We start from the raw sequence: 56,809 nt of genomic DNA, 5'->3' as shown, positions 1-56,809 counted from the left end.
CAGTTTCCGCCTGTACAACGGAGCTCAGCGCATCTTCTGCCACCATTTCCGCTGCCTCGACGCTCTCACGTCTTTCGGCGGGATCAGGCAATTGCGACAACTTGTCATCGATCGTGTCGATCTCGGAGGTTGCCTCTGCAGACTGCCGTTCCAGACGCATTTTGCGGTCGGCAAGATCGCGAATGGAGCGCTCAAGCTGGGCGCGAGACGCGGCGGTCTCGGCTCGCTCTGCGGTCAATGCCGCAAAGACCCGTTCACTTTCTGAAAGCTTGGCAGCGGCCTCCTCGAAAGCCTCGCGTGTTTCTTCGGCGTAGCGCCCAGAATCGGCAAGAATGTCGAGAAGCTCTGCTTCCTCCGTATCGAGGCGGGCGAGAATGTCGGCATTGTCCGAAACAAGCCGCTCTTCGCGCTGAATATCCTCGCCAAGCTGCGACAGGCGGCGTGCCAGTTCATCGCGGCGGCGAAGCAAGCGGTTTGCTTCATCGTCCAGCTGCGTGCGGGCGATTTGCAGTCGCTGCAGCGCGGCGGCAACCTTCGCCTCGTTCTCTCGCAGTTCGGGCAGCTTGAAGGTGGCCACGCCCTGCTCTTTTGCGGCTTCCATTTGCCGCTGCGCCTTTTCAGCCACCAGATTGGTGGCAAGGTTCAGGGCGGTGTCCGCTTCGCGCTCGGCCTCAGCGGCATCCACCCAGCGGATGTGCAGCAGTGTGGCTTCACGCGCACGGATATCGGCAGATAGCAACTTGAAGCGGTTGGCCTGGCGGGCCTGGCGTTTCAGGCTTTCGATCTGACTTTCCAGCTGTGCGGTCACATCCTCCAACCGCTCCAGATTGGTTTCGGCAGCGCGCAGACGCAACTCCGCCTCGTGGCGACGCGAATGCAGGCCGGAAATACCTGCCGCCTCCTCCAGCAACTGACGGCGTGCCTGCGGCTTGGCGTTGATCAACTCGCCGATTCGGCCTTGCCCCACCATGGAGGGCGACCGCGCCCCGGTAGAGGCGTCGGCAAAGAGAAGCTGAACATCCTTGGCACGGGCTTCCTTACCATTGATGCGATAGACAGACCCGTTCTCGCGCTCGATACGGCGCGTGACCTGGATCTCGTCGGCATCGTTGAAGGCGGCAGGAGCCGTACGGTCGGAATTGTCGAGATAAAGACCGACTTCTGCGGTATTGCGAGCAGGACGGTTGCCTGATCCGGAAAAGATCACGTCATCCATGCCGGAGGCGCGCATGTTCTTGTAGGAGTTTTCGCCCATCACCCAGCGAAGCGCTTCGACAAGATTGGACTTGCCGCAGCCATTCGGACCGACAACACCCGTCAGGCCAGGCTCGATTATGAATTCAGAGGGCTCGACAAAGGACTTGAAACCCAGGAGGCGCAGCTTGTTGAACTTCATGCCGCGGCCTCGCCCCGTCGCGCCCGAGACACGAAAACGGGCGCACGGACATATCCGGCGCCCGTCAAAATGCGGTAGCTTCGATTACAGAAGGCTGTCGATAAGGGCCGACATGGATTCAACCGACATGTCTCCAGAATACTTCTTGCCGTTGATGATGAAGGTCGGCGTGGAATTGACGCCGAATTCCGTTGCGCCGCGCTGCATCGTTGCGTTCACATCATTCAGAAGTTGCTGGTTCGTCAAGCAGGCCTCGAAGCTCTCCTGTGAAAAACCGGCCATTTTCGACATTTGCAATAGAGCTCCGCGCGCATCCTGGGCAGCGGCCCAATTCTGCTGCTGCTTGAACAGCATGGAGATGAAGGGGAAATACTGCTGTTCCGGCGCACAACGAGCCAGCATGAAGGCGGCGGCGGCGCGTGGATCGAAGGGGAATTCGCGAATGACGAAATAGACTTTGCCGGTATCGATGTACTTCTTCTTGATCTCTTCGAATGTCGTGTTGTGGAAGTGTGCGCAGTGCGGGCAGGTCATCGACATGTATTCGACGATCTTCACAGGAGCGTTCTTGTCCCCCAACGCACGATCCGGCAGGGCACCGGGCTTCAGGACCTCAGCCATGTCGACGTTACCGGAAGATTCCGGCAGATCCTGTGCAAAGGCATTGCCAGCAACAACCGGCAGTGCAGCTGCGACAGAGGCCATGGCGACAGTGCCGAGAAGACCGCGGCGGGTGAGGTTCAGTTCTGGGACATGCATGGAAGCACCTGTTTGTGAAAGACGCAAATGTCTATGATTGCGATATAGCCACACATCGTTTCCAACAAGCGGCGAGTGGTGTTGTTCTTGTCAAAGAATTGTGACCAGTCAAGGACTGTTCGACAACATAGCCTGCTTCAGAGTGTCCTGCCCTTCGGTCGCTTTTGCATGACCGCGGTGCCGAGGCGCTCCACCGCCTTGCGCAGCGCCTCGCTTTCTATGCCCTGCATCATGTCGTCCAGCTTCTTTGCTGCCTCACCCCGCAAAGGCTGCGGCTTGCGGCGGCGCGTCGATGCCGCCGAAACCGGCTTTTGCACGATCCGGATTTGACGTACGGCAGGAAAGCCGAAGAAACCGTTGATGCGGGCAATCAACTCGCCCTGCGCGTGGGTCAGGAAAAGAGCGCGCGCGCCTTCGCACGCAATGGTCAAAACGCCCGGCTGATAACCGCCGCGATCCGGCCCCTCGTCGCGGCGTGGCCAGGTGATCTTCTCAGGGCGGGTGCAATCGGCGAAATCAGTGCCGGCAATCTCATCCCATGAACCAAGCAGCGCGGTGCTTATTCCTGCACGCTTTGCCAGAACGGGATCGATGATACCATTTGCCACTTCGGCAATCTGAAGGACACCTTTACGGGGTGGTCGCATAGTCACAACTCTATACTCGTGGCTTGATCGGGCGAAGCGTATGGACCAAGTATAGGACGTTTCCGTCTCGATTGGAAACGCCCTCAGCCAAATCGGAACAGACTTTACGTATGCTGCATAAAATCGAAGGGCCGGCTTATGCTCAGCTGCTGCTGGCATGGTATGACCGCCACCACCGCGACCTGCCGTGGAGAACCTCGCCGTCGATGGGGGCCAAGGGGTTGCGGGCCGATCCCTACCATGTGTGGCTTTCCGAAGTGATGCTGCAGCAAACGACCGTGCAAGCCGTGAAGCCTTACTTCACAAAGTTTCTTGCCGCATGGCCGACCGTTGACGATCTTGCAGCAGCGCCGACAGAGGACGTCATGGCCGCCTGGGCGGGGCTTGGCTACTATGCGCGTGCGCGAAACCTGAAGAAATGCGCCGAAGCGGTCGCCTTTCAGCATGGCGGCAGGTTTCCCGATACCGAGGACGGTTTGAAGGCTCTTCCTGGGATTGGCGATTATACCTCGGCGGCTGTCGCTGCCATTGCCTTTAACCGGAAGGCTGCGGTGATGGATGGCAATGTGGAGCGGGTGATCTCACGCCTGTTCCTGATCGATTCGCCGTTGCCCGCCTCAAAACCACTGATGAAAGCAAGAGTTGCAGAGATTACACCTGGCGACCGCCCCGGCGATTTTGCCCAAGCGATGATGGATCTCGGCGCCACTATCTGTACGCCGAAGCGCCCCGCCTGCGCGCTCTGTCCGTTTAATGGCCGATGTCTTGCCCTGGCGCAGGATGAGCCGGAGCGCTTTCCGGTCAAGGCCAAGAAGAAGGACAAACCCGTCCGCGTTGGAGCGGCCTTCGTTGCCGTCAATGACAGGGGTGAGATCCTTCTGCGACGGCGCGTCGAAAGTGGTCTTCTCGGTGGCATGACGGAAGTGCCGACCACAGCCTGGACCGCCCGCCTGGATGGCGGCACCGAGACGTCGCATGCGCCTTTTGACGCCGACTGGGAAGCGGCAGGCACGATCGTGCATGTCTTCACGCATTTCGAGCTCAGGCTATCGATCTATCGCGCCAAAGTCGAAAGTGACCTTCGGCACGATGACGGATGGTGGGAGCCGGTCACAAATCTTGATTCCCAGGCACTGCCCACGGTGATGAAAAAGGCAATCTCACAGGCTATTCCATTGGCATTTGCGGCATCAGGCCGCAAATCTCGGGCGATTTGAAGTAACAGGACAATTTCATGAAAAAGATCAATCATATCGTTTTCGATATCGGCAAGGTTCTCATTCATTACGATCCGCATATTCCCTACAGCCGCCTGATCCCCGACGATGCGGAACGCGCCTGGTTCTTCGAAAACGTCTGCACCCATGACTGGAATATAGAACAGGACCGCGGTCGCACATGGGAAGATGCCGAAGCGTGGCTATTGGACAGACATCCTGATCGAGAATACCACATTCGCGCTTTTCGCAAGCACTGGCACGAGATGGTGTCCCACTCCTATGACGATTCCGTCGCCATCCTCAAAGGCCTGATCGACAGGGGCCATGACGTGACGATGCTGACGAATTTCGCGTCAGACACGTTTCGCGAGGCGCAGAAGATGTATCCATTCCTGACACTATCGCGCGGCGTGACCGTGTCAGGCGATGTCGGTTTGATCAAGCCGGATGTAGCAATCTACACTCTCCATGCGGATACGTTCGGGCTCGATCCAGAAACCAGCATCTTTATCGACGATACGATTGCCAATGTGGAAGGCGCGAAGGAGGCCGGCTGGCAGGCCGTGCATTTTATGAGTGCTGAAAAGCTGAAGGCGGATCTTGCCGACTACGGCATCAAGGCTTGAGAATCCCTGGCGCAGGCGGGAATGGCGGTCCCCGTCCTGCGCCAGTCCAGCCGCAAGCGGCCAGATCGAAGAATCGTCAATGTGGGGGAGCATTCCGTTTTCTTGGCTTTCCACATCAGTCACCAGCGGCGCTTCTAAAAGCCCGTGGATGGATGCGGCGGCGGTTAGCTGTCGTTCCCTTGGCGTGACTGATTAAAGAGGCTTACTTGCTCGAAGCTGTCCATGCGATTGAAATATTTCATGAAAATTCGGTATTTCTAACATGATAAAACCAGGGCCCGGCGTCTGGTAAACGCCGAGCCCTGGTTGCTCTTCATCCGGGACTGAAGGTACTAAAACCGGATGAAGTATCTGGCTAAAGCAGCACGAGGCGGTGGATCGCAGACTACTCGGCTTTGGCCAATTCCATACGGATAACGCTTCTGAGATCATCGATGGGCTTGAGGACGTCGCCCTCGTGATAATGCCAGAAGGTCCAGCCGTTGCATGCATCGAGACCCTGAACCTTGGCGCCAAGACGATGGATCGAACCTGCATCGCCGCCAGACGAGACGGTACCGTCGGCACGAATGATTGCGGTGTAGCGACGTTTGGCATCCGTAAGCACCTGACCCGGGCGCACCAGACCGCTTTCAAGCAGAACGTTGAAGGCCACGCGTGGCTCTGCCTTCTTGCCGGTCATGACCGTCAGTTCAGCCTTGCCGAGCGGTTCGACCGCGGCAATGCGGGCAGAGGCTGCGTCGATGTAATCCTGCTCGCGCTCGATGCCGACGAAATGACGGCCAAGGCGTTTTGCCACCGCACCCGTGGTGCCGGAGCCGAAAAAAGGATCGAGCACGACGTCGCCAGGCTTGGTCGAGGCCATGATGACGCGGGCGAGTAACGCTTCCGGCTTCTGAGTCGGATGGATCTTCTTGCCGTCATCGCCCTTCAGCCGCTCCGAGCCGCTGCAGATCGGGAACAGCCAATCGGAGCGCATCTGCACGTCGTCGTTGGACGCTTTCAGCGCTTCGTAATTGAAGGTGTAGCTTTTGGCTTTCGCATCGCGGCTGGCCCAGATCATCGTTTCATGGGCGTTCTGGAAACGGCGACCCTTGAAATTAGGCATGGGGTTGGTCTTGCGCCAGACGATGTCATTCAGGATCCAGAAGTTCATGTCCTGAAGGATGGAGCCGACACGGAAAATGTTGTGATAGGAACCAATGACCCAGATGGTGCCATTGGGCTTCAGCACGCGGCGGCAGGCCAGAAGCCAGGCGCGGGTGAAGGCATCATAGGCATCGAAAGAGGCGAACTGGTCCCACTCGTCATCAACCGCATCCACGAGCGACTGATCGGGGCGATGCAGCGCGCCGCCAAGCTGGAGGTTGTAGGGCGGATCGGCGAAAATCGCATCGACTGACTGGCTCGGCAGCGCTTCGAGCGCGGCGACGCAGTCACCCTTGATGATGCTGTCCTTCCAGGCATCGCTTTCGCCTGCAAGATCAAAACCGGCGCGCCGAAAATCGGCCAGTGGAAACACTGATGCCATGGGTACTCGCTCCATACGCTTACTCAACTGAACTGGCCTTATGGTTACCGAAGATGGTTATCAAAGGCTGAACAAACCCCTGAAAAATCCCAAAAAGATGGGAATGGAACCGGATATTATTTTTAACGTTTTGATTTAGGAATTTTCCACGCTGGCGGTATTATGGTGCCAGTGACGGGTGCAGGGGTAAGTTGAAAATGCGCATAGCCTTGATGATCGCCGCGACGCTCTATGCCAGCGCCGCCTTTTCCCAGCAGGCTGCGCCGCAGGCGCCGAAGCCGCAAGTGAATGTCCGCACGAATGCCGTGATGTTCAGCGGCGGCCCGTCGCTTGGCGATAGCGACAAGGTTCGCTGGGATTTCTACAAGGCAGACAGCATGGGTGGCCGCAGTGACGAGAATGTCGGCGGTGCGTACGATGCGACCTTCGAGGAAAAGATCCCGCCCGGACGCTACGTTGCCGTTGCCTCTCTCGGCAGTATCAGTCGTGAAATTGCATTCGAAGTGAAGGACGGCGGCGTGACGGACCTTGCGGTCGATTTCGAGGCCGCGCAGCTGACGATCGTTCCCAAGCGCAGCCCGGAAAGCAAGGAGGCAGAGCCTCTTGCGCGCGTGACAGTCACGCAGGACGATTTCAACGATAGTGTCTACGGATCAAAGGAAATTTTCGTTCCCGCTGGCGAGTTGAAGCTTCAGGGCCGTATCGGTCCAGCTGAGGCAGAAGAAACGATTACCGTCAAAGCGGGCGATACGCTGACACACGACGTTATCATTCCAAGCGGCGTGGTCGTGGCCAATGCTGTCTACAAGGAAGGCGGCCGCAAGGTGGAGACGGACGGCATCCGCTTCGAGGCACTTGCCGAAACCGACACGCTGGACGGTACTCGTAAGACAATTACCGGAACTTATGGCCCTGGCAAGATCATGCAGATGCCGGCCGGAAACTTCATCATGAGGGCGCGCCTCGGCAAGGTCAGCGTTGAAAAGCCGTTCACTGTGACAGCCGGCCAGCGCACGGATCTTACTGTCGATCTCGATGCTGGCGTCCTTGCCGTTTCAGCCCCGAAAGCGGAGCGAATCGACATCGTCGAAACCACCAAGGACTTACAGGGGACGCAGAAGGAAATTTCCGGGCGCTACGGAACGACGCATCAGGAAACGCTTCACCCCGGGACATATTCGGTAAAAGTGACCTACGACAAGAAGACCAATCGCGAGCCGAAGGAAGTCAATGCTACGGTGACAGCGTCCGAACGCACCGAGATCAACGTCGCAGACTGACTTCCACTGCAAAGACGGTCACTATCCCACGATTGAAAAGGCATCGCGCGTCGAGCCGGTCGGCGTTCGAACCGCCGTGCGGCCGATCCATTGCACGTGACCATGCAATATCCGAATCGCTTCTTCACCACGTCCATCGCGAAGCGCATCGATTATGGCGCGGTGATCGGTATCTGTGCGTCGCTCCCATCCAGCTCGCCAGGCGGAAAACAGGAAGCGGGCGCTTGCAGCATGAAGCCCGTCTATGGCTTCCATCAACCTTGGCATGTTGCACGGTGCGATAATCAGCCTGTGGAAGCGACGGTTCGCCGCTTCCCAATGGCGAACATCCTGCGCGTCGTCGCCTTCATGGGTCGCAGCCTCGGCTTCGGTAAGAATGGCATCCGTCAGGTTCGGTATCGCATTGCGAAGTGCCAGAACCTCGAGTGCGGCGCGCATTTCCGCCACCTCGCGCACATCGGCCAGACCGAAATCAGCAACGCGAACGCCCCGGCGCGGAATGCTGACTGCAAGCCCCTGGGCCTCCAGACGGCGAAATGCCTCCCGCACCGGCACATGAGAGGCGCCAAATTCTTCAGCGATGTGGTCCTGTCTCAGTCTTTCGCCGGGCGCGAGCTCGCCGCGCACGATACGCTCGGCAAGCGTGCGGCTGATCTTGGCGGCAATCGTATCGTCTGGCTTGGGCTTTGGAATCTTGACCATGATCTGACATAGGGCGAGGTCACGGGATTGTCGAGCGACAGTGTAGCCGCAAAGCTCCATTGCATTCCAGCTGGTTGAGCTTCTCCAGTACTTGGTCTAAAAGCCAGCCACTCCATCAATTCCTCTACCGACATCAAGGAGCGCATATGAGCGGCTTCGACCTTATCATTTTCGACTGCGACGGCGTTCTGGTCGATTCAGAGATCATCGCGGCACAAGTCGAATCCCGCCTGTTGACAGAGGCCGGCTATCCGATTTCTGTCGAGGAGATGGGCGAACGCTTTTCCGGCATGACATGGAAAAACATCCTGCTGGAGGTCGAGCGGGAGGCGAGCATTCCGCTCTCTGCCACGCTGCTTGATAAGTCGGAAAAGCTGTTGGATGCGCGCCTGGCACGCGACGTCAAAGTCATTGACGGCGTGAAATTTGCCCTGTCGCGCCTGACGACACAGCGCTGCATCTGCTCGAATTCTTCCAGCGCCCGGCTCGACATGATGCTGACGAAGGTCGGCTTGAAGCCCTATTTCGAGGGCCATGTCTATTCCGCCAAGGATCTTGGAGCGGATCGCGTCAAGCCGAAGCCCGACATTTTCCTCCACGGCGCCAAGCAGTTCGGCGTCTCGCCTGACAAGGTCGTTGTGATCGAAGATTCGGTTCATGGTATCACCGGCGCGCGCGCGGCTGGCATGCGCGTCATCGGCTTCACCGGCGCATCGCACAGCTATCCGAGCCATGCGGACAAGCTGACCGACGCTGGTGCCGAGACAGTGATCTCCCGCATGCAGGATCTGCCCGCGACGATCGCCGCCCTTTCCGAATGGGCGATCTGAGCGCATGAAAAAGCCGGGCCGCTTGACGCGATCCGGCTTTTGAAAACGTCGACAAAGACCCGTCTGGTCTCAGCCCCTGCGACCGCTCTTCTTGCCGCCTGCCTTAGCGCCGCCTGCATCGAAGGAGATGAAGACATTGGTCTGCTTGGACGCACCGCCCGGAGCATTCGGAATAGCAACATTCGGGTTGTTGAAGATGAACTGCGTGCCTGCGTCACCGGCAGGAACGTCTACGCCGAGGCTGGTGACCTGCGAGAAGATTTCACCGTCGCCATCTTTCACAGTGACGCGGATCGGCAGATTGACGCGGCCAGGCTTCGAAAGAGGCCCGGGAACAACACGTCCCTGTGCAAAGACGTTTACCGTCAAGGTCGATTCGTTCATGCTGCAAGAGCGCGTCGTATCGGATATGGATGCCTGGTAGACGAGCTTGCTCGGATCACCTTTTGCGCCGCCTGCATAGACCTGATGCACTGCGTTGCTGTCGAGCACGGTGATGGGCGGGCAAGTCGCCTGCACGACGGGCGCCACATTGACCTGTTGTGCCGGAGGATTGACCGCCAGCGAGTCGGACGGATTGGAAGAATTGCAACCCGCAAGCACGGCAAGCAGCGATGCTGCGGCGGATAAACGCAAAATAGTCCCTGTCACTCTGTTCCACCCTCTAAAACAATTCCGCAACAGGCCGCTGATGCTGTTTATTGGCCTTTCTTGCCTGTCGGCGATGGTCTATAGCAGCGGCGCTGGGAAAAATCGATGGTTGCGTTGGGATTTGTGCCATTTTTGCGAAATGGGCGAGAAACCCCGCAGACACGGTTTGTCAGCCATGAACTGATGACGACGACGAAGGACGATTTCCGTGAAATATGTTTCGACCAGGGGCAGCGCCCCATCGCTTGGTTTTTCCGATGCGCTGCTTGCAGGCCTTGCGCGTGATGGCGGCCTTTATGTGCCGAGCGAATGGCCGAAGATGAAAAAGAAGGAAATTCGCGCCCTTCGCGGCAAGACTTATCAGGAAATCGCCTTCGAGGTTCTCTACCGCTTCACCGGCGGGGAAATTCCTGAAAAGGATTTTCGTTCGATGATCGATGACGCCTACGCAACATTCCGTCATCCAGCTGTCACCCCTCTGGTCCAGACCGGACCGAACAGCTTCATTCTCGAGCTTTTCCATGGCACGACACTGGCGTTCAAGGACGTCGCCATGCAGCTTCTGGCTCGGCTGATGGACTACACCCTGGCCGAGCGCGGCCAGCGTGCAACGATCGTTGGCGCCACGTCCGGCGACACCGGCGGTGCCGCCATCGATGCGTTTGCCGGTCGCGATCGCACCGACATCTTCATCCTGTTCCCGCATGGCAAAGTTTCGCCTGTCCAGCAGCGTCAGATGACGAGTTCGACTGCTTCCAACGTGCATGCGCTTGCCATCAATGGTAATTTCGATGATTGCCAGAACCTCGTCAAAGAGATGTTCAACGACGCGAAATTTCGCGATGGCGTGAAGCTTTCCGGCGTGAACTCCATCAACTGGGCGCGCATCATGGCGCAGGTGGTCTATTACTTCACCACCGCGATTTCGCTCGGAGCGCCCGATCGCAAGGTTTCCTTCACGGTGCCGACCGGCAACTTCGGCGATATATTTGCGGGTTATGTGGCCAAGCAGATGGGCCTGCCAATCGACAAGCTGGTGATCGCCACCAATGACAACGACATTCTGGCCCGCACCCTAAAGACCGGTCGTTACGAGATGCGCGGCGTTCACGCCACCACCTCGCCTTCGATGGATATCCAGATCTCCTCAAACTTCGAGCGCCTTTTGTTCGAAGCCTATGATCGCGACTCGGACGAGATCAAGCGCTCGATGGATGGCCTGAAGCAATCAGGCGCCTTCCAGATTTCCGAAGCGGCGATGAAGGTGATCAAGCGAGACTTCCGCGCGGGTCGCGCAACCGAAAAGCAGGTCGCGGCAACCATTCGCGACACACTGAGCGAGACCGGCTACCTGCTCGATCCCCATACCGCTACAGCGGTGTACGTGGCGAAAAAGCACGAAAAAACAAACAGTCCAATGGTGGTTCTTTCAACCGCGCATCCGGCGAAATTCCCTGATGCTGTAAAATCCGCTTGCGCAATCGATCCTGCCCTACCAGTATGGCTTGCTGATCTTATGAACCGGGAGGAGCGTTTCGACGTCCTGGAAGCAGAGCTTGAGGCGGTGGAGACCTTCATCGGCAAGCATGCTCGCGCCAAGGACTGACCGACGCGGAAAGACGTGGAAATGAATGTAAACGTAACCCGGCTTTCGTCCGGGTTGACAGTCGTGACCGAAAGAATGCCTCACCTCGAAAGCGTTGCTCTCGGTGTGTGGATAAAATCAGGTTCGCGCAACGAGACGGATGACGAGCACGGCATCGCTCATCTGCTCGAGCATATGGCATTTAAGGGCACGGCGCGCCGCACCGCCCGGCAGATCGCGGAAGAGATCGAGAATGTCGGCGGCGAAGTCAACGCTGCCACGTCCACCGAAACCACATCCTATTATGCCCGTGTGCTGAAGGATCACGTTCCCCTGGCAGTCGATATTCTGGCCGATATCCTGACCGAGTCCGCCTTCGACGAGGCGGAACTGGAGCGCGAGAAGAACGTCATCCTACAGGAAATCGGTGCTGCTACGGACACGCCCGACGACGTCGTTTTCGACAATTTTTCCGGTGTCGCCTATCGCGACCAAACGATCGGTCGTCCGATTCTCGGCACACCGGAAACGGTACAGTCTTTCACCACAGCCCAGATCCGCCATTATCTCGGTCGGAATTACACCACCGACCGGATCTTTGTTGTCGCGGCCGGTGCCGTCGATCATGAAACCTTTGTTAAACAAGTGGAGCAGCGTTTCTCCAGCCTCCCGCAGAAGCCTGAAACGACTCCGATCATCGAGAAAGCCATCTATACGGGCGGCGAAATTCGCGAGACGCGCGATTTGATGGATGCGCAGATCCTTCTCGGCTTCGAAGGCAAGGCTTATCACGCACGTGATTTCTATTGCTCGCAGATTCTCGCCAATATTCTCGGCGGCGGCATGTCGTCGCGGCTTTTCCAGGAAGTGCGTGAATATCGTGGCCTTTGCTATTCGGTCTACGCCTTCCATTGGGGCTTTTCAGACACCGGCATTTTCGGCATTCATGCCGCAACCGGCAGCAGCGATCTGCCGGAACTGGTTCCCGTTATCACCGAGGAACTGCGCAAGGCCTCTGACGTCATCCATCAGGAAGAAATCGACCGTGCTCGCGCGCAAATCCGCGCACAGTTGTTGATGGGGCAGGAAAGCCCGGCTGCACGTGCAGGTCAGATTGCGCGCCAGATGATGCTTTACGGTCGTCCTATTCCCAATGACGAGATGATGACGCGCCTTGGCGACATCACCCGTGAGCGGCTGACCGATCTTGCAGGGCGTCTGTTTTTCGATAAAGTTCCGACATTGTCAGCCATCGGTCCGCTGGAAAACCTGGCGCCGCTGTCCGACATCACGGCGGGCCTTTCAGTCGCGCCTTCGATGAAGATAACCGCAAACGGCTGACGGAACAGACTGCCCCGCAGCATGGTGTTGGACGACTAAATGCTGCGCTTTCTCTCCCGCAATAGCGATACGCCGGAACTTCGCAGCGCAAACTACCTGCTGAGACTGCCGCGTTATTCCGATTTCAAGCAGTGGCACAAGCTACGCTCGGAAAGCCGCGGCTTTCTTCAGCCATGGGAGCCGACCTGGCGCAGCGACGAACTGACCGAAAGTTCGTTTCGCGTGCGCGTTACCCGCAACAACCAGGAATTCTCGTCCGGCACGGCCGTATCTCTGCTGCTCTTCTTATCGGACGATACGCTGATCGGAGGCATCACCATCGGCTACATCCGCAGGGGTGCGGCGCAAAGCTGTATGATCGGGTATTGGATGGGTGAGCCATATGCTCGAAATGGCCATATGTCTGCCGCATTAAAACTGGTAATACCCTACATCTTCAATGGACTTCAGTTGCACCGTATTGAGGCAGCCTGTATTCCAGACAACTTCAAAAGCATCCGGCTGCTCGAAAATGCCGGGTTTCAGCGGGAAGGCCTCTTGCGCGAATATCTGAAAATAAACGGCGAATGGCGGGACCATGCCATGTTTTCGCTGATTGCCGACAAACGCGTTTCCGGCGGGACTCAGTGAGAGTGATGACATATATGAGCCTCGTGTCGCGTATGTTGAAACGCATACCGGCGAAAGCATGTGCGACGGCGCTTCTGTTTTTCTTTGCGCTGCTGTCAAGCCACGCGTCGGCTTTCGAGCCGGTGAAGATTTCTCGCGATGACACTGCGCTCGATCTGACGGCCACTACCGATATCTACGCCAATCAGGGCGAGGCGTTTCAGGTTTCGACGGCGCCTGGGCCGGACGGCATTCGTCGACGCATTGAAGTGCGGGCAAGCTCTCCCGCCCACCAGGGCGATTGGGCGGTGTTTGCGCTTGCCAACGTCTCGGAAGAACAGCTTGAGCGCGTCATCGTCGCGCCGCACTTTCGTCTCGTCAATTCCAAGCTCTTCTGGCCCGATCTCGGCTCGCAGCGCATCATCGCCATCACCCCGAGCGAAGGCTTCGCGCTGGATCGTCAACCGAGCCCCGATGCCGACGTCTTCCGCATCACCCTGAATCCGGGCGCTGTCATCACCTTCGTGGCCGAGCTTTCCACGCCGCAACTGCCGCAGCTCTATCTTTGGGAGCCGGAAGCCTACAAGGACACGATCAACGCCTTCACGCTCTATCGCGGCATCGTGCTTGGTATTGCCGGTCTGCTCGCTGTTCTCTTGACCATTCTTTTCGTGGTCAAAGGAACGTCCGTACTGCCCGCATCCGCAGCTCTCGCCTGGGCCGTACTTGCTTATATCTGCGTCGATTTTGGCTTTCTGGAAAAACTGATTACCGTAACGTCGAGCGACGAGCGAATGTGGAGGGCGGGCGCCGAAGTGGCGCTCGCCTCCAGCTTCGTGGTCTTCCTGTTCACCTATCTCAATCTGAACAGATGGCACGCGCATCTGGGCTATGCCACATTCGCATGGATCATCGGTCTCGGCGCGCTTTTCGGCGTCGCGATCTACGATCCATCCATTGCATCCGGCATCGCGCGCGTTTCCTTTGCGCTGACGGCGTCCGTCGGCATCGTGCTGATCATTTATCTCGGCTTCAACCGCTACGATCGCGCCATTCTGCTGGTGCCATCCTGGGCGCTGATCCTGGTCTGGCTCTTCGGCGGGTGGCTGACAGTGACCGGGCAACTGGACAATGACATCGTGCAGCCAGCACTCGGCGGCGGCCTGGTCCTGATCGTGCTTTTGATCGGCTTTACCGTCATTCAGCACGCCTTTGCAGGAAGTGCCTATCAGCAGGGTTTGTTCTCCGATCTCGAGCGTCAATCCCTGGCATTGACCGGGAGTGGCGATACTGTCTGGGACTGGGATGTCACGCGCGACCGTATCGTTACGACGCCAGACGTCTCGATCAAGCTTGGCCTTCATCCGGGCACCATGCATGGCGCTGCGCGCAACTGGCTGCCGCGCCTCCACCCCGATGACCGCGACCGCTTCAAGGCAACGCTCGACGTGTTGCTCGACCATCGCAAGGGCCGACTGAACCACGAGTTTCGCATTCGCGCCGAGGATGGTCATTTCCATTGGCTGCAAATTCGAGCTCGGCCTGTGCTCGGCTCCAACGGTGAAATCATTCGCTGCGTCGGCACCATTACCGACATTACCGAACCGAAGAATTCCGTCGAGCGACTGTTGCAGGACGCGCTGAACGACAACCTGACCGGCCTTCCAAACCGCCAGGTTTTCCTCGACCGCCTGCAATCGGTGCTGAACCTTGCGCCGGATGGCGATACGGTTCGCCCCACGGTCATGGCGATCGATATCGACCGCTACAAGCTCGTCAACGACACGCTTGGCATCGCTGCCGGCGACAATATTCTGATTGCCTTGACGCGCCGCCTACGCCGTCTTCTCAAACCGCAGGATACGCTGGCACGTCTGGGCGGAGACGAGTTCGGCCTGATCCTGGTGTCAGAGCGCGACCCGCAACGCGTGGCAGATTTTGCCGACGCGGTGAACAAGGCCATCATGGTACCCATCAATTTCGCCAACCGCGAAATCGTGCTGACCGCCTCCATCGGTCTGGTCTCCTGGATCGACCAGCAGGAAAATGCTCCGGGACTGTTGAGCGACGCTGAGCTTGCCATGTATCGCGCCAAGCGCGCGGGCGGCAACCGGGTCGAGCCTTTCCGTCCAGCCTTCCGAACGTCTGGAACCGATCGTCTGCAAATGGAAAGCGATCTGCGCCGCGCACTTGAGCGCAAGGAGCTTTCGCTCGCCTACCAGCCTATCGTCAAACTAGACAATGGCGATCTCGCGGGCTTCGAAGCCCTGATGCGCTGGGAGCATCCGAAGCGCGGAAACATTCCGCCGAGCGAGTTTATTCCGATTGCCGAAGCGTCGGGCCTTATCGAGCCGCTCGGCATGTTTGCGCTCGAGCGGGCAGCAAACGACCTGATGGACTGGCAGCACGCTATCGACAAGCTTCCAATTTTCATCTCGGTCAATATTTCAAGCTCGCAGCTGTTGAACAACGAACTTTACAACGACGTTCGCAGCATGCTTCAGCGAACACGCTGCAATCCCCAACAGTTGAAGTTGGAATTGACAGAATCCATCGTGATGGAAAATCCTGAACAGGCGCGTCTCGTGCTGGCCAAGCTCAAGCAAACCGGCTTAAGCCTTGCGCTCGACGATTTTGGCACTGGCTATTCTTCGCTTGCCTACCTGACACGTTTCCCCTTCGACACGATCAAGCTGGATAAGGCACTGATCGCCAATACCAGCGACAAGCGGAACGTTCTTCTACGCTCGATCATCGCCATGGCGCGTGCGCTGGAAATGCAAGTGGTGGCAGAAGGTATCGAAACGCCGGAAGATGCGGCAGAGCTTGCCCGTATGAATTGTCATTACGGGCAAAGCTTCCTTTTCGGTACGCCGGACACGCCGGATGCGGCGCTTAGGCTACTACGCGAGCGCTTTCAGGTCTTCAAGCGCGCCTGATTGCTGTTCGGTCTGAGGCTGAGCCCCGCCTTGCTGCTGCGCTGCGCTATCGGGCGCATCCGAGTTGGCTGGAATTTTTTCATGCAAGAGATCATGAAGGAATTGCAGCTTCTCCACCACCGCGGGCGTTAGTACGAAGGGGTAGAGGTCGGCCTCTCCCATGCTGCGCTGCATGGAGTTCAGCGCTACGCTCAGCGGTACCCAAGCGTTGACCAACCGTTGTGCGCTTCTGGCACGGTAAGGGTCAAAGGCAACTTCGGTTGCCATTTCCTCATGACCTTCCGGCTCGATGGCGATGCCGAAGGCATGGGCGGTTTCGAGTGTGTCAACGATGTGGAGATAGTGTGCGAAGCACTCGGCGAAGTCTTCCCATGGATGTACTGATGCATAGGAGCTAATATAGGTTTCCTGCCATCCCGGCTGCGGTCCCTGCTCGTAATTGCGTTTCAGGGCCTCACCGTAATCCTCTCGCTCGTCGCCAAAGGCGGCGCGGAAAGCGTCAAGTCTTCCAGCGTCACGCACCATCTTATTCCAGATGAAATGCCCGACCTCATGGCGGAAGTGGCCAAGCATGGTGCGATAAGGTTCGTTCATGTTGGCGCGAACCTGTTCACGCGTGACATCGTCGGCTTCAGCCGCACGGATCGCAATCAGCCCCTCGTCGTGACCTGTCATGGCCGGGATAACCGAACCGTCGGCAGCAATTTCATCCACCAGAAAGTCGAACACCAAGCCACCTTGCGGGTCGGAATCGCGGTTCGGATGAGGCAGTTTCAAGCGCAGCATGGAGTAGAAGAGGTGCCGCTGCGCCTGGCTAAGGCGCCGCCATTGCTCGATTCCTTCCTGGGTCGAGGCATCCGGCACCAGACGGTTATGGCTGCAAGCGGGGCAGAAGGGTGTTTCGCTATCGGCCGGGATAGCCCAGTTGCAGATGTCGTTGACTTCGTTTGCGCAGAAGCGAACCTGATGATCCGGCTTCGATACCAGCGTCCACAACGGGTCACCTGCTGGATCCAGCGCCTCCATCGAAAGCGTCTGCGGTACGAAGGCGAGCCGGTGGCCGCATCGAACACAGGACCGGTTATCAAAGTGAACGGGCTGCCCGCACGCAGCACACGAGAAAAGTTGCATCCCTATCTCCTGGGTATCACGACTGGTTGGGGAAATTGCTCGCACAAGCGAAAAGCGCATGTGCCGAACTTCAACACATGCGCTCAGGGACCTGTGAGGGTCATCAAGGTTGGACCGTCTTATCTCTAAGAGGTCGCGGTCGTCTTACATTCTGTCGACCGTGTCCTTGACGGCATCCTTGGCCTTGCCGGCAGCGACCTGAACCTTGCCCTTGGTTTCCTGCGCAGCACCTTCGGCGCGCATGCTGTCGTTGCCGGTAGCGGAACCAACGCTCTGCTTCACCTTGCCAGCAACTTCGTTTGCCTTACCAGCGATCTTGTCGGACGTGCTACCCATGATCATTCTCCCTAGTTTCATGCCAGGCTCGGTGCTGGCTACCGGGTAGAAAACGTCACCACTATAATTTTGTTCCTGCTGATCTCAAGCTTTCAATCTCAAGGTCAAGCGTGCCCTGCTTCGGCTGAGAGCATGCGCGGATCGACCCCCATCAAAGCAAGGGCTCGCTCATATTTGTCGTCCAGAGAACGATCGAAGATCAGTTCTTCCGATGCCGGGCAATTCAGCCAGCCATTATTGGCGATCTCGTTTTCGAGCTGTCCCGGTGCCCAGCCAGCATAACCGAGCAGCATCGTGGCGCGCTGCGGCATACGGCCGTTGGAAATTGCCCGCACGATATCGAGCGTCGCCGTCAACGAGATATCGTCGCTGACGGGAATGCTAGATTCGCTTGAGTAATCATCAGAGTGCAGCACGAACCCCCTGCCGGCTTCCACCGGTCCGCCGAACTGGATCGGAAAATCGCGGGTGCGATTGGGCAGCATGATCGCGTCGTTGCTATCCATGATCTTCAAATGCAGGAGAACATCGGTGAAGGTAATCTGTTGGCCTCGATTGATGATGAAACCCATGGCGCCGGCCTGAGAGTGCGCGCAGATGTAGATGACTGAGCGCTCGAAGGCGCTGTTGTCCAGACCTGGCATGGCGATCAGAAACTGACCATCCAAAAAGCCTCGTTCCCTTTTGTCCATGAGGGTCGAAAAAGCCAAGAGCACCTCCCCTTTTCAGCGCCCCGTAGCGACGCCGGTTTGGTTTCACCATTTGGCAAGGATGCTGCATAGCGGCCCATCAATCAACCGAAAATGATAAGTGGGACAAAATCGTAACTGGTGACTTCTAGCCTGTTGCGCTAGACGAAGAGCATGACCCGTTCGATTTACCTCCCCTTTCGCACATTTCTGATCGCCCTCTTCACCCTCGTCGCGATGTTTGCCAGCGGGCAAATCGCCAGGGCCGATACGAGCGAATGGGCGACGAGCGAGGGCGGGCGCATGCGTATCGTCAGCCTGCCCGCAGACCCTAGCGGCAAGATCGAAGCGGTTCTTCAAATCGAACTTAAGCCCGGCTGGATCACCTATTGGCGCGAACCGGGAGAAGCGGGCATACCACCGCAACTCAAGCCAGATCCGACAAGCGGCGTGACGTTGGCCTCCATGGCCTTCCCCGTGCCCAAGCTGATCAAGAACGATGATATAACCGATATCGGCTATGACCAGCCGGTGAACTTTCCCTTCACCCTTCATTCCAGTGCAGGGCACGACGCAGATGTGGTTAAGTTGACGGCCTTTATCGGCGTCTGCCTCAATATCTGTATTCCGTTTGAAGCGGGTTTCGAGATCGATAGAAGGGCACAGGCGACGCAAGAAGAGCTTGCCTTCATCGAGGCAAGCAAGGCAAGCCTTCCAGAGGCACCAACAGACGACTTCAAAGTTGTGAACTTTCACATCACTCCCGACAAGACACTGCTCGGCGTGGAGTTACACCTGCCTGAGGGTGCTCCGAAAGAGGCCGATATCTATGTCGCCGGCCCGTCCGGCTATGCCTATTTCGAGCCGCAGAATTTGGTGCGCGACAAGCGCAAGCTTTCCTTTTACATGAACATCAAGGGCCTGCCGAAGAGCTATAACCCGAAAGGCCAGAGCTGGCAGATTCTGGTCAAATCCGGCTCCCGGGCCATGGAAGCGCCGCTAGATTTCCCAGCACAATAACGCCCGTCAGGGATCAAGAAACGACTTCACAGTTTTCTCGATGATGCTCTATAGTCGCGCCGTCATTGCCACAGGAGCGATATTATGACCATCAAGATCGGCGACAAGCTGCCCTCCGCAACCTTCAAGGAAAAAACAGCGGACGGCCCTGTCGAAACCACGACCGACGAGCTTTTCAGCGGCAAGAAGGTTGTCGTCTTCGCCGTTCCCGGAGCATTCACGCCAACTTGCTCTTTGAACCACTTGCCGGGTTATCTGGAAAATCGTGACGCCATCCTAGCGCGCGGCGTGGACGACATCGCCGTCGTCGCCGTCAATGACTGGCACGTCATGGGCGCTTGGGCGCAATCGAGCGGCGGCCAAGGCAAGATCCATTTCCTAGCGGACTGGGACGCCTCCTTCACCAAGGCGCTCGGTCTCGATGCCGATCTTTCCGGCGGTGGCCTTGGCGTACGCTCCAAGCGTTATTCCATGCTTGTCGATGACGGCGTGGTCAAGTCTTTGAACGTCGAAGACAATCCCGGCCAGGCAACGGTGTCTTCGGCTGCCACGATGATCGAACAGCTCTGATCTTCCAGTCTATACGTGAACTCTAATTGGCCCGGCATCGCGTCGGGCCTTTTCCATGTAAAGGGATATCATCAAGCCTAAAGAAGCGGCCGCTAGCCGCCTTTCTTCCGCCTCAATTGTTACACCATAACAGTAACGGTATAACATTTTTGTGAGCGCGCTATGCGTTTGTCGACCCTACCTCCCCTTCTGCGCCAGTCTTCGGCTCAACGCCTTCTTCTGGCTCTCCTGCTTCTCTTGCCCCTCTGGGCCGCGATATATTGGGCGGTTGTGTTGCCATGACGAAAGTCCCCATTCTTCAGGTCGAAAACCTTACCGTCGCTTATGAGCGGCACCCGGCGGTTCATCATGTTTCCGGTGCTTTTCATGCGGGAAGCCTGACGGCCATTGCCGGACCAAACGGCGCAGGCAAATCAACGTTGCTGAAATCCATTATCGGCGAGTTGCGGCCATCTGAAGGTCGGATCATCCACGCTTTGAATCGGACTGATTTTGGCTATCTACCGCAGGCTGCGGATATCAACCGGCGTTTTCCGATTTCGGTGCTAGATACGGTTCTGCTCGGTGCATGGAAATCAGCAGGCGCATTTGGGCGCATCACGACCGCGCAACTGGAGGCAGGTCGCCACGCATTGTCGGCCGTGGGTCTTGAGGGCTTCGAGAAGCGACCGATTGGTTCGCTCTCAGCCGGGCAGTTCCAGCGTGTGCTTTTCGCGAGGCTTCTGGTCCAAGATGCCAAGGTCATTCTGCTGGATGAGCCTTTCACTGCTATCGATGCCAGAACGACGCGCGATCTGCTCGACATCGTCGCGCGCTGGCATGGCGAGGGCCGCACCGTGATCGCCGTGCTGCATGATTTCGATCAGGTACGGGCGCACTTTCCTCAGACCTTGCTGATTGCCCGAGAACTGGTTGGCTGGGGTGCGACCGATGACGTCATGTCGTCTGTCAATCTTCTGCGTGCGCGTGCCATGGCCGAGCGCTGGGATGAGAATAGCGTCATCTGCGAGCCAGCAGCATGACGGCCTATGATCTCTTCGTTGCGCCGTTCCAGGATTACGGCTTCATGCGCCGCGCACTCGTCGCCTGCCTTTGCCTTTCGGTTGGGGCAAGCCCCATCGGCGTTTTACTCGCCCTGCGACGGATGAGCCTGATGGGCGATGCGCTGAGCCACGCCATTCTGCCGGGGGCTGCCATCGGCTATCTTATAGCAGGTTCGCTCTCGCTCACGGCCATGGGCCTTGGCGGTCTCGTTGCGGGGCTATCCGTCGCGCTTCTTTCCGGCATCGTCAGCCGCGTGACACCGCTCCAGGAGGACGCAAGCTTTGCGAGCTTCTACCTGGCATCGCTGGCGCTAGGGGTGTTGATTGTTTCGCTGCATGGCTCGAATGTCGATCTGCTGCATGTGCTTTTCGGCACGATCCTCGCCATCGATGCGCCCGCACTTTTTCAGATTGGCGCGATTACATCGCTGACGCTGGTGGTGATGGCGTTTATCTATCGCCCGCTCGTGACCGAATGTTTCGATCCCGGCTTCCTGCGCGCCGTGGGCGGCCGCGGACCGATCTATCACGTCGCTTTCCTGTTGCTGGTCGTGCTCAATCTCGTCGCAAGTTTTCAAGCACTCGGAACGCTAATGGCAGTGGGCCTCATGATGCTTCCGGCGGCGATCGCGCAATTATGGGCGCGCAGCCTGCCTGCGATGCTTGCGATCGCCGGCGGCAGTGCCGCAGTCTCGGGCTATCTCGGCCTCGTTGCCTCCTACCATTTCGAAACGGCGTCCGGCCCCACCATCATCATTGCAGCCACCTGTCTTTATGGGCTCTCCATACTGGTTGCGCCTGCGGGCCTCGGTTCGCACCTTTTCACCCGCCCTCATCTGAAGGGCTAATTTTAGGAGAATGCCAATGTCACCACGCCTCTTCCTTTTCTCGACAGCTCTTCCAATCGTCATGGCCTTTTCTACCTGCGCGTCTGCTGGGGAAGTAAAAGCCGTGGCTTCGTTCACAGTGCTTGCCGATGTGGTGAAGCAAGTTGGTGGCAAGCATGTTACGGTCAGCAGCCTCGTCAAGCCGGATGGCGATCCGCACGAGTTCGAGCCTTCGCCGACAGATGCAAAAAAGCTTAAGGCTGCCGACGTTGTCTTCGTCAGCGGACTGGGTCTGGAAGGGTGGATGGACCGGCTTATTTCCGCTTCAGGCTACAAGGGCGCGCCCGTCAATGTCTCGGAAGGCATCAAGACGCGCGAGATGGACGAGGACGGCAAGACGGTGACCGACCCCCATGTCTGGAACAGCCCGGTCAACGTCAAGGTGTGGGTCCATAACATCGAGACGACGCTTGCCGCTGCCGACCCGGCGGATAAAGACGACTTCAAGGCAAATGCTGCAGCCTACATCCAGAAACTCGACGAGTTGGATCGTTACGCTCACCAGAAGTTCGATTCCGTCCAACAGGATCGCCGCAAGATCCTGACAAGCCATGATGCGTTCGGCTATTTCGGACGCGAATATAACGTCACGTTCCTGTCGCCGCTCGGCGTTTCCACGGAAACGGAAGCCTCTGCCGGAGATGTGGCAAAGCTGATCGAGCAGATCAAGGCCGAACACGTCAAAACCTATTTCTTCGAAAACTCGAACGATCCACGGCTGGTGAAGCAGGTCGCGAAAGCAACGGGTGCTGCACCGGGCGGAGAACTTTACGTCGAGTCGCTATCAAAAGCGAACGGCCCTGCACCGACTTATGAGAAGATGTTCCGCTACAATGTCGACAAGATTGCAGACGCTATCAACAAGTCAAGTTGATGAAACCAAGTGGCCTTCGTCCCCCTGAAGCTGGTGACGAAGGCAACCTATCGAAGACATTGAGAATTGCGCTGCTGGTGTCAAACAGCCATGTCGAAAACGAGGATGCCAGCCAGGCCACCATCGGTCAGACCGGCCAGGCGCTCTCCGACATCGACATGGTCGGGGTGCACGAGATAGTCGTCGCGCGCCTCCGTGCTCTCGAAGGTGACGATGAAGCCATCCAGGAAGCCGCCATTCAACCCTTCGGATGAAACGTTCTGGCCGCACTTAATATCGGAAATGCCGGGAATAACATCCTTCAGCGCGGTGATCGCCTCATAGATCGCCTGCTTTTCGGACGTGGTGGTCGCGGACTTAAACCGCAGAAATACGCAGTGAAGTATCGTCATGTGTCCCTCCTCCTTGATGCTGCAGCACTCGCTTTGAGACTACACCATCGCTTCATGACCGTCGTTTGAACGGTTCCATGCCTTTGCGCGCCAGTTCGTCGGCGCGCTCGTTTTCGGGATGTCCGGCATGTCCCTTGACCCAGTGCAGCGTCACCTTATGGCGCTCACGGGCTGCTTCCAGCGCCTGCCACAATTCCACGTTCTTGACCGGCTTATTGTCGGCGGTCTTCCAGCCTTTTTTCTTCCAGCCGAAAATCCACTTGGTGATGCCATCCTTAACATAGGCGCTGTCGGTGTAGAGATCGACCTCACAAGGGGCCTTCAGCGCATTCAACGCTTCGATGGCCGCCATCAGTTCCATGCGGTTATTGGTGGTATCGGCCTCGCCGCCGTTCAGTTCCTTCTCAACCTCCCCGTAGCGAAGAACGGCACCCCACCCGCCGGGTCCGGGATTGCCGGAACAGGCGCCGTCAGTAAAAATATCGACATGCTTCATTATTGCGCCAATCCATACTCGGCCACGTTGCCGATGGAGCGGTGGAACCGCAGCTTGCGCAGATATTCGAGCGGATCCTTCTTCACCACAAGAGCGCCCTCTGGCGTCGTCAGCCAATCATAGAGCCTGGTCAGGAAGAAGCGCAACGCCGAACCACGCGCCAGGATCGGCATGGCATCCAGTTCGGCTTCACTCATCGGGCGTATCGACTGATAGCCTTCAAGCAATGCCTTGCCCTTGGTGACCTTATAGGATCCGTCTTTCTCAAAGCACCAGGCGTTGAGGCAGATCGAAACGTCATAGGCGAGAAGATCGTTACAGGCGAAATAGAAGTCGATCAGCCCGGAAAGCTCGTCGCCCAGAAAGAAGACATTGTCCTGAAACAGATCGGCATGGATGACGCCAGACGGCAGATCGCCCGGCCAATTGGCCGCCAGAAACGCGATCTCCGGATCGATCTCGCCCTTCAAACCATTCTCCACCTCATCGGCGCGGGCTTCAGACTTCTCCCAAAGCACCTTCCAGCCTTCGAGCGAAAGTGCGTTAGGCCGTCTGATGTCAAAACCTTCACCCGCCAGATGCATCGCCGCCAGAGCTTTGCCAACTTCACGACAATGCTTCGCTTCAGGCTTTCTCAGCCACATGCCTTCGAGGAAGGAGATCAGTGCTGCTGGACGGCCGGACAACTCTCCAAGCAACTCGCCATCCTTACGCGGCAATGGCAGCGGGCATGACAAGCCCTTATCGGCCAGATGCTGCATCAACCCAAGAAAGAACGGCAGGTCGGACTTTTCCACCCGCTTCTCGTAGAGCGTCAGGATCAGCGGATCTTTGGTGGTGTGAAGCAGAAAATTGGAGTTCTCGACACCCTCGGCTATGCCCTTGTAAGAGGTCAATTCGCCGACGTCATATTGGCTAAGAAACTGTCTCAGCTCATCTTCGGTGATGTCTGTGTAAACTGCCAATGGAATTCTCTTGCAAGAGGATGGATAGGGTCAGACGTTCAGCACGGCCTTCGGCGGAAGCGCATCGCTTGCGCTGCCATTCACGAATGCCATGTCTTGTGTGGTGAGTTCAATATTGCGCAGTTCGCGATTCACCAGAAAATGTTCAGTCTCTTCTACGGTGACGGCCAGATCGAGCGTGGTGTCGAAGCGCTCCTTGAAAGCCTGGATGATCTCGTCGACGATGACTTCGGGTGCGGATGCACCTGCGGAAAGACCGATGGTGCGCACATCACCGATGTCATCCCAGTCGATCTCGGCAGCACGCTGAACCAGAACAGATCGCTTTGCGCCAGCGCGCAACGCTACTTCCACCAGACGCTTGGAATTCGAGGAGTTGGGCGCGCCCACGACGATGAAAAGATCGCAGCCGGGTGCCGCCTGTTTCACTGCATCCTGACGGTTGGTGGTGGCATAGCAGATACTATCCGCCGCCGGCGCCTGCATGGCCGGAAAGCGCTCCTGCAGCTTGGCAATCACGCCCGCAGTATCGTCGACGGACAGCGTAGTCTGCGTCACAAAGCCCAGGTTCTCCGGGTCGATAGGCTGATAACGCGCCGCATCTTCGACCGTTTCGATGAGAGATACCGTCCCCTCGGGCAGTTGCCCCATGGTGCCGATGACTTCCGGGTGGCCCGCATGGCCGATGAGAATAACGTGGCGGCCAAGGCGCTGGTGGCGCATGGCCTGCTTATGAACCTTGGAGACAAGCGGGCACGTGGCATCGAGATAGAAGAGGTTGCGCGCCTGCGCGTCTTCGGGCACCGATTTCGGCACGCCATGAGCGGAAAACACCACGGGCTGCTGGCGATGTTCGGCCGGAATCTCGTTCAGTTCCTCGACGAAGATTGCACCCTTCGCCTCAAGTCCTTCGACCACATAACGATTGTGAACGATCTCGTGGCGTACATAGACAGGAGCGCCATAAGCTTTGAGCGCCAGCACCACGATCTGGATGGCACGATCGACCCCGGCGCAAAAACCCCGCGGGCCACAGAGCCTGATGGTGAGAGGCGGCTTGGAAACGGCCATATTCATTCCTGCTCCTTTGCCTCCCATTTTACGTAAAACCGCTCGCTTCGGCGCAATTGGATGCGCGTGCGCGATGTACCCTACTCCCTTGGGCCTTTCAGGCCCCGCACATAGGCAAAACCGGCCACGAAGACAAGGGCAGCGGCAAGACCATACCAAGTAATCGCATATTGAAGGTGATTGTTGGGCAGATCAATAAGCGTCACGCCGCCTTTGGGCCAGCCGCCGGGATTGGCGGCGCCATTGGCATCGACGAAAAACGGCACCAGCGTGCCGGGAGAGAGACCAACACTTCTCGCCATGGCGCGGATATCTTTCCAATAGAAGATATTCTTGGCGACGTCATTGTCAGGCAGCATGATGGATGGCTTTGCCGCAAGCTGCGCACGCGCCAGCCCCTCGATGGTGACACTCCCCGTGAGCTGCCCCTGCTCACGTTTTGCCGGGTCCTTCATATCGTAAAGGACGAAGCCGCGATTGATGAAGATCTCCCGTCCGTCGTCAAGCTTCAACGGCGTATAGACGTAGTATCCGGTCTGTCCCTGATGCGTGGCAAAAAAGTGCCGCTCCTTCGAATGATCGAAGACGCCAGAGAGCCGAACGGTGCGGTATTCGATATCGCCACCGGAGGCGGCAATCCTTTCGATCTCAGCAAGGTCAACAGGTGCGGCGTGAACGCGCAGTTCGATCTCGCTGAGAAGGGCCTCCTTCCAATATAGCCGCTTCACCTGCCATGTGCCGAGCGCCAAAAGAATGACGAGCAAAAGCAGCACCAGAGGACCAGCAAACCACAGTCGCCGGTGGGCAGGCTTGAGGGGACCATGCTCAACCATGATCGATGCTGCCTTCACTGGCGTTGCTGCGATATTGGAGCGCCACCATGATGCCCTTCAGCTTGCGCAAAAGTACCAGCGAGAGGATGACTGTCAGGGGTAGCCAGATCAAGGCGTGAAGCCAAACGGGTGGCGCGAAGACGGAGTCGAACCAGAGGGCGAGGCCAATGATCAGAAACCCTACGATCAACATAACGAAGACAGCCGGACCATCGCCAGCGTCTGCGAATGCATAATCCAGCCCGCAGGCACTGCAATGTGGCTTCAGTTTCAGAAATCCGTCGAAGAGTTTCCCCCGCCCACAACGGGGGCAGCAGCCTTGCAGACCGACCTTGATTGGATCGACAGGAGGGAACTCGCCTGTATTCTGCATCATGGCTCCTCCGGCCTCATCAGATCAGTAAGCGCAGCAATCCGCCGCGCTTATACCAGTCGCTCAATCAGCGACGCCTGGTCTTCATGATCAAGTGGAGCGGAGCAATGCACCGCTCCTTTGCAAGGCTGGTCAGTGACCCGCCTCAGCCAGTGGCGCGCCCCAGCCGCCCCAGATGTAGATGGCGAAGAAGAGGAAGAGCCAGACGACGTCCACGAAGTGCCAGTACCAGGCAGCAGCCTCGAAGCCGAAATGATGCTTTGGCGTGAAACCGCCTGCGATTGCGCGGAACAGGCAAACCAACAGGAAGATCGTCCCGACGAAGACGTGGAAACCGTGGAAGCCCGTCGCCATAAAGAATGTCGCGCCATAGATCGAATTCTTGAAGTCGAACGGAGCGTGCATGTATTCGTAGATCTGCACCGCAGAGAAAAGAACGCCGAGCGCAACCGTCAGCGACAGACCGGCGATCATACCCTTGCGGTCATTATGCAGCAGAGCGTGGTGTGCCCAGGTGACGCAAGTACCCGAAAGAAGCAGGATCACGGTATTGTATAGCGGCAGATGCCATGGGTCGATGACCTCGATACCCTTTGGCGGCCACTGACCACCAGTATAGGCAAGTCGCGACGCCTGAATGGCCTCGTGCGGATAGAGGCTCGCATCGAAATAGGCCCAGAACCACGCAACGAAGAACATGACCTCCGAGGCGATGAACATGATCATGCCGTAGCGCAGATGCAGCGAAACGACCGGCGTATGGTGACCTTCGTTGCCTTCCTTGATCGTGTCAGCCCACCAGGCGTACATCGTGTAAAGCACGATGGCGAGGCCCCCATAGAAAAACCAGGGAGTGGCGAGTTCAAGACCGAACAGCTTGAATGAGCCGCCGTTCAAGTAGCGCATATAACAGACGCCGCCGAAGGTCAGCACGAAGGCACCGATGGATGCCAGAAGCGGCCATGGGCTCGGGTTTATGATATGGTAGTCGTGGTTCTTTTGATGCGTGTCTGCCATGTGATCAATCCCCGAAGGCTCTTCCCAATCTCGCTAAACCGTCTCTCTGAACTGAAGCCAGACGACCGTTTCATTCAATGGCGCGATCTTTCGACCACGCCTCCCTCTCTCAAAGTCTCGTCTCGTCACGTTCAGTCTTTGCCGGTAAGGACGCAACCGGTTTTTCCGTTTTCGACGGGTAAAATGTGTAGGACAAGGTCAATGTATGAATGTTCTTCGTTTCCCGAGCCTTGACGATCTCCGGATCGATGAAGAACACCACCGGCATTTCCAGCGTTTCACCCGGCTGGAGCGTCGTCTCGGTAAAGCAGAAGCACTGCACCTTGTTGAAGTATGCACCAGCCTCCATCGGCGTCACATTGAACACGGCGGTGCCCGTGGTTGCGACCGGCGAACGGTTGGTAGCCTTGAAGTTCACCTGGATCGTCTCACCAATCCGAGGCTCGACCATCTTGTTCACCGGACGAAAATCCCAGTTCAGACCGTTGGACGTGTTGGAATCGAACGTCACCTTCATCGTCTTATCGAGGATGACGTCGGAATATTGTTCGACGCGCTGGGTGGTGCCATTATAGCCGGTGACCTGGCAGAACAGGCGATAGAGGGGCACAGAGGCATAGGCCATGCCAACCATGCCGCAGACGAAGACAAGACACAGCACGAGGATCGAGCCATTGCTCGTCTTTCTGCTTCCGGTCATCTTTTGTGCTTCTGTCATATCTCCCCCTCCCTAGCTCGTTCGATCAATGACCGCCGATCTTGATGATGGTAATGACGTAGAACAGGACCACCAGAGCCGCCAGCGTGAGGCCAAGCGCCAAGTTACGCCCACGCCTCGACTTCTTCTGCGCCTCATTGAGCTTTACGGTCTCGATCATGCCGCGCCTCCAACCATCGTGACAAAGGACGGCACGAGATGATCGGCCAGAAGGGCGGAGAAAATCGCAAACAGGTAGAACACCGAATAGGCAAACATCTTCTTTGCCGGCATCATCTTGTCGTCGCCATCCGGCATGCGCCGAACGGAGATGGAACAGTAGACGAAGATAATGCTGAGGATCGCAGCGAAGATGCCATAGCTCAACCCTGCAAGTCCAGAGAAATAGGGGGCCACAGCGACAGCCATGGTCAAAATGGAATAGACGATCATCTGGTTCTTGGTCGAGCGCTCGCCGGCCACATTCGGCATCATCGGAATGCCGACAGAGCCGTAGTCGCGCATCTTGAAGAGCGCCAAGGCCCAAAAATGTGCGGGCGTCCAAAGAAAGATGATCAAAAACAGGATAGTGCTATCCAGCGAGACATTGCCGGTCACGCAAGCCCAGCCGAGCATGGGCGGGAATGCGCCGGCAGCACCGCCGATAACGATGTTCTGCGGCGTCGAGCGCTTGAGCCACATCGTATAGACGACGGCATAGAAGAAGATGGTAAAGGCGAGAAGACCGGCAGCAAACCAATTGACGGCCAGGCCCAGGATGGCAACCGAGAAGACCGAAAGCGTCAGTCCGAAGGCCAAAGCCTCACCCGGCGCAACCCGTCCGGATGGAATAGGACGCTTGGCCGTGCGCGACATGACAGCGTCAATATCGGCATCGTACCACATGTTCAACGCGCCAGAGGCCCCTGCCCCTACCGCGATGCAAAGGATTGCGATCAATCCGAGGACTGGATTGATCGTGCCTGGTGCGAGAATGAGCCCGGCAAAGGCCGTGAACACAACCAGCGACATGACGCGGGGCTTCAACAGCTCAAAATAATCACGCGCGCCAGCTTCCGAAAGCGAAGCGTATTCGATTGCCAGCGTGTCGCGATTGTCAATAACGGTCATTATTTCCTGCTTTCCCGAAAGACGCCCCATCCCAATGCGGCGTCTTTGCTCATCTCGTCCGGCGTAAAACTGACATTTATCATGTTACGCCGGACAAAACGCTCGGACAAAATGCCTCAGCGGATACGCGGAAGCTGCTCCCACTGATGGTATGGCGGTGGAGACGACAGCTGCCATTCCAGCGTTGTGGCACCCGGACCCCACGGGTTGTCGCCAGCGATCCGCTTCTTGGCGAAGGCTTCCCATACGCCGAAGAGGAAAATCAGGACGGCGACCGCAGAGATGTAGGAACCATAAGAGGAAACTAGGTTCCAACCCGCATAGGCATCCGGATAGTCGATGTATCGACGCGGCATGCCTGCAAGACCCAGGAAGTGCTGCGGGAAGAAGATCAGGTTGACGCCGACGAACATGACCCAGAAGTGCAGGTTGCCGATCTTCTGACTATACATGTAGCCGGTGATCTTCGGGAACCAGTAGTACCAGCCGGCAAAGATCGCAAAGACCGCGCCAAGCGACAGGACGTAGTGGAAGTGCGCCACCACGTAGTAGGTGTCATGAAGCGAACGGTCGAGACCGGCATTGGCGAGCTGAACGCCCGTGACGCCGCCCACCGTGAAGAGGAAGATGAAGCCGATCGCCCAGATCATCGGTGTAGTGAAGGTCAGCGAACCGCCCCACATCGTAGCGATCCAGGAGAAGATCTTAATGCCGGTCGGCACCGCGATCACCATGGTTGCGAAGACGAAGTAGCGCTGCGCTTCGAGCGACAGACCAACGGTATACATGTGGTGCGCCCACACGATGAAGCCGACGGCGCCGATTGCGACCATGGCGTAAGCCATGCCGAGATAACCGAAGATCGGCTTGCGCGAGAAGGTCGATACGATGTGGCTGATGATGCCGAAGCCAGGCAGGATCAGGATGTAGACTTCCGGGTGACCGAAGAACCAGAACAGGTGCTGGTAGAGGATCGGATCGCCGCCGCCTTCAGGAGAGAAGAAGGTCGTGCCAAAGTTGCGGTCGGTCAGAAGCATGGTGATGCCACCTGCCAGAACCGGAAGCGACAGCAGAAGAAGGAAGGCAGTGACAAGCACAGACCACGCAAAGAGCGGCATCTTGTGCAGCGTCATGCCAGGCGCGCGCATGTTGAGGATCGTGGTGATGAAGTTGATCGCACCGAGGATCGAAGAGGCACCGGCTACGTGAAGCGCAAAGATCGCAAGATCGACCGCTGGCCCCGGCATACCGCTCGTTGATAATGGTGGATACATCGTCCAGCCGCCACCGACACCATAGGCACCTGCCGGCCCTTCGACGAAGAGCGAAAGAAGAAGCAGGATAAAGGCAGGAACGATCAACCAGAAGGAGATGTTGTTGAGGCGCGGGAAAGCCATGTCCGGAGCGCCGATCATGATCGGAACCATCCAGTTGGCAAAACCGCCGATCATGGCCGGCATGACCATGAAGAAGATCATGATGAGCGCATGCGCGGTGGTGAACACGTTGTACATGTGCTTGCCGCCGTCGATGGCAGCGTCACCCTCGAAGCCGTAGACCATCGTTGCCAGACCGTGGAAGATCTGGATGCCAGGCTCTTGCAGCTCCATACGCATAACGACCGATAGGCCGCCGCCGATGATGCCGGCGATGATCGCAAAAATCAGATAGAGCGTGCCGATGTCCTTGTGGTTGGTCGAAAAGAACCAACGCTGCGCAAAGCTCGGCGTATGATCGTGATGCGCGTGATCGTCGCCATGAGCGTCATGGACGGCACGATCATGAGAGCGATGGTCGTCGTGTGCGGAATGTCCAGCCATTGTCCTCACTCCTTGCCTTAGTTGGTTTCGTTCGCGGCGACGCGAAGGGCGCTTGCGCCATCCACAGAAGCCATCAGCGCCCGGTTGGCACCGCTCAAGTCAGAAGCAGCGGCAGCAGCCCAGGTCTTGTATTGCTCTTCGGAAACCACCCGTATGGCAATCGGCATGAAGGCGTGGTCCTTGCCGCAAAGCTCGGAGCACTGACCGTAGTAAAGTCCTTCTTTTTCAGGCTTGAACCAGGTTTCGTTCAGACGGCCTGGGACGGCATCGATCTTGACGCCGAAAGCCGGCATCGCGAAGGCATGAATAACGTCCGTCGGCGCAGCGGTGACGAGAAGACGCACGGTCTTATTCACCGGCACGACCATCTCATTGTCTACGGCCAGAAGACGCGGGTAACGAGCGTGATCCTCCTTGCCGGCGGCAGCGCGATCTACATCCTTCAGCATGTAGCTGTCGAACGCCAAAGGCTCGGAGCCTTCTGCCGCCTGATATTCATAATTCCATTGCCACTGCGTGGCGGTCGCCTTCAATGTCAGGTCCGGATTTTCCGGCTGCGTCAGCTGCGCGTTGAGAAGATTGAAGGACGGGAAAGCCAGGAAAAGAAGAATGAGGACCGGCGCTAGCGTCCAGACGATCTCGATTGCCGTATTGTGGCTAGTCTTGGACGGAACCGGGTTTGAGGACGCCTTGAACTTCACAACGACGAGAATGAGCAGGACGAGAACGAAAATCGTCACGGGAACGATAAACCACAGGGTATATTGTTCAAACCAACGAATTTCGTGCATGATCGGCGTTGCGGCCTCCTGCAATCCCATCTGCCACTCTTTAGGCTGATCGGCGTTTGCGCCGACAGCCGAGAGCAGACAGATCGTGCCCGCCAACGCTGCGTTAATCCTAGTAATCACGGTACCTCTCCCTCACGCACCTGATTATGATCAATCCAAGGCGCAGAATCCATGCTTATAGTTTAGACTCAAATCATAGTTTGCGCGCCGCCGCAATATCGCCCAGCTTTCGTAGAGGGGCATTTTTAGTCCGTTACTTTGTCTCGGCACCCTGCGTCGGCGGCACATGGAAACTGAACTCCAAACATGCGCAGGCTCTCTGGCTGGCGGCAATTTGACCAACAGCAGGTCCTATTTTGGCCGCACTCACTTGGAAATGAGGAGCGCGGCTCTTTCATTTCCAGTATCGGAAGTCAAAATAACCGCACTGATTCGAATTCCAGAGGTATCCATGCGTCTGCCCCCGATTGCGCGCGCCGCTTTTGTCGCCGCCGGCTTCTCTCTTCTCGCGTCCGGCACGAGCGTCGCCCAGCAACCGCCTGGCACGCCGAAATCCACGCATGGCAACTGGTCGGTGATCTGCGACAAGCCCGCTGGCGCATCCGAGGAACAATGCGCATTGATGCAGAACGTAATTGCCGACGATCGTCCCGAAGTCGGGCTGTCGGTCGTCGTACTGAAGACGGCCGATCGCAAGTCGCGCATTCTTCGCATCCTTGCGCCGCTTGGCGTGTTGCTGAAGGATGGAATGGAACTTTATATTGATAACAACAATATCGGCCGTGCTTATTTCACCCGCTGCTTCTCCGAGGGCTGCTATGTGGAAGTGGATATCGACGACGAGCTGATGAAAGTTCTGCGCGCCGGCAAGCACGCCGTTTTTGCCTTGCGCGAGTCGGTCGATCAGGACCGTGTCGGCATTCCGATCGAACTGACCGGCTTTGCCGAAGGTTACGACGCGCTGCCTTGAGCTTGCAGACCGGCAGTCTTCGGACGCAACTATTTCCGCAATTCTCCGCGAGGCTATGATGTGTGGGTTGCGCCGTTAAACGCCAGCACCTAAATCACATTCACGATGATTGATGCTGACGCCTGGAGTACGCGATGACTGATGACCTTCTGACGCTTTTCGATTGCGATGAGGGCACATTGCGCAGCCGGGTGGCAGACGCTCTCGGCGGCGCCGACGATGGCGAATTGTTCGTCGAACATGCCCAAGCGGAATCGCTCACCTTTGACAATGGCCGCCTCAAGGGCGGCAGCTTCAATACCGACCAGGGCTTCGGACTTCGTGCAGTCGCTGGCGAGGCAGTCGGATACGCCCATGCAGGCGAGCTTTCCACCGCAGCGTTGCAGCGCGCGGCAGATGCCGTGGGTGCCGTAACAAAGGGATATTCCGGCTCATATGCAGCAGCGCCCCAGCGCACCAACAAAAAGCTTTATGGCGATGAAAACCCGATTGGCTCGCCCTCTTTCGAGGAGAAGGTGAAGCTTCTGACGCAGATCGACGCTTATCTGCGCGACAAGGACCCCAAGGTCCGCCAAGTTACAGCATCGATTGCCGCCAGCTGGCAGATTGTCGACATCCTTCGTGCCGATGGCCATCGTGTCAGCGATATTCGCCCCATGACGCGCATCAACATTTCCGTTGTGGCTGGCGAAGGCGACCGCCAGGAAACCGGCTCCTATGGCATTGGTGGACGGGTCGGCTTTGGCGACTTCATTTCCACGGAAAGCTGGCAGCGCGGTGCGGACGAAGCATTGCGCCAGGCACTGGTCAACCTCACTGCCATCGACGCGCCCGCCGGTACAATGGATGTGGTGCTGGGCGCAGGCTGGCCTGGCGTGATGTTGCACGAGGCCGTCGGGCATGGTCTGGAGGGCGACTTCAACCGCAAGAAGACATCGGCCTTTGCCGGTCTGCTTGGCGAAATGGTCGCGGCACCCGGCGTCACCGTTGTTGATGATGGCACCATAGACAATCGTCGCGGCTCGCTGACGGTGGACGACGAAGGCACACCTTCCGGCTATAATGTGCTGATCGATAACGGCAGGCTCGTCGGCTATATGCAGGACAGGCAAAACGCGCGACTGATGGGAATGCAGGCGACAGGCAATGGTCGTCGCCAGGGCTACTCGCACGTTCCCATGCCGCGCATGACCAACACTTACATGCTTGGTGGAGACAAGACGGCGGAAGAGATTATCGCGTCAGTCAAGAAGGGCGTCTACGCTGTGTCCTTCGGCGGTGGCCAGGTGGACATAACCTCCGGCAAATTCGTTTTCGGCTGCACGGAAGCATACCTCATCGAGAATGGCAAGATTGGCGCGCCGGTAAAGGGCGCTATGCTGATCGGCAACGGACCGGACGCAATGAAGCGTGTCACCATGATCGGCAACGACATGAAACTCGACACCGGCATCGGCAATTGCGGCAAGGCTGGTCAGTGGGTTCCGGTCGGCGTCGGGCAACCGCATTTGCGGATGGACCAGATCACTGTCGGCGGCACCAAGGCTTGAGGTTTACCAATGGGAACGCTCGTTAAGATCGTTCCCTACGATTCCGGCTGGCCGAGCGTTTATTCCGCTGCACAGCACCGCCTCGAAATTATATTAAAAGGCATGTTCGACAACATCGAGCATGTCGGTAGTACGGCGGTCCATAATCTTTTTGCCAAGCCCTACGTCGATATCGATGTCGTCCTGAAGCACCTCGATTTCATGCAAGACAGCAGGGCACGCATGGAAGCTGCAGGGTTCGAGCCACGCGGATCTCGGCATGGCGATGGAGTATTCGCTTTTATGGTCGGGGCCGTCACGGCTCCGGATCCGTTGCCCGGTCTGCGCGTTTATCTTTGCCCGCCAGATAGCGCAACTCACCACGACAGAGTGCGTTTCCGTAATATTCTTCGTCAAAACCCCGCTCTTGCCAATGACTATGCCACACTTAAAATGACGCTCGCGAAGCAATACGAAGATAATGGCGATGCCTACACAGCCGCCAAGTCGGACTTCATCCGCAAGGCGCTGCATTCCACAACCTCTCCGGTATCCGCACAATAATTGCCCTCCCATTGATCAGGAAAAGATGACCTTTGTTTCCAATGCACTCGTTCCCGAACTGGCCGTCAGCGACTGGCACAAGAGCCGCTCATTTTATTGTGACCTGATTGGCTTTCATGTCGTCTACGAGCGGCCCGAAGAGGGCTTCACGTACCTTGCGCTCGGCGACGCGCAGTTGATGATCGACCAGCTTGGTGCGGGACGCACCTTTGATCTGGAAGATGCGCCAATCACCTATCCGTTTGGACGGGGCATGAACCTGCAACTCGCGGTCCCCTCCCTACAGCCTATCCTCGACAGGTTAGAACTGGCCCGCGTGCCGCTGTTTCTCCCAGTCGAAGAGAAATGGTATCGCAAGGCAGAGACGGAGGTGGGCAACCGGCAATTCGTGATCGCCGATCCGGATGGTTATCTCATTCGCCCGTTCGAGAGTCTTGGCGAGCGCGTCTTTCGTTTTGGGTGAGGCATACATATGACGTTACCCCGCATGCCGAAAGCGGTCATCTTCGATATGGACGGCCTCCTGATCGACAGTGAGACGCTCTACCGCGACTCCTTTCTTGCTGCCTCTCAAGAGGGGGGTCACGATTTGCCGGTCGAGCTCTACCAGCGTGTCTGCGGAAGTCCGTGGGATGTCATCAGCGGCACGATCATTGCCGAACATGGTGCTGATTTTCCGATGGCCGCGTTTCGCGACGCGTGGCTTCGCCATCTGGCAATCAGCATGGCTGGCGGCGTGGCATTGAAGCCAGGCGTTGTCGCGATGTTAGATCTGCTGGACGATCTCAAACTGCCGCGTGCCATCGCCACATCCTCGCGGCACGAATCTGTCAATCGGCACCTCGGACCGTATAATCTCCTGGCTCGTTTCGATCACATCGTGGCGCGGGAGGATTACGAGGAACCGAAGCCCGCTCCCATGCCCTACCTCACCGCAGCGAAACGTCTTGGCGTTGCACCGGAAGACTGCATAGCTCTGGAAGATTCTTACCACGGCGTTCAGTCCGCATCCTCCGCCGGGACGATGGCTGTGATGGTCCCCGACGTGGCGCCAGCGACCGAGATTGTGCGGAAGAAATGTGTTGCGATCTCCGCCGATCTTTCGGATGTCGCCGCTCTGCTTCTTGCTGCCAGTATGCGCAGCTAATTGCCAGCACTATCGAAGCGCCACTCTGGCTCGATTGAATTTCTGAGATCCAGGTGAGTGTGATAGGCAAGAAGAAGCACGTGGCCGTGCAGGTCTGCGACTTCGCCGGAGAGGTCTTGCCTCATCTCATCAATGGTCTTTTTCTTCGCACGGCCGCGAGCGGTCAGCGGTCCCAGGCCTGTGTCATCTTGCCGTGAGACTGAGTACTCTTCGGCCGCCGCTGTCGACGGCCGTTTCGCTTATGGATACATGCGAACTTTCGTCCAAGGGGCGTCAGCGGTTTCACGGCGGAACTCAACCCGGTCATGCAGGCGGAATTTCCGGTCATGCCAAAATTCGATGGTCAGTGGATTGATACGAAAGCCGGACCAGTATGGCGGGCGCGGAATGTCTCCCAAAGCGTATTTCGCTGTGTATTCGGCTACGGCCTTTTCCAGCGCAAAGCGGCTTTCGAGTGGCCGGGATTGCTTTGAGGCCCAGGCTCCGATGCGGCTGCCACGTGGGCGCGAGGCGTAATACTCGTCCGCTTCTTCGTCCGATACGACTTCCACAAGTCCGCGAATGCGAACCTGTCGCCGCAAGCTTTTCCAATGGAAGCAGAGACCGGCTTTCTGTTGCCCCAGAAGCTCGCGCCCCTTGCGGCTCTCGAAATTGGTGTAGATCACAAAGCCACGCTCATCTGCCGCCTTGAGCAGCACCATGCGCACGCTTGGCATGCCGTCCTCGTCCACCGAAGCAAGCGCTACCGCATTTGGATCGTTTATTTCGGACGCGGTTGCATCGCGCAACCATTCAGCGAAAAGCGCGAATGGTTCATTTTCTTCCGTGAAGTCACTAGATGTTAACCCCGTTTCCGACATATTGACTAAAATGCTCCAGAGCTGATTTGCACACCAGAAATGATATCTGGGTAAGAGATGGTGATCGTCATAGCAAAGTCGAACAGTCGCACAAAGAGCTTCCTGTCATCGGTTGTCAATGTCTTTGCCGCCGGCTTTATTGCCGTTGCATTGACCGGCTGTGTCAGTCTTGATCTTTTCGGTGGCGAGAAAGTCGACCGCTCGCTCTCGACCGCGTCTGTCCCGAACCAGCCGACCGCGCCGGTTCTGTCGGACGATGCGACGATCCGCAACGCGGTCACTTCCGCCGATCTGGTGAAAGTCGCCGGGTCGCCCGTTCCATGGGCCAATACGGCAACCGGCAGCGCCGGCGTCTTGACAGGCATTACGGAAGACCGAAGCACAGGCTTCGTCTGCCGCAACTTCAACACCACGCGCCATTCCTTCGAAGGCGTTGCGAGCTATACGGGTCAGGCGTGTCTTTCCGAGACAGGCGAATGGCTGATGACCCGCTTCGATCAGAAGTAAAGCATTTACCCTATCTCAAGAGATCAGATCTGCAATCCGCCTGCTAACCGGCGCGTAAAGGTCTGATTAGCAAGTTCTTGCCACAGTCCCTTCCAGTTCAAGACACTGATCGTGCAACATTTTCGCATGTTGGCACGTTCAGGTCTGGGTTTGTTCTGTTTCATGCCGCTTAGGCGCGGCTGGAGTTTCGGGCGTAACTGGTGGTTCGGATGCGTGATCCCTATTCTATTCTCGGCGTCAAGCGCGATGCCGGTTCGGACGAGATAAAGGCAGCCTGGCGGTCCAAGGCAAAGACCATTCATCCTGATCAAAATCGGGATGATCCAGATGCGAACGCACGCTTCGCTGAGATCGGCCAGGCTTACGATCTGCTGAAGGATCCGCAAAAGCGTGGTCTCTACGATCAGGCGCGTCGCGCCGCGGACGGCAAGCAGCGTGAACAAACAATCATGCAGAAGCGTGAGGCCGCGCGTGCCGCCGCCCGCGAGGCGGCGGAACGGGCAAAAGCAGCTGAAAGGCTGATGGAAGAACTTGCCAGGGCGCAGGCACGCAATGCAAAAGCCGCCAGCGAAACCGAGGCAAACGCCGCCGATCCTGTTAACTCCGCAAGCGCCAAGCCAGAATCGCCCGAGGATATGCTGGAGCGAATTTTCGGTGCGGAGGCAAAGGTAAAAGGCGGCGCGGATCCCATAAAATCGACAGCGGCGGAGGTTTCTGACGAAGCGCCCAATCAAGAAAAAACGGATGCGAGTAACTCGCTTGCAATCGGCTTCTTCAACGCGCTCATCCGCCGTTTCCGCGGCGCGCCACCGGCAATCGAAAAAGTACCCGACATGACGGCGGAAGCCATCGTGACCGTCAATGACATCATCGCCCAGAGACATGTGACGATCCGCATGCCGGATGAGCGCGACGTTCGCTTGCCACTGGCAGCGGGCACCACGGATGGACATGTGGTGCGTCTCAAGGGCCAAGGATTGAAGTTGCCGGAAGCTGCGCGTGGCGATCTCGTCGTGACCGTTCTCGTTGCCCGCGACGACGATTTTATCGTGAAGGGATACGATATCCACACAACTCTGCCACTTGCCCTTGCCGATGCGGTTCTGGGTTGTGAATCAAAGGTTCTTACGCCTCGCGGTGAACAGCCGGTGACCGTGCCTGCCTGGTCGGGTTCGGACAAGGCCATTCGCGTAGAAGGTAAAGGCTTGGAGAAGGAAGACGGCACATTTGGCGATCTCGTCGTCGAATTGCGCATCGTCCTCCTCGAAACGCCGGATGCAAAAGTAACAGATTTGATGCGCCATATGCGCGAAGGTCTTTATCTGTGACACTGCCGTGAAAGCGGTGAACAACGCACCCTTTGTTACGTTCCCTTACATGAGATGATCTGAGGCCTTCTTGAACAGTGGTTCTGCCTATGCCATAGGCAGGATCAATCTGGAATATGAGGGAGCACCAAATGGCTCAGACATCCGGCCTGATGGCTGGCAAGCGCGGCCTTATCATGGGCGTCGCAAACAATCGTTCGATTGCCTGGGGAATTGCCAAGGCATGCGCCGATGCCGGTGCCGAACTCGCCTTTACCTGGCAGGGCGACGCATTGAAGAAGCGTGTCGAGCCGCTGGCTCAGGAACTTGGCGCCTTCATGGCCGGCCACTGCGATGTCACCGATCTCGAAACAATCGATACCGTGTTCTCCAATCTCGAAGCGCATTGGGGCAAGATCGATTTCGTTGTGCATGCAATCGCGTTTTCCGATAAGGACGAATTGACGGGTCGCTACCTCGACACGAGCCGCGACAACTTCAACCGCACCATGGACATCTCCGTCTACTCGCTGACAGCCGTTGCAAAGCGCGCCGAGCCGATCATGAACGACGGTGGCTCGATGGTGACGCTCACCTATTATGGCGCCGAAAAGGTCATGCCGAACTACAACGTCATGGGCGTTGCCAAGGCAGCACTGGAAGCCAGCGTTCGCTATCTGGCGGTCGATCTCGGCAGCCGTGGCATCCGCGTCAACGCGGTGTCCGCCGGCCCGATCAAGACTCTCGCGGCCGCCGGCATCGGCGACTTCCGCTATATTCTGAAGTGGAACGAGTACAACGCTCCGCTGAAGCGCACTGTCTCCATCGAAGAAGTCGGCAAGTCGGCGCTCTACCTGCTCTCCGACCTTTCCACCGGCGTGACGGGCGAAGTCCACCATGTGGATTCGGGCTATCACACGATCGGTATGAAATCCGTAGACGCACCTGATATCTCTGTCGTAAAGGACTAAAACCGTTCAGGATCTGTGCTGTGCCGCCTCATTTTTGACGTGTGGCACAGTCAAGCCTTGGAAGGACAGAGCTTAAGAAGCAGGGGTGTTGCAGTGCTGGTCTATGTTATCCGCCACGGACAGACAGACTGGAACGCGATCAGACGGCTCCAAGGCCAAAAAGATATTCCGCTCAACGACTTCGGCCGCTCTCAGGCTGTTGGAAATGGTAAAGCGCTCTCTCGCGTTCTAGGACCAACCGCTACAGAATTCGATTATGTGGCAAGTCCGCTTGGCCGTACCCGCGAAACGATGGAACTGGTGCGCGGTGCTATGGGTCTCGACCCCATCGATTATCGGACAGACGATCGGCTCGTAGAAGTTTCCTTCGGTGACTGGGAAGGCTACACCCTCCCCGAACTTAAGCTCGCCTTTCCTGATCGTGTCAAAGCCCGCAAGGCAGCGAAGTGGGATTTTATTCCCCCTGGACAGGATGCAGAAAGCTACGAAATCCTCTCATGGCGCATCGGTGCCTGGCTGTCGTCCGTCCAGCGGAAAACCGTGTGCGTGTGCCACGGCGGCGTGATCCGCAGCATCTTCAGGCTGGTGTCTGGCATGGAAAAAGATGAGGCGGCAGAAATTCCCATTCCGCAGGACAGGATTTTGAAGGTGGAGACCGAGAAGAATCTGGCTGAGTGGATCGATGCCGCAGATCCGATCTGATAGCCGCTCCAGCGTGAATATGGATGCATCGGTCGTCGGTTTTATTTACGCAAGGCGTTAGGTAATCCTGAAAAGAGGCCGCAAGCTAAGGTACCAGCCGTCCTGCCCTGGTGAAGACCGATCGTCGCGACGTCGGCCTCAGGGCGCTCCGAAAGGACGCGATACGAAATCGTATCTTATTGAACAACCTCAAGATCGTCGACCACGCGCTTTCCGTCGACTTCCGTATAGAAGACCAGAACCTTCACACCGGGCTGAAGACCGTCGAAGTTGAACTCTTCCGGAACCTTGTAATTCTTGCCATCGGCAAGCGTAATGCTCAGGCCCTTCACATCCACTCTGCTGATGGTGGATTCCAAGTCCACGCTCTGTGAATAGGCGTTCAGAGGTGCAAACAGGTTGGCAGTGGCTAAAAGTGCGGCAATCATCAGGCGCATGTTTCTAGCCTCCTTCAGGCTGTTCTTTAGTTTTCCATGCATCAAGATTTCTCTCCGGAATGTGGCGGAATTTGCCCAGAACAATGTCATTTTCGGTATAATTGATGAATGGATTTTAACCAATAACAAACCCTTGAAGTTTTTTCGTTCCGGTTCCAGCGGTTACCTGCAGATCGTAACTCCGACTATACTATTTGTTTTAGATTATGTTTTAGGGTTGCACTCGAATATCATTATTGACCTTGGTTCAGAGGCTGTTTGAATTGCAACTAAGATCGTCGTCGTCGAGTGGCGTAGATAAGAAAAGCCGAAGAAAAAAAATGCTTTTCGGTGCTTCAGCGGGAGTATCGCTCACTCTTCTTTATTTAATCGACGTGGCGTCGTTCTGGATTGCCTTGCCGCTTACGGCAATCCTTCTTCTTGTTGCCGAGCGTAATCATCACCTCACAATGAATCATGTCCGCGAAAGCAAGGTTCTGGAGCTATCGCAGCGCCTGAAACTTGCAATGGATGCTTCACAGATCGGTATATGGCGGCTCAAGGCAGGCGAGACCTGCTACCTCGACGGGCGTGCGGCGGCCCTGCACGGCTTTTCGTTGACCGAGAGCGAGATTTCGCTGTCGGAATGGCTGGACACGGTCTTGCTGGAGGACCGGAGGCTTATCACTGATTTTCTGACACGGTGCGCCGAGGGAGCAGAGACGCAATCCGAGGTCTACCGGGTGCAATGCGGACTGCAAGAAATCCGCCATCTGCGAGCCGCTGGAGCGAGTTATCAGACACCGGATGGCGTCAGCCATATGAGCGGGATCATCTGGGATGTCACCTCGGATATGAAGGCGGCTGAGAATCTGAAGAGCTCCGTCTACAGCAGCCATGTAAAAAACGCTGAGCTTGAACTCGCCCTCCAGGAGCTATCCTCGCGCGAGCACGACTTGATGGAGCTGTCCAGGCGTCTGGATTTTGCGCTTCAGTCCTATAATTGCGGCATATGGGAAGCGAACCTCTCCAACAACACCGCCTACTGGGACCGGCGCATGCACCAGTTGTACGGCCTCACTTATACGACAGGCTATACGGAGCGAGATCAATGGCTGGATTGCCTTCATCCCGACGACCGAGAGAAGGTGGCGGCCGAAGCAGATCACTCGGCAGCGAATAACCTTCCTTTTTCCAGTGTCCAGCGCGTGCTCCTTCCCGGCGGGGAAATGCGCCATGTTCGATCCGTGGGCAGCATCCATACCGATCGCGATGGAGATCGAAAAGTTATCGGCATCGCCTTCGACATCACCGCCGACGTGCGGCTGGCAGAGGAGCTGAAGGCTGCCAAGGAAGAGGCTGAGGCGCGCAATGCTGAGTTGGTCGAAGCCAAGTCACGCATCGAGCACAATGCGTTGCATGATCCACTCACGGGGCTTGCCAACCGCCGCAAGCTCGATCTCGAACTCGACAGGCTGGCCTCCCTGAAAGCCAAAACCAGACGCTTTGCCATATTGCACCTAGACCTCGATCGCTTCAAACAGATCAACGATACTCTGGGGCATGCAGCGGGAGATGCGACACTGGTGCGAGCCTCGCAGATTCTCAGTCTCAACGTCAGCGACGAAGGCATCATTGCGCGTATAGGCGGAGACGAGTTCGTCATTCTCATTCCTCACGCTGATGACTGTCACGTCGTGACCTCCATCGCATCCAATATCATCGCCGCTTTTCGCCAGCCTTTCGACTTTCAGGGTTTTACCTATCGCTGCGGTGTTTCGATCGGCATCGCATTCGGGGAAAATCACTATAGCGACGCCCGCAAAATTCTCATCAATGCCGACCTTGCGCTTTACCGGGCAAAAGCCATGGGCCGGAACCGGTACGAATTCTTCACGCAAAATCTCCAGGCGGACATCGTCAACCACAAGCGGACCGCCGATGAAATTTTGGCCGGGCTGGAGCGCGGTGAGTTTGAGACCTGGTACCAACCTCAGCTTTGCGCGAGAACAGGCGAAATCGCCGGTATGGAGGCACTCGTGCGTTGGCGCCATCCGACGCGCGGTCTGCTGACGCCGGAGAAATTTCTCGATATCGCAGAAGAGTTGAACGTCGTTCAGAAACTCGATCGCCTCACGCTGCACACCGCACTGCAGGATCGACGGGTGTGGAGTATGAAAGGGCTGAATATCCCGCGCGTTTCGGTCAATGTTTCGATCCGTCGACTGCATGACGAACATCTGCTGGAGAGCTTGAAGGAACTTCAGATCGTCCCAGGTGAGGTTGCGTTCGAACTGGTCGAATCCATCTTTCTGGACGATAGCGAAGCAGCGGCCGTCCAAAATCTGGACAAGGTGAAGGAGCTCGGCATCGATATAGAGATCGATGACTTCGGCACCGGCCACACCTCTCTCATCAGCCTTCTGCGCCTGAAGCCGAAACGGCTGAAGATCGACCGTCAGTTGGTCATGCCCATCCTCGATTCGCCGCAGGAACGCGCGCTGGTTCGTTCCATCATCGAAATTGCGCGCTCGCTCGGCGTCGAGACAGTTGCAGAAGGTGTGGAAACGCCAGAACATGCGGCCATGCTGCACGATATGGGATGCGACATTCTACAGGGATTTGCCTTTGCAGAGCCGCTTCCCGCGCAGGATTTTTCCAGTTTCGCAATGCAGCGGGGATTACGCCGTGTCTCCTGACAAGTCAGGTCCGGCCTGCCTGAAGAAAGGCTTTTGCCTTCCAGGCTTTTTCCACTATGGAGATGACCGCGCATTATTCTGAAATCGCGTCTCTTTATGTGAAACGCCGCTTGATCTGGTTCTATTGTCATGTCGCATAACACGTTCGGTCATCTCTTCCGCGTTTCCACGTGGGGCGAAAGCCATGGTCCAGCGCTTGGCTGCGTGGTGGATGGCTGCCCGCCCGGCATTCGCTTCACGCTTGTGGAGGTGCAGTCGTGGATGGACAAGCGAAAGCCAGGCCAAAGCCGTTTCGTCACACAAAGACGCGAGGACGATATCGTGAAGGTTCTTTCCGGCGTGATGCTGGATGAGGACGGTGAAACGATGATTACCACCGGCACGCCGGTGTCGATGCTGATCGAAAATACCGACCAGCGCTCCAAGGATTACGGCGAGATCGCCAAGCGCTATCGCCCAGGCCATGCGGATTTCACCTACGATCTGAAATATGGCATCCGTGATTATCGCGGCGGTGGCCGTTCCTCTGCCCGGGAAACGGCAGCACGTGTGGCCGCAGGCGCGTTGGCACGGAAAGTCGTCCCTGGCATGAGCGTTCGCGCTGCCCTGGTACAGATCGGCAAGCACAAGATTGACCGCAACAATTGGGACTGGGATCAGGTCAACGAAAACCCGTTTTTCTGCCCGGATGCGGCGACGGTGCCTGTCTGGGAGGAGTATCTCGACACGATCCGCAAGGCTGGCTCCTCCATCGGTGCAGTTGTCGAAGTGGTGGCGGAAGGTGTTCCGGCCGGGATCGGTGCGCCGATCTATGCCAAGCTCGATCAGGACATCGCCTCGAATCTCATGTCGATCAATGCCGTCAAGGGTGTGGAGATCGGCGACGGTTTTGCTTCCGCCGAGCTGTCCGGTGAGGAGAATGCTGACGAGATGCGCATGGGTAATGACGGCCAGCCATTCTTCCTGTCGAACCATGCGGGCGGCATTCTCGGCGGTATCGCCACGGGTCAACCGATCATCGCCCGCTTTGCCATCAAGCCCACATCCTCGATTCTGACAGAGCGTCAGTCGATCGATGCCGACGGCAACAATGTCGATGTTCGCACCAAGGGCCGTCACGATCCGTGTGTCGGCATCCGTGCGGTTCCGATCGGTGAGGCCATGGTCGCCTGCACGATAGCGGATCATTATCTGCGCGATCGCGGCCAGACCGGCAGACTGAAATAAACAGGGAGATACAGCATGGCATACGATCAGAAACGTGTCGTGGAAGCGATCCGGGCCTTCGAGGCAGGCGAGATCGTGGTGGTTATGGACGACGATGGACGCGAGAATGAAGGCGACCTGATCGTTGCAGCCGTGCATTGCACCGGCGATAAGATGGCCTTCATCGTGCGCCACACATCCGGCATCGTCTGTGCGCCCATGCCGCGCGAGGAGGCCAAGCGCCTGAACCTCAATGCCATGGTGGCAGAAAACGACAGTGCACACACGACGGCTTTCACCGTTTCGGTTGATTTCAAGCATGGAACGACGACGGGCATTTCAGCCGACGATCGTACGCTGACGGTGCGCAATCTGGCGAATCCGAATGTCGGTCCTGCCGATTTTACGCGGCCTGGCCACATCTTCCCGCTGGTTTCCCGCGAGGGCGGTGTGCTGATGCGCTCCGGTCATACGGAAGCTGCCGTGGACCTTTGCAAGCTGGCAGGCCTACCGCCAATCGGCGTCATCTGCGAACTCGTCAATGATGACGGAAGCGTGATGCGCGGCCCACAGGTCTCGGGTTTTGCCGAAACCCATGGTCTGAAGCAGGTTTCTGTGGCCGATCTGATCGCCTACCGCCAGCGTAAGGAAACGCTGGTAGAGATGGAAAGCGAATTTACCATTGAAACGCCTTTCGGACCGGCAAAGGCGCAGACCTATTCCCTGCCCTGGGATCCGATGCAGCACATGGCGGTGATCTTCGGCGATATCCGCGATGGCGTCGATATCCCCGTCCGCCTGCATCCGGAAAACGTTGCCGACGACATTTTCGGCAGCAAACAGCCGGTGCGGCATTACATGCAGAAGATTGCCGAGGAAGGCCGCGGCGTCATCGTTTATCTTCGCGAGGGATCCGTGGGCGTCGGCAAGGTCGAAGGCCGTCGCAAGTCGCGCGATGCGGACGAATCTCATGAGCAGGCACGTTCGCGCGAAGAAGAATGGCTGGAGATCGGGCTCGGCGCGCAGATCCTGAAGGAACTCGGCATCAGTTCTATCAAGCTGCTCACCACCCGCGAACGCCACTATGTCGGCCTTGAAGGCTTCGGCATAAAGATCAGCTCGACGGATCTCTGCTGACATAAGATGAAGGAGCGGATCGTACCGCTCCTTCCGCTACATATCGGCCATCCAACCGTCCAGATAGCGCACGGTTTCGACGCCGGTGAATTTGGCCAGCCGGTTCAATTCCGCATCGAGCTTTTCCAACCGGCCTGCCGATGGCCGAACGCCCTTCTCAAGCCATAGCCTCCTCACGTCCAAAGAACCGTTTTTTCGGTCTGCCTTCATATCTATGCGCCCGACCAAGCGGTCTCCCTCCAACAGGGGGAAAACGTAATAGCCATATTGACGCTTCGGCTCCGGTACGAAGACCTCGATGCGATAGAAGAAGCCGAAGAGGCGCTCTGTTCTCGCGCGATTGCGCAGTAGCGGGTCGAAGGGGCTCAGAACCCGAATGCGCTGCGGCGGCGTGACGGACGCCTCCGCTTCCATCTCATCGGAAAAGCGGGCGAATGCATAGGACGCACGCTCTTTTTCGCCGTTGGCAGAGACCAGGGAAACCTCGATCAGTTCACTGCGATGCGTCGCCACCCATTCCCTTGCCTCATGCGGCGTCACGAGATCGAAGAAAGCGGAGAGTTCTCCCGATGTCGCGAAACCGAGGCGAGACAACGCTTCGCGGCAGGCCCAGTCGATGAACGCCTCGTGGCTCACCTCACGCTCGAAATGCTCCTTCGAGATCACCCGCTCTGAGAGGTCGTATACTTTCTGGAAATTGACACGGCCGGATATTGCGAGCTTGCCTGTGTGCCACATATATTCCAGTGCCGTCTTGGATGGATGCCAGTTCCACCAACCACCAGACTGATGATCTTCAGCCTTCATGTCACGCGACATGACGGCGCCGTTTTCAGCTATGTGCCGGTAGGTCTGTTCAAAAGCCGCGTCAAAACCATCACCATGCCACTTGCGCCAGCGGTCCTGCATGATCGGCTCCCGGCGGCGAAACCGGTGTTTCCAATAGGGATAGAAGGCTGTGGGCAAGATCGAGGCATCATGGGTCCAATGCTCAAACAGCGTTCTGTCTTTTTCCAAAAGAGCGGACAGATGCTCCCGCTTGTAGGTCTGGTTTCTGGAAAAGATGATCTGGTGATGCGCCCGCTCCACCGTGGCAATGCTGTCCACCTGAACGAAGCCGAGAGCCGTGATGAGTTGCAGCAGACCATCCTTCGACAATGCTCTATTGGGAGCAGAAGCGAGACCCTGCCGCACCAGGAATATACGTCGTGCTGCTTCGTTCGAAACCAGAATCGCCATGCCGAACAGTCTAGGATCGCGTCGCCGCAAAATCAATGTTCTTTTTTTGTTCTTGATTTCGTCAACGCCTCTTTGCGTTTATAGAAGCGCGTGAACCGATAAGGAAAATGGCGTGGACATTCACTTCCAGAATGCGAGTGTGACTTTCGAGCGGCGGATGGCGCTTGCGCCGCTCGATCTTTCGCTTCACGAAAGACGCATCGGCATCGTCGGTCTGAATGGTTCGGGTAAGACGACCTTCGCGCGGATGATTAACGGCCTGACCAAACCGATAAGTGGCAGGGTCATCGTCAACGGACTCGACACGGTCAAGGATGCCGATGCCGTTTTGAAACAAGTAGGCTTCGTCTTTCAGAATCCACAGAACCAGATCATCCTGCCGATTATCCGCGACGACATTGCCTTTGGATTGAAGAACCGTGGCCTGCACAAGACTATCGTCGATGAGGCGGTGCGGGCGACGTTACAGCGCTTTAGCATCGACCACCTCGCAGATCGCCGCGCCCATGAACTGTCTGGCGGCGAGTTGCAACTCGCAGCACTTGCGGCCCTTTCCATCACCGGTCCGAAAATCCTCATACTCGACGAGCCTACGAACCAACTCGATTTAAAAAACCGGGCGCTGGTAGAGCGGACTATTCTGGGACTTGAGCAGGATGTGATCGTGATCACCCACGATCTTCCGCTTGTCGAGGCGTTCGACCGCGTATTGCTGTTTCATCAGGGTAGGCTTGCGGCGGATGGCAAGCCGCAGGATGTCATTGCCCGGTACCGGGAGATTGCCCTGCAATGAAAAGCCTTTACGCCGAAGGAACGGGCTGGCTTTATCGACTTTCGCCACGCATGAAGCTCGTTACGCTTGCGGTTTCCAGCGTCGGGCTTTTTCTCACCCGCGACCCTGCCCTGTTGAGCATAGCCGTCATCCTGGCAGTCCTCATCCTCTGGCAAGCTCATCTTGGTCTGCGCGGTACTTTCTCAAGGCTTCGTCCCGTCTTTCTCACCATAGCCTCTATTGCAGCTTTTAGCTTCCTTCTCGTCCCGCCGATGGATGCTTTGGTGACGCTTTTAAGATTGAGCGCGCTGACATTGCTGGCAACTGCGGTGACCGCGAGCGTCAGCATTTCGCAGTTCATGGATGAAATCACATACGCGCTGCGCCCCCTGGAAAAGCTTGGTCTGGCGAAAGCGTCAGACGTCGGGCTCGCGGTCGGTCTCGTCGTTCGGTTCGTACCGGACATTATCAGCCGGTATCACACATTGAGCGACGCGCATCGCGCCCGCGGCAGCCGAGTCAAACTGACAAGCATTCTCGTGCCGCTCATCATTATGACGTTGAAGGATGCCGACACGATCGCCGACGCCATTGACGCGCGCGGCTTCAGAGGTCAAACCTCACTCAGACAAAAGGGAGACGCCTCATGAAAACCCGTGACCTCGTTCTGATCTCGCTGTTTTCAGCCATCATCATCGCGCTCGGCTTGTTGCCGCCCATTACACTCGGCTTCATTCCCGTTCCGATCACGGCTCAATCGCTGGGTGTCATGCTTGCAGGCGTCGTGCTAGGCGCCAAGCGCGGCGCGCTTGCCGTGTTGCTGACGATCCTGATTGCGGCCATCGGCCTGCCTGTTCTGTCGGGCGGCAGAGGCGGGCTCTCCATTTTCATCACGCCGACGACGGGTTTCCTGATCGGCTGGATCGCTGCGGCTTTCGTGACCGGCACTCTTTCGGAGCACCTTGTAAAAGCAAGCCAGCCTGCATTGACCCAGGGCATCGGCTTCTTCTTGGCAAGCGTCGCCGGTGGCGTGATCGTGCTTTACGCCTTTGGGATTACCTATCTTGCCGTTGCAACCGGTATCGGCTTCAGCAAGGCCTTCCTCGGTTCCATGGCCTTCATTCCGGGCGATCTGATCAAGGCCGTGGTGGCAGCGCTTGCCGGTCGTGCCGTGATGGCTGGCTATCCACTGCTACCGCAGCGGGCCTAACTCAAAGTTTCACGCGTTTCAGGAGTAAGCCAATCATGGCCACCCGGCTTTACGAGCATCCGATCTTCCTGGAGCACATCACGCCCGAGGGGCATCCCGAAAGGCCCGACCGGCTGCGCTCGCTCAACATCGCCCTCGAACACCCCAATTTCGAGCGGTTGAACCGCAAGCAGGCGCCTCAGGCGAATGAAGATGCCGTGCTTCTCGCCCATCCCGAAAGCCACCTTCTGTCGGTGATGCGCCAGATCCCGGAAGAAGAAGGCGAGATCAACCGGGTCGAGGCCGATACCTATGCCTCACAGAAAAGCCTGCAAGCGGCTCTGACCGGCATTGGCGCAGCTATGGCTGCCGTGGACGACGTCTTCACCGGCGAGGCGGACAACGTCTTCGTTGCAAGCCGTCCGCCGGGCCATCATGCCGAAACCGAAAAGGCCATGGGCTTCTGTCTCTTCAACAACGCCGCGATCGCCGCGCGTCATGCGCAGAAGGTGCATGGCGCGGAGCGTGTGGCGATCGTCGATTGGGACGTCCACCACGGCAACGGCACGCAGGACATCTTCTGGAACGATACCTCGGTACTCTTTTGCTCCACCCACCAGATGCCACTTTATCCGTGGAGCGGCGAGAAGAACGAAACAGGTGTGAAAAACAACGTCGTCAACGCACCGCTATCCCCCAACACAGGAAGCGACCATTTCCGTGAGGCGTTCAAGTCAAGGGTTCTTCCAGCAATCGCAGATTTTTCGCCAGACCTGATCATTATCTCGGCAGGTTTCGATGCCCACCACCGCGACCCGCTGGCGCATATCAATCTGGTGGGCGAGGACTTCGACTGGGCAACCGGGCGAATTCTGGAGATGGCGGATAAATATGCCGGTAACCGGGTCGTCAGTCTCCTGGAAGGTGGTTATGATCTGGAAGGGCTGGCGGAATCGGCGGCCATGCATATCTTGAGAATGATGAAGGGTTGAACATGACGGAAAATGCCAACACAGCCGATGTCAGCGGTTATTCTTTCGAAAAGGCCGTGGCTGAGCTGGAAAGCATTGTTGCCCGCCTGGAACGCGGCGATGTAGCCCTGGATGAATCCATCGCCATCTATGAGCGGGGAGAAGCCCTGAAGAAACATTGCGAAGCACTGCTGACGACCGCAGAAAAGCGCATCGAGAAGATTCGCCTGGATCGCGCAGGCAAGCCGCAGGGCGTTGAGCCGCTGGACGGCGAATAAGGCTCTAACTGGCCCTAGCTCGCCGGCGATATATTGGCAGCCGTGCGATGACGATCTCGGCACCAACGAATGCCAGCCCGAGCGTTCTTGAGAGAACGCTCACGCATTGCATCAAATCGTGGTAGTCTGCGGGTGACCCATGATTGAGGAGCAATCCCATGTCATTTTTCCCAGGCAACGATCCCGCCGCTGGTGATGCCTTCGCGTGCGATGCGATTGAAAACCTGATCGTTCCGCGCTCAAGCGACATCGGCGGATTTTCTGTCCGTCGTGCTTTGCCAACCCGCGATCGTCGCCTTGTCGGCCCATTCATCTTCTTCGACAGAATGGGCCCCGCTATTCTGAAAGCCGGGGAAGCGCTCGATGTGAAGCCTCATCCCCATATCGGGCTTTCCACCGTCACCTATCTCTTCGATGGCGAGATCAAGCATCGCGACAGTCTGGGTACTGAAATTGTGGTACGTCCTGGCGATATCAATCTCATGACGGCGGGCCGAGGCATCGTTCACTCCGAGCGGACACCGGAGAATCTGCGCGGACACCCCTTCTCCATGTCCGGTCTTCAGACGTGGCTTGCGCTTCCCGACGATAGAGAAGAAATCGCACCGGAGTTCTCCCATACCGAGCGCGATGCCATGCCGCTTATCGATGCCACCGGCGCAACGGGGCGCGTCGTCATCGGAGACTTCGCGGGGCTACGCTCGCCGGTCAAAACCTTCACCGACACGCTCTATGCCGATCTTTCGCTCGAAGCCGGAGCGAAGTTCCCGTTTCCAGCCGATCACGAGGAGCGTGCGATCTATATTCTGTCCGGTTCGCTGGAAGTCGCCGGCGACATCTTTGCCTGCGACCAGTTGCTCGCCTTTCGCGCTGGCGATGATATTACGCTGAAGGGCGGCGCCGATGGTTGTCATATCATGCTCTTTGGGGGTGCCGCTTTGAACTCGCGGCGTTACATCTGGTGGAATTTCGTATCGTCATCAAAAGAACGCATAGAGCAGGCCAAGGAAGAGTGGAGAACCGGACGTTTCGATATCGTGCCGGGCGATGAAGACGAGTTTGTGCCTTTGCCCAAAGGCTGAAATTGGATAAAGCGTCGTCCCTACGGATGCGCAATGGACGCTCTTGACTGCTTGAATTGACCCATCGGGCTCTCCCGAAAATCGATTTCGATTTTCGGGCCGATGCTGTAGAACGAAGAACTGCTTGCCGAAGGCTGCACTCTCCCCCATCTAAAGGGTGCATTTAAAGAACACGAAGGCCAAACGATTTGACCGGAATGCCAGACACACCATTGCTTGACCGGGTGAAATTCCCGTCCGATCTGAAAGCAATCGAGGATCGCGACCTGCCGCAGCTTGCACGGGAACTGCGCGACGAGATGATCGACGCCGTTTCCAAGACAGGCGGACATTTGGGTGCTGGCCTCGGCGTTGTGGAACTGACAATCGCGATCCACAAGGTTTTCAATACGCCTGACGACCGCCTTATCTTCGATGTCGGCCATCAATGTTATCCACACAAGATCCTGACCGGACGGCGCGATCGCATTCGCACGCTGCGCCAGGAAGGGGGGCTTTCCGGCTTCACACGGCGCGCCGAAAGCGAATATGACGATTTCGGCGCTGGGCATTCTTCCACATCGATTTCCGCCGGTCTTGGCATGGCCGTCGCGGCGGAGCTGGATGGCAGCGACCGCAAGGTGATTGCGATCATCGGCGATGGCTCGATGTCGGCTGGCATGGCCTTCGAAGCACTGAACAATGCCGGTGCTCTGGACGCGCGGCTGATCGTCATCCTCAACGACAACGACATGTCGATCGCACCGCCGACCGGCGCCATGAGCGCCTATCTGGCGCGTCTGGCATCTGGCCGCACCTATATGGGCTTTCGCGATTTCGGCAAGAAACTAACCGCCTATCTCGGCAAGACGATCGACCGCGCCATTACCCGCGCCGTGACCCATGCACGCGGTTATGTGACCGGAGGCACGTTGTTCGAAGAGCTCGGCTTCTACCATATCGGCCCGATCGATGGCCATTCCTTCGACCATCTTCTGCCTGTGCTGCGCAATGTGCGCGACAATCAGAAGGGTCCGGTGCTGATCCATGTCGTGACGCAGAAGGGCAAGGGTTACGCGCCTGCCGAAGCCGCTGCCGACAAGTATCATGGCGTCAACAAGTTCGATGTCATTACCGGCACGCAGGCCAAGGCAAAGCCGAACGCGCCGAGCTATACCTCTGTATTTGCAGAAGCGCTGGTGCAGGAAGCAAAACTGGACGACAAGATCGTCGGCGTTACCGCTGCCATGCCGAACGGCACGGGTCTCGATAAGCTCGCCGAGCTCTTTCCCAAACGCACCTTCGACGTCGGTATCGCCGAGCAGCATGCCGTAACCTTTGCCGCAGGTCTTGCCGCAGAAGGCTACAAGCCCTTCTGCGCGCTCTACTCCACCTTTCTGCAACGCGGTTACGACCAGTTGGTCCATGATGTCGCGCTTCAGGGCTTGCCGGTGCGTTTTCCGATCGATCGCGCCGGTTTTGTCGGTGCGGACGGACCCACCCATGCCGGTTCGTTCGATACCACCTTCCTTGCCACCCTACCCGGTATGGTGGTAATGGCCGCCTCAGACGAGGCGGAATTGAAGCATATGGTCCGTACTGCTGCTGCCTATGACGATGGCCCGATCTCCTTCCGCTATCCGCGCGGCGAAGGTGTTGGCATAGACATGCCAGTGCGCGGCGAACTCCTGGAAATTGGTAAAGGCCGCGTCATCAAAGAGGGATCGAAGATCGCGCTTCTTTCTTTCGGCACGCGCTTGGCCGAGTGTTTGGCGGCAGCCGAGGACCTCGATGCCGCCGGGCTGTTCACGACGGTTGCGGACGCACGCTTTGCCAAGCCACTAGACCTCGAGCTTATCCGCCAGTTGACGAGCCATCACGAAGTTCTCGTCACAATCGAAGAAGGCTCTTCCGGTGGCTTTGGAGCGCAAGTTCTGCACTTTATGGCCGGGGCCGGTTTGCTTGACACCGGCATCAAGGTCCGCACGCTGACGTTGCCCGATCAATGGGTCGAACAGGCAAAGCCCGAAACCATGTATGCGGAAGCGGGCCTAGACCGCGCCGGCATCATCAAGACGGTGTTTCAGGCTCTTGGCCAGAAGCAGGTTGGCATCGGCTACGCCGGGTAATCTCATCACATTGAATGAGAGGTCCCGGCGATCCTGCCTCAGGGCTTCTGCCAAAGGCGTTTATCATAGGGAATAGGCGAATAGTCGTGCCGGTGCGCGAGCTTCTTGCGGTAACGATTGCGATAACTTTGCTCGTCCTCGAATTCGATATTCTCCAGTACGGATTCGACGCCCATTTCATAGTAGAGATCGAGATTGGTCAGGTCCGGGACCGGGGTCTCGCCGCGTTCGCATTCACCCTGCATCTGCCAGAATAGCTCCTCCAGACGCCGTGCCAGGGCAGGAATGTCACGCAATACGCTGGTTTCGCGTTGCCGTGCAATCGATTTTCTGACCGCGAGGAGGCTTTTCCGATCCCGCTCAAAACCGATGGCGCGAGCGACATAATCGTCCGGCGAGCTGCAAATCATTTCCGGAACACCTGCGGCGGTGACGATGCTGCCGCAGAAGCGGGCGGCAAATGTCTTGCCCGACATCGTGAGGACCGGCAGACCCGATGTGATCGCGTCTGCCGCGGTCGAATGAGCGCCATAGGGAAATGTATCGAGAAACAGATCCGCGACGCCGATGCGAGCGATGTGGTGGGGATTGGGAACTTTTGAGGCAAACACCAGCCTGTCGGCAGACACGCCGCAGTTTTGCGCAAACTCTCTCAGTCGCTGATTGACGTCCTCCCCACCTCCCAGCAGCCAAAGCAGGCTGCCAGATGTGTTTGAAAGGATCGTCATCCAGCGCGTGAAGCATTCCTCAGTAATCTTTTGCATGCCGTTAAAGCTGGCATAGACGAACGCATCCTCCGGCAGACCGACGTCGGCGCGGGTTGGTCGAGCAGCAATGGGACGCTTGCGGTCGAGCGGCTGATCGCAGGCGATGCGCAGAACTTTCTCAGAGTAATAGATTTCGTTTTCCGGCGGTATCATGTAGCCGTCTGAGATCAGATACTGGTGGAATGGACTACCCACCGACCCGGGATAACCGCAGAAACTGACGATGATCGGCGCAGGACGATACGCAAATATCCTTGCCCTTGCGTCCTTGGTATACCCGTTCACGTCGATCAGGATATCGATTTCATCGGCGATGATCAGAGATGCAGCCGCGGCGTCATCCAAAGAGTGGATATCCTGCCAGGTATGAACGGCTGCTTTTATGCGATCTTGCGTCGCGTCGCCGGTCCGTGCTGGCCCGCAGTAGTAAGCGAAAACCTCAAGATTGTTTTTGTCGTGCAGCTCCAGAACCTCGCACAGAGCGAAACCCACAGCATGGTCGCGCAGATCCGATGAAAGATAGCCGACCCGCAGCTTTTCGCCCGTTCCGGATTTTTGTTTTGGCGACCGACGCGGGAAGCAACCGGGATCGGGCGGCGTACCGACCAACATCTTGCTGTAGCGATATGCCTTTGCAAGCTGGAACATTGGATCATCGGCATAACAGCTTAGCGTCAGCGAAGACATGGCGTCCATCATCTTGCGCGGCGGGATGTGGCTGGAAGGAACAAGCAGCGGCCATTTGCACTGGCGCTGACGTAAAGACAGCCAGTGCTGGCCGGATTCCGGCGATTCCGGACGAAGCTCGAATGCGCCCAGCAAGGCGCTTTCCGCCTCCTCCATCCTTTCCGTACCCTCAAGAACACGACCGATGTTCTGTAATGCCATATATCGGTGTTGCACCGCATCGGCATCGACACTTTTGGTCGCTTCGGCAAATTTCGACCATTGCTCCACCGCATCGCCGATCAAACTTGCGTCCTCGAGCACTCGCCCGAGGTTGATGTGGCCCGGCGCAAAATTTGGCTCAGCCTTGATGCACGCACGGAAAGCCTGGACGGCACCGGCTCGATCTCCGAGCTTGTTCAGCGTCACGGCGTAATTGAAGTAGGCCATATGGATCGCAGGGTTGCTGTCGTTGAAGGCAACCCAGGTCTTATAGAGCTCCGCTGCCGCAGCCGACTGACCTGCAGCGTTCAGCGCCTCGGTTACAGTCAACAATTCCATCACGCCCAGTCGTTGGCTCCTCGCGAGATCGAGAGCGGATGGAGTGGAGACGTCATGCGGAGGTGAAACGGGGCTGGCTGTCATGACATCCTGCAACAGGGCTAAAAAGCTAATGAACGGCGTGGAGATGCACGGTTCTTTATTATCGCTAATAACTTGCCTGTGGCTGGATGTGTTTTACTTCACAAAACTGCCGGACTTAAAGCCATCTTCTGTCGGGAAAAGGTTTCTCTAGCGGCGAGTTTCTTGAGCGATAAAAGATATCGCCTTCAGACTGAAGAGAGAAGCGGCTACGATCCGGATCGCGCCGTCGAGATTGGCTTTCCCGAAGACGCTTATCAACGTGCAGCAGGGCCGCGAACATCTCAAGCGTCACGGACCTCCATAACGCACGATGCCTCGGAGCGTTTTGCAAAGAAATGGACGACGCGGCTTGCCGCCGCGCCGTTGGTCAATCTGCTACCCGTAAGTCGATACGATTTACGGACATGGATCGTTTGTCTTAGACCCCATTGTAGGCTGCGATGACAGCCTCGACCTGCGCATTGCTCATTGCCTGCAGCTGCTGTGCCGTCAGACCACGCGCCTGGTCCGTGCTCAAGCCACCGATGGCGGCCGTAGACAGACCGGCGATGGCACTGGCACTGAATGCAGTGACCTCGCTCGTCGTGAACAGGCCGAGTTCGGCACTGTCCAGTGTGCCGACCTGAGCTGCTGTAAAGCCAGCAACCTGCGCGGAGGTGAGCGCCTCGATCTGGTCGGTCGACAGAGCTGCAAACTGCGCCGAGGAAAGCGAGCCAACCTGAGCCTTGGTCAGAGCGGCGATGTTGTCGGTGCTGAGATTGGAGACATTCAGCCCAGACAGTGCCTTGGCGCTGATTGCCTTGATCTCATCGGAGGAGAAGGTTG

At 57.3% G+C, this 56,809-nt stretch carries 57 protein-coding genes and 1 pseudogene (1 of these 58 cut by a window edge); 32 read left to right on the top strand and 26 right to left on the bottom strand.

Going from position 1 to position 56,809, the window contains the following annotated elements:
• The 3 genes from smc to QZ869_RS07475 form a co-directional block, all read right to left on the bottom strand.
• A protein-coding gene (gene smc / locus QZ869_RS07485; RefSeq protein WP_296103725.1) for a chromosome segregation protein SMC crosses the window boundary here: on the bottom strand, positions 1-1,396 show its 5' end (the start). The gene continues 2,069 nt to the left of window position 1, outside the view; only the first 1,396 of its 3,465 coding nucleotides appear in the window; its start codon is at positions 1,394-1,396; its stop codon lies beyond the left edge, outside the window.
• A gap of 84 nt (positions 1,397-1,480) precedes the next feature.
• Positions 1,481-2,155 carry a DsbA family protein gene (locus QZ869_RS07480; protein ID WP_296103722.1) on the bottom strand — a complete coding sequence of 225 codons (675 nt, stop codon included), beginning with the start codon at positions 2,153-2,155 and terminating at the stop codon, positions 1,481-1,483.
• Positions 2,156-2,292: 137 nt separating this feature from the next.
• Positions 2,293-2,802, bottom strand: a complete 510-nt coding sequence (locus tag QZ869_RS07475; RefSeq protein ID WP_296021210.1) for a DUF721 domain-containing protein — start codon at positions 2,800-2,802, stop codon at positions 2,293-2,295.
• A gap of 110 nt (positions 2,803-2,912) precedes the next feature.
• Here QZ869_RS07475 and mutY point away from each other — a divergent pair, with 110 nt between their 5' ends.
• Positions 2,913-4,019 carry an A/G-specific adenine glycosylase gene (gene mutY, locus QZ869_RS07470; protein WP_296103720.1) on the top strand — a complete coding sequence of 369 codons (1,107 nt, stop codon included), beginning with the start codon at positions 2,913-2,915 and terminating at the stop codon, positions 4,017-4,019.
• 17 nt (positions 4,020-4,036) lie between these two features.
• Entirely contained in the window at positions 4,037-4,648 is a 612-nt protein-coding gene (locus QZ869_RS07465) for an HAD family phosphatase (protein ID WP_296103717.1), read from the top strand.
• Between the two features lie 385 nt (positions 4,649-5,033).
• On the opposite strand, the gene QZ869_RS07460 is transcribed toward QZ869_RS07465, so the two are convergent.
• Complete coding sequence (locus QZ869_RS07460) at positions 5,034-6,179, bottom strand: site-specific DNA-methyltransferase (RefSeq protein WP_296021217.1); 1,146 nt, start codon at positions 6,177-6,179, stop codon at positions 5,034-5,036.
• 197 nt (positions 6,180-6,376) lie between these two features.
• Between QZ869_RS07460 and QZ869_RS07455 the strand changes: the two genes are divergently transcribed.
• Complete coding sequence (locus QZ869_RS07455) at positions 6,377-7,459, top strand: hypothetical protein (RefSeq protein ID WP_296036225.1); 1,083 nt, start codon at positions 6,377-6,379, stop codon at positions 7,457-7,459.
• A 21-nt stretch (positions 7,460-7,480) separates the two neighbouring features.
• On the opposite strand, the gene QZ869_RS07450 is transcribed toward QZ869_RS07455, so the two are convergent.
• Entirely contained in the window at positions 7,481-8,161 is a 681-nt protein-coding gene (locus tag QZ869_RS07450; RefSeq protein WP_296036222.1) for a GntR family transcriptional regulator, read from the bottom strand.
• A gap of 146 nt (positions 8,162-8,307) precedes the next feature.
• Between QZ869_RS07450 and QZ869_RS07445 the strand changes: the two genes are divergently transcribed.
• Positions 8,308-8,991, top strand: a complete 684-nt coding sequence (locus tag QZ869_RS07445) for an HAD family hydrolase (protein WP_296021223.1) — start codon at positions 8,308-8,310, stop codon at positions 8,989-8,991.
• Between the two features lie 69 nt (positions 8,992-9,060).
• Here QZ869_RS07445 and QZ869_RS07440 read toward each other — a convergent pair whose 3' ends face one another.
• Complete coding sequence (locus QZ869_RS07440) at positions 9,061-9,642, bottom strand: PilZ domain-containing protein (RefSeq protein WP_296103715.1); 582 nt, start codon at positions 9,640-9,642, stop codon at positions 9,061-9,063.
• A 208-nt stretch (positions 9,643-9,850) separates the two neighbouring features.
• Here QZ869_RS07440 and thrC point away from each other — a divergent pair, with 208 nt between their 5' ends.
• The 4 genes from thrC to QZ869_RS07420 are packed head-to-tail and all read left to right on the top strand — an operon-like array spanning position 9,851 to position 16,116.
• On the top strand, positions 9,851-11,248 hold the full coding sequence (gene thrC / locus QZ869_RS07435) for a threonine synthase (protein ID WP_296036216.1): 1,398 nt from the start codon (positions 9,851-9,853) through the stop codon (positions 11,246-11,248).
• 21 nt (positions 11,249-11,269) lie between these two features.
• A complete protein-coding gene (locus QZ869_RS07430; protein ID WP_296103712.1) occupies positions 11,270-12,568 on the top strand; it encodes a pitrilysin family protein in 1,299 nt (432 codons plus the stop codon).
• A gap of 39 nt (positions 12,569-12,607) precedes the next feature.
• Positions 12,608-13,198 (top strand): GNAT family protein, encoded by a 591-nt coding sequence (locus QZ869_RS07425; protein ID WP_296074551.1) that lies wholly within the window; start codon positions 12,608-12,610, stop codon positions 13,196-13,198.
• A 32-nt stretch (positions 13,199-13,230) separates the two neighbouring features.
• Positions 13,231-16,116: an EAL domain-containing protein gene (locus QZ869_RS07420; RefSeq protein WP_296103949.1), complete on the top strand. Its 2,886-nt coding sequence runs from the start codon at positions 13,231-13,233 to the stop codon at positions 16,114-16,116.
• Here QZ869_RS07420 and QZ869_RS07415 read toward each other — a convergent pair.
• The 3 genes from QZ869_RS07415 to QZ869_RS07405 all read right to left on the bottom strand — a co-directional run bounded on the left by QZ869_RS07415 (position 16,081) and on the right by QZ869_RS07405 (position 18,293).
• The gene (locus QZ869_RS07415) at positions 16,081-17,247 is read right to left on the bottom strand and encodes a putative zinc-binding metallopeptidase (protein ID WP_296103709.1); all 1,167 of its coding nucleotides are present in this window, start codon (positions 17,245-17,247) and stop codon (positions 16,081-16,083) included. The genes QZ869_RS07420 and QZ869_RS07415 overlap by 36 nt on opposite strands.
• A 144-nt stretch (positions 17,248-17,391) precedes the next feature.
• Positions 17,392-17,583, bottom strand: a complete 192-nt coding sequence (locus QZ869_RS07410; protein ID WP_296021234.1) for a CsbD family protein — start codon at positions 17,581-17,583, stop codon at positions 17,392-17,394.
• Between the two features lie 104 nt (positions 17,584-17,687).
• Positions 17,688-18,293, bottom strand: a complete 606-nt coding sequence (locus QZ869_RS07405; protein ID WP_296074546.1) for a YqgE/AlgH family protein — start codon at positions 18,291-18,293, stop codon at positions 17,688-17,690.
• 153 nt (positions 18,294-18,446) lie between these two features.
• On the opposite strand from QZ869_RS07405, the gene QZ869_RS07400 reads away from it, so the two are divergent.
• The 5 genes from QZ869_RS07400 to QZ869_RS07380 all read left to right on the top strand — a co-directional run bounded on the left by QZ869_RS07400 (position 18,447) and on the right by QZ869_RS07380 (position 22,666).
• Entirely contained in the window at positions 18,447-19,292 is an 846-nt protein-coding gene (locus tag QZ869_RS07400) for a protein-disulfide reductase DsbD domain-containing protein (protein WP_296103707.1), read from the top strand.
• A gap of 84 nt (positions 19,293-19,376) precedes the next feature.
• Positions 19,377-19,862, top strand: coding sequence for a peroxiredoxin (locus QZ869_RS07395; RefSeq protein WP_296036205.1), 486 nt, complete (start codon positions 19,377-19,379; stop codon positions 19,860-19,862).
• 278 nt (positions 19,863-20,140) lie between these two features.
• Positions 20,141-20,884, top strand: coding sequence for an ABC transporter ATP-binding protein (locus QZ869_RS07390; protein WP_296103704.1), 744 nt, complete (start codon positions 20,141-20,143; stop codon positions 20,882-20,884).
• Entirely contained in the window at positions 20,881-21,753 is an 873-nt protein-coding gene (locus QZ869_RS07385) for a metal ABC transporter permease (protein WP_296103702.1), read from the top strand. Before QZ869_RS07390 ends, QZ869_RS07385 begins: the two co-directional genes overlap by 4 nt.
• Before the next feature lie 16 nt (positions 21,754-21,769).
• On the top strand, positions 21,770-22,666 hold the full coding sequence (locus tag QZ869_RS07380) for a zinc ABC transporter substrate-binding protein (protein WP_296021248.1): 897 nt from the start codon (positions 21,770-21,772) through the stop codon (positions 22,664-22,666).
• Positions 22,667-22,746: 80 nt separating this feature from the next.
• Here QZ869_RS07380 and QZ869_RS07375 read toward each other — a convergent pair whose 3' ends face one another.
• The 12 genes from QZ869_RS07375 to coxB form a co-directional block, all read right to left on the bottom strand.
• On the bottom strand, positions 22,747-23,058 hold the full coding sequence (locus tag QZ869_RS07375; RefSeq protein WP_296021250.1) for a Dabb family protein: 312 nt from the start codon (positions 23,056-23,058) through the stop codon (positions 22,747-22,749).
• 52 nt (positions 23,059-23,110) lie between these two features.
• Entirely contained in the window at positions 23,111-23,554 is a 444-nt protein-coding gene (gene rnhA, locus QZ869_RS07370) for a ribonuclease HI (RefSeq protein WP_296021253.1), read from the bottom strand.
• Complete coding sequence (locus QZ869_RS07365; protein WP_296103701.1) at positions 23,554-24,519, bottom strand: homoserine kinase; 966 nt, start codon at positions 24,517-24,519, stop codon at positions 23,554-23,556. The genes rnhA and QZ869_RS07365 overlap by 1 nt, the downstream gene beginning before the upstream one ends.
• A gap of 30 nt (positions 24,520-24,549) precedes the next feature.
• A complete protein-coding gene (gene ispH / locus QZ869_RS07360; protein ID WP_296021257.1) occupies positions 24,550-25,596 on the bottom strand; it encodes a 4-hydroxy-3-methylbut-2-enyl diphosphate reductase in 1,047 nt (348 codons plus the stop codon).
• Positions 25,597-25,670: 74 nt separating this feature from the next.
• Positions 25,671-26,423, bottom strand: a complete 753-nt coding sequence (locus QZ869_RS07355; RefSeq protein ID WP_296103700.1) for an SURF1 family protein — start codon at positions 26,421-26,423, stop codon at positions 25,671-25,673.
• Entirely contained in the window at positions 26,416-26,799 is a 384-nt protein-coding gene (locus QZ869_RS07350; RefSeq protein ID WP_296041266.1) for a DUF983 domain-containing protein, read from the bottom strand. Before QZ869_RS07350 ends, QZ869_RS07355 begins: the two co-directional genes overlap by 8 nt.
• Before the next feature lie 129 nt (positions 26,800-26,928).
• Entirely contained in the window at positions 26,929-27,813 is an 885-nt protein-coding gene (locus QZ869_RS07345; RefSeq protein ID WP_296074532.1) for a cytochrome c oxidase subunit 3, read from the bottom strand.
• Positions 27,814-27,922: 109 nt separating this feature from the next.
• Entirely contained in the window at positions 27,923-28,531 is a 609-nt protein-coding gene (locus tag QZ869_RS07340) for a cytochrome c oxidase assembly protein (protein ID WP_296103699.1), read from the bottom strand.
• A 25-nt stretch (positions 28,532-28,556) separates the two neighbouring features.
• On the bottom strand, positions 28,557-28,691 hold the full coding sequence (locus QZ869_RS07335) for a hypothetical protein (RefSeq protein WP_296101041.1): 135 nt from the start codon (positions 28,689-28,691) through the stop codon (positions 28,557-28,559).
• Positions 28,688-29,641 carry a heme o synthase gene (locus tag QZ869_RS07330; RefSeq protein ID WP_296103697.1) on the bottom strand — a complete coding sequence of 318 codons (954 nt, stop codon included), beginning with the start codon at positions 29,639-29,641 and terminating at the stop codon, positions 28,688-28,690. Before QZ869_RS07330 ends, QZ869_RS07335 begins: the two co-directional genes overlap by 4 nt.
• Before the next feature lie 116 nt (positions 29,642-29,757).
• The gene (gene ctaD / locus QZ869_RS07325; RefSeq protein WP_296103694.1) at positions 29,758-31,461 is read right to left on the bottom strand and encodes a cytochrome c oxidase subunit I; all 1,704 of its coding nucleotides are present in this window, start codon (positions 31,459-31,461) and stop codon (positions 29,758-29,760) included.
• 17 nt (positions 31,462-31,478) lie between these two features.
• A complete protein-coding gene (gene coxB, locus QZ869_RS07320) occupies positions 31,479-32,372 on the bottom strand; it encodes a cytochrome c oxidase subunit II (protein WP_296021272.1) in 894 nt (297 codons plus the stop codon).
• A 331-nt stretch (positions 32,373-32,703) separates the two neighbouring features.
• Here coxB and QZ869_RS07315 point away from each other — a divergent pair, with 331 nt between their 5' ends.
• From QZ869_RS07315 to QZ869_RS07295, 5 genes are all read left to right on the top strand, one after another.
• Positions 32,704-33,222 carry an invasion associated locus B family protein gene (locus QZ869_RS07315; RefSeq protein WP_296021274.1) on the top strand — a complete coding sequence of 173 codons (519 nt, stop codon included), beginning with the start codon at positions 32,704-32,706 and terminating at the stop codon, positions 33,220-33,222.
• Between the two features lie 134 nt (positions 33,223-33,356).
• Positions 33,357-34,772 (top strand): metalloprotease TldD, encoded by a 1,416-nt coding sequence (gene tldD, locus QZ869_RS07310; protein ID WP_296103690.1) that lies wholly within the window; start codon positions 33,357-33,359, stop codon positions 34,770-34,772.
• A gap of 9 nt (positions 34,773-34,781) precedes the next feature.
• Positions 34,782-35,315 carry a GrpB family protein gene (locus QZ869_RS07305; RefSeq protein ID WP_296103689.1) on the top strand — a complete coding sequence of 178 codons (534 nt, stop codon included), beginning with the start codon at positions 34,782-34,784 and terminating at the stop codon, positions 35,313-35,315.
• Positions 35,316-35,340: 25 nt separating this feature from the next.
• Positions 35,341-35,778: a VOC family protein gene (locus QZ869_RS07300; RefSeq protein ID WP_296021281.1), complete on the top strand. Its 438-nt coding sequence runs from the start codon at positions 35,341-35,343 to the stop codon at positions 35,776-35,778.
• A gap of 9 nt (positions 35,779-35,787) precedes the next feature.
• Entirely contained in the window at positions 35,788-36,462 is a 675-nt protein-coding gene (locus QZ869_RS07295; protein ID WP_296103686.1) for an HAD family phosphatase, read from the top strand.
• 239 nt (positions 36,463-36,701) lie between these two features.
• Here QZ869_RS07295 and pdxH read toward each other — a convergent pair whose 3' ends face one another.
• Positions 36,702-37,322, bottom strand: coding sequence for a pyridoxamine 5'-phosphate oxidase (gene pdxH / locus QZ869_RS07290; protein ID WP_296103683.1), 621 nt, complete (start codon positions 37,320-37,322; stop codon positions 36,702-36,704).
• A gap of 57 nt (positions 37,323-37,379) precedes the next feature.
• Between pdxH and QZ869_RS07285 the strand changes: the two genes are divergently transcribed.
• The 4 genes from QZ869_RS07285 (at position 37,380) to QZ869_RS07270 (ending at position 40,809) form a co-directional block, all read left to right on the top strand.
• Entirely contained in the window at positions 37,380-37,829 is a 450-nt protein-coding gene (locus QZ869_RS07285; RefSeq protein WP_296041283.1) for an RT0821/Lpp0805 family surface protein, read from the top strand.
• A gap of 209 nt (positions 37,830-38,038) precedes the next feature.
• Entirely contained in the window at positions 38,039-39,157 is a 1,119-nt protein-coding gene (locus QZ869_RS07280) for a DnaJ C-terminal domain-containing protein (RefSeq protein WP_296021293.1), read from the top strand.
• Positions 39,158-39,288: 131 nt separating this feature from the next.
• Positions 39,289-40,107 (top strand): enoyl-ACP reductase FabI, encoded by an 819-nt coding sequence (fabI, locus tag QZ869_RS07275; RefSeq protein ID WP_296021295.1) that lies wholly within the window; start codon positions 39,289-39,291, stop codon positions 40,105-40,107.
• 93 nt (positions 40,108-40,200) lie between these two features.
• Positions 40,201-40,809 (top strand): histidine phosphatase family protein, encoded by a 609-nt coding sequence (locus tag QZ869_RS07270; RefSeq protein ID WP_296103680.1) that lies wholly within the window; start codon positions 40,201-40,203, stop codon positions 40,807-40,809.
• Between the two features lie 176 nt (positions 40,810-40,985).
• Here the strand turns inward: QZ869_RS07270 and QZ869_RS07265 are convergent, their stop codons facing one another.
• Positions 40,986-41,246 carry a DUF1344 domain-containing protein gene (locus QZ869_RS07265; protein ID WP_296021354.1) on the bottom strand — a complete coding sequence of 87 codons (261 nt, stop codon included), beginning with the start codon at positions 41,244-41,246 and terminating at the stop codon, positions 40,986-40,988.
• A gap of 320 nt (positions 41,247-41,566) precedes the next feature.
• Here QZ869_RS07265 and QZ869_RS07260 point away from each other — a divergent pair, with 320 nt between their 5' ends.
• The 3 genes from QZ869_RS07260 (at position 41,567) to ribB (ending at position 46,267) form a co-directional block, all read left to right on the top strand.
• Positions 41,567-43,924 (top strand): EAL domain-containing protein, encoded by a 2,358-nt coding sequence (locus QZ869_RS07260; protein ID WP_296103679.1) that lies wholly within the window; start codon positions 41,567-41,569, stop codon positions 43,922-43,924.
• A 129-nt stretch (positions 43,925-44,053) separates the two neighbouring features.
• Positions 44,054-45,151 (top strand): chorismate synthase, encoded by a 1,098-nt coding sequence (gene aroC / locus QZ869_RS07255; RefSeq protein ID WP_296103677.1) that lies wholly within the window; start codon positions 44,054-44,056, stop codon positions 45,149-45,151.
• A 15-nt stretch (positions 45,152-45,166) separates the two neighbouring features.
• A complete protein-coding gene (gene ribB / locus QZ869_RS07250; protein WP_296021304.1) occupies positions 45,167-46,267 on the top strand; it encodes a 3,4-dihydroxy-2-butanone-4-phosphate synthase in 1,101 nt (366 codons plus the stop codon).
• 36 nt (positions 46,268-46,303) lie between these two features.
• Here the strand turns inward: ribB and QZ869_RS07245 are convergent, their stop codons facing one another.
• Entirely contained in the window at positions 46,304-47,506 is a 1,203-nt protein-coding gene (locus tag QZ869_RS07245) for a winged helix-turn-helix domain-containing protein (RefSeq protein WP_296103676.1), read from the bottom strand.
• A gap of 112 nt (positions 47,507-47,618) precedes the next feature.
• Here QZ869_RS07245 and QZ869_RS07240 point away from each other — a divergent pair, with 112 nt between their 5' ends.
• The 7 genes from QZ869_RS07240 (at position 47,619) to dxs (ending at position 53,906) form a co-directional block, all read left to right on the top strand.
• Positions 47,619-48,299 carry an energy-coupling factor ABC transporter ATP-binding protein gene (locus QZ869_RS07240; RefSeq protein WP_296077035.1) on the top strand — a complete coding sequence of 227 codons (681 nt, stop codon included), beginning with the start codon at positions 47,619-47,621 and terminating at the stop codon, positions 48,297-48,299.
• Positions 48,296-48,928 (top strand): energy-coupling factor transporter transmembrane protein EcfT, encoded by a 633-nt coding sequence (locus QZ869_RS07235; RefSeq protein WP_296103674.1) that lies wholly within the window; start codon positions 48,296-48,298, stop codon positions 48,926-48,928. Before QZ869_RS07240 ends, QZ869_RS07235 begins: the two co-directional genes overlap by 4 nt.
• Complete coding sequence (locus QZ869_RS07230; protein WP_296103671.1) at positions 48,925-49,488, top strand: biotin transporter BioY; 564 nt, start codon at positions 48,925-48,927, stop codon at positions 49,486-49,488. Before QZ869_RS07235 ends, QZ869_RS07230 begins: the two co-directional genes overlap by 4 nt.
• Before the next feature lie 35 nt (positions 49,489-49,523).
• Entirely contained in the window at positions 49,524-50,459 is a 936-nt protein-coding gene (locus QZ869_RS07225) for a histone deacetylase family protein (protein WP_296103667.1), read from the top strand.
• Positions 50,460-50,461: 2 nt separating this feature from the next.
• A complete protein-coding gene (locus QZ869_RS07220) occupies positions 50,462-50,716 on the top strand; it encodes an exodeoxyribonuclease VII small subunit (protein WP_037171757.1) in 255 nt (84 codons plus the stop codon).
• A 158-nt stretch (positions 50,717-50,874) separates the two neighbouring features.
• The gene (locus QZ869_RS07215) at positions 50,875-51,798 is read left to right on the top strand and encodes a pirin family protein (RefSeq protein WP_296103664.1); all 924 of its coding nucleotides are present in this window, start codon (positions 50,875-50,877) and stop codon (positions 51,796-51,798) included.
• Positions 51,799-51,986: 188 nt separating this feature from the next.
• A complete protein-coding gene (gene dxs, locus QZ869_RS07210; RefSeq protein WP_296041311.1) occupies positions 51,987-53,906 on the top strand; it encodes a 1-deoxy-D-xylulose-5-phosphate synthase in 1,920 nt (639 codons plus the stop codon).
• A gap of 38 nt (positions 53,907-53,944) precedes the next feature.
• On the opposite strand, the gene QZ869_RS07205 is transcribed toward dxs, so the two are convergent.
• Positions 53,945-55,984: a glycosyl transferase gene (locus tag QZ869_RS07205; RefSeq protein WP_296103661.1), complete on the bottom strand. Its 2,040-nt coding sequence runs from the start codon at positions 55,982-55,984 to the stop codon at positions 53,945-53,947.
• Between the two features lie 418 nt (positions 55,985-56,402).
• Positions 56,403-56,809: pseudogene (locus QZ869_RS07200) on the bottom strand (ice nucleation-like protein); the annotation flags it as partial.

Source organism: uncultured Agrobacterium sp. (assembly GCF_913777885.1).
Classification (GTDB): Bacteria; Pseudomonadota; Alphaproteobacteria; order Rhizobiales; family Rhizobiaceae; genus Agrobacterium.
Note: the sequence above shows the minus strand (reverse complement) of the source record. Positions and strands in the feature narration are given on the sequence as shown.

Excerpts from the sequence above, each read along its gene's own strand:
- QZ869_RS07480 (WP_296103722.1), bottom strand. The coding sequence starts at position 2,155 with ATGCATGTCCCAGAACTGAACCTCACCCGCCGCGGTCTTCTCGGCACT.
- QZ869_RS07475 (WP_296021210.1), bottom strand. The coding sequence starts at position 2,802 with ATGCGACCACCCCGTAAAGGTGTCCTTCAGATTGCCGAAGTGGCAAAT.
- mutY (WP_296103720.1), top strand. The coding sequence starts at position 2,913 with ATGCTGCATAAAATCGAAGGGCCGGCTTATGCTCAGCTGCTGCTGGCA.
- QZ869_RS07465 (WP_296103717.1), top strand. The coding sequence starts at position 4,037 with ATGAAAAAGATCAATCATATCGTTTTCGATATCGGCAAGGTTCTCATT.
- QZ869_RS07460 (WP_296021217.1), bottom strand. The coding sequence starts at position 6,179 with ATGGCATCAGTGTTTCCACTGGCCGATTTTCGGCGCGCCGGTTTTGAT.
- QZ869_RS07455 (WP_296036225.1), top strand. The coding sequence starts at position 6,377 with ATGCGCATAGCCTTGATGATCGCCGCGACGCTCTATGCCAGCGCCGCC.
- QZ869_RS07450 (WP_296036222.1), bottom strand. The coding sequence starts at position 8,161 with ATGGTCAAGATTCCAAAGCCCAAGCCAGACGATACGATTGCCGCCAAG.
- QZ869_RS07445 (WP_296021223.1), top strand. The coding sequence starts at position 8,308 with ATGAGCGGCTTCGACCTTATCATTTTCGACTGCGACGGCGTTCTGGTC.
- QZ869_RS07430 (WP_296103712.1), top strand. The coding sequence starts at position 11,270 with ATGAATGTAAACGTAACCCGGCTTTCGTCCGGGTTGACAGTCGTGACC.
- QZ869_RS07425 (WP_296074551.1), top strand. The coding sequence starts at position 12,608 with ATGCTGCGCTTTCTCTCCCGCAATAGCGATACGCCGGAACTTCGCAGC.
- QZ869_RS07420 (WP_296103949.1), top strand. The coding sequence starts at position 13,231 with ATGTTGAAACGCATACCGGCGAAAGCATGTGCGACGGCGCTTCTGTTT.
- QZ869_RS07415 (WP_296103709.1), bottom strand. The coding sequence starts at position 17,247 with ATGCAACTTTTCTCGTGTGCTGCGTGCGGGCAGCCCGTTCACTTTGAT.
- QZ869_RS07410 (WP_296021234.1), bottom strand. The coding sequence starts at position 17,583 with ATGGGTAGCACGTCCGACAAGATCGCTGGTAAGGCAAACGAAGTTGCT.
- QZ869_RS07400 (WP_296103707.1), top strand. The coding sequence starts at position 18,447 with ATGACCCGTTCGATTTACCTCCCCTTTCGCACATTTCTGATCGCCCTC.
- QZ869_RS07395 (WP_296036205.1), top strand. The coding sequence starts at position 19,377 with ATGACCATCAAGATCGGCGACAAGCTGCCCTCCGCAACCTTCAAGGAA.
- QZ869_RS07390 (WP_296103704.1), top strand. The coding sequence starts at position 20,141 with ATGACGAAAGTCCCCATTCTTCAGGTCGAAAACCTTACCGTCGCTTAT.
- QZ869_RS07385 (WP_296103702.1), top strand. The coding sequence starts at position 20,881 with ATGACGGCCTATGATCTCTTCGTTGCGCCGTTCCAGGATTACGGCTTC.
- QZ869_RS07380 (WP_296021248.1), top strand. The coding sequence starts at position 21,770 with ATGTCACCACGCCTCTTCCTTTTCTCGACAGCTCTTCCAATCGTCATG.
- QZ869_RS07375 (WP_296021250.1), bottom strand. The coding sequence starts at position 23,058 with ATGACGATACTTCACTGCGTATTTCTGCGGTTTAAGTCCGCGACCACC.
- rnhA (WP_296021253.1), bottom strand. The coding sequence starts at position 23,554 with ATGAAGCATGTCGATATTTTTACTGACGGCGCCTGTTCCGGCAATCCC.
- ispH (WP_296021257.1), bottom strand. The coding sequence starts at position 25,596 with ATGAATATGGCCGTTTCCAAGCCGCCTCTCACCATCAGGCTCTGTGGC.
- QZ869_RS07355 (WP_296103700.1), bottom strand. The coding sequence starts at position 26,423 with ATGGTTGAGCATGGTCCCCTCAAGCCTGCCCACCGGCGACTGTGGTTT.
- QZ869_RS07350 (WP_296041266.1), bottom strand. The coding sequence starts at position 26,799 with ATGATGCAGAATACAGGCGAGTTCCCTCCTGTCGATCCAATCAAGGTC.
- QZ869_RS07345 (WP_296074532.1), bottom strand. The coding sequence starts at position 27,813 with ATGGCAGACACGCATCAAAAGAACCACGACTACCATATCATAAACCCG.
- QZ869_RS07340 (WP_296103699.1), bottom strand. The coding sequence starts at position 28,531 with ATGACAGAAGCACAAAAGATGACCGGAAGCAGAAAGACGAGCAATGGC.
- QZ869_RS07335 (WP_296101041.1), bottom strand. The coding sequence starts at position 28,691 with ATGATCGAGACCGTAAAGCTCAATGAGGCGCAGAAGAAGTCGAGGCGT.
- QZ869_RS07330 (WP_296103697.1), bottom strand. The coding sequence starts at position 29,641 with ATGACCGTTATTGACAATCGCGACACGCTGGCAATCGAATACGCTTCG.
- ctaD (WP_296103694.1), bottom strand. The coding sequence starts at position 31,461 with ATGGCTGGACATTCCGCACACGACGACCATCGCTCTCATGATCGTGCC.
- QZ869_RS07315 (WP_296021274.1), top strand. The coding sequence starts at position 32,704 with ATGCGTCTGCCCCCGATTGCGCGCGCCGCTTTTGTCGCCGCCGGCTTC.
- tldD (WP_296103690.1), top strand. The coding sequence starts at position 33,357 with ATGACTGATGACCTTCTGACGCTTTTCGATTGCGATGAGGGCACATTG.
- QZ869_RS07305 (WP_296103689.1), top strand. The coding sequence starts at position 34,782 with ATGGGAACGCTCGTTAAGATCGTTCCCTACGATTCCGGCTGGCCGAGC.
- QZ869_RS07300 (WP_296021281.1), top strand. The coding sequence starts at position 35,341 with ATGACCTTTGTTTCCAATGCACTCGTTCCCGAACTGGCCGTCAGCGAC.
- QZ869_RS07295 (WP_296103686.1), top strand. The coding sequence starts at position 35,788 with ATGACGTTACCCCGCATGCCGAAAGCGGTCATCTTCGATATGGACGGC.
- pdxH (WP_296103683.1), bottom strand. The coding sequence starts at position 37,322 with ATGTCGGAAACGGGGTTAACATCTAGTGACTTCACGGAAGAAAATGAA.
- QZ869_RS07285 (WP_296041283.1), top strand. The coding sequence starts at position 37,380 with ATGGTGATCGTCATAGCAAAGTCGAACAGTCGCACAAAGAGCTTCCTG.
- QZ869_RS07280 (WP_296021293.1), top strand. The coding sequence starts at position 38,039 with ATGCGTGATCCCTATTCTATTCTCGGCGTCAAGCGCGATGCCGGTTCG.
- fabI (WP_296021295.1), top strand. The coding sequence starts at position 39,289 with ATGGCTCAGACATCCGGCCTGATGGCTGGCAAGCGCGGCCTTATCATG.
- QZ869_RS07265 (WP_296021354.1), bottom strand. The coding sequence starts at position 41,246 with ATGCGCCTGATGATTGCCGCACTTTTAGCCACTGCCAACCTGTTTGCA.
- QZ869_RS07260 (WP_296103679.1), top strand. The coding sequence starts at position 41,567 with ATGCTTTTCGGTGCTTCAGCGGGAGTATCGCTCACTCTTCTTTATTTA.
- aroC (WP_296103677.1), top strand. The coding sequence starts at position 44,054 with ATGTCGCATAACACGTTCGGTCATCTCTTCCGCGTTTCCACGTGGGGC.
- ribB (WP_296021304.1), top strand. The coding sequence starts at position 45,167 with ATGGCATACGATCAGAAACGTGTCGTGGAAGCGATCCGGGCCTTCGAG.
- QZ869_RS07245 (WP_296103676.1), bottom strand. The coding sequence starts at position 47,506 with ATGGCGATTCTGGTTTCGAACGAAGCAGCACGACGTATATTCCTGGTG.
- QZ869_RS07235 (WP_296103674.1), top strand. The coding sequence starts at position 48,296 with ATGAAAAGCCTTTACGCCGAAGGAACGGGCTGGCTTTATCGACTTTCG.
- QZ869_RS07230 (WP_296103671.1), top strand. The coding sequence starts at position 48,925 with ATGAAAACCCGTGACCTCGTTCTGATCTCGCTGTTTTCAGCCATCATC.
- QZ869_RS07225 (WP_296103667.1), top strand. The coding sequence starts at position 49,524 with ATGGCCACCCGGCTTTACGAGCATCCGATCTTCCTGGAGCACATCACG.
- QZ869_RS07220 (WP_037171757.1), top strand. The coding sequence starts at position 50,462 with ATGACGGAAAATGCCAACACAGCCGATGTCAGCGGTTATTCTTTCGAA.
- QZ869_RS07215 (WP_296103664.1), top strand. The coding sequence starts at position 50,875 with ATGTCATTTTTCCCAGGCAACGATCCCGCCGCTGGTGATGCCTTCGCG.
- QZ869_RS07205 (WP_296103661.1), bottom strand. The coding sequence starts at position 55,984 with ATGACAGCCAGCCCCGTTTCACCTCCGCATGACGTCTCCACTCCATCC.